The organism is Acinetobacter sp. Ac_3412, from assembly GCF_013072675.1.
In the GTDB taxonomy this organism is placed as follows: Bacteria; Pseudomonadota; Gammaproteobacteria; order Pseudomonadales; family Moraxellaceae; genus Acinetobacter; species Acinetobacter higginsii.
On sequence record NZ_LXUJ01000009.1, the window covers coordinates 115344 to 173014 of the forward strand.

50 protein-coding genes (2 of these 50 cut by a window edge) are annotated in these 57671 nt (G+C 40.4%); 36 read left to right on the forward strand and 14 right to left on the reverse strand.

The genetic code is table 11. The features are described from left to right. The 10 genes from nuoH to A7P54_RS09070 form a co-directional block, all read left to right on the forward strand. Positions 1-969, forward strand: the 3' portion of a protein-coding gene (nuoH, locus tag A7P54_RS09025; RefSeq protein ID WP_004804775.1) for an NADH-quinone oxidoreductase subunit NuoH. Its footprint begins 48 nt before the window's first position; the window shows 969 of its 1017 coding nt (coding positions 49-1017); its start codon lies off the left edge, out of view; the stop codon is at positions 967-969. An 18-nt stretch (positions 970-987) separates the two neighbouring features. Beyond that, positions 988-1530, forward strand: a complete 543-nt coding sequence (gene nuoI, locus A7P54_RS09030) for an NADH-quinone oxidoreductase subunit NuoI (RefSeq protein WP_004655439.1) — start codon at positions 988-990, stop codon at positions 1528-1530. Beyond that, a complete protein-coding gene (gene nuoJ / locus A7P54_RS09035) occupies positions 1530-2048 on the forward strand; it encodes an NADH-quinone oxidoreductase subunit J (protein WP_171061079.1) in 519 nt (172 codons plus the stop codon). Before nuoI ends, nuoJ begins: the two co-directional genes overlap by 1 nt. Further along, positions 2048-2356 carry an NADH-quinone oxidoreductase subunit NuoK gene (gene nuoK / locus A7P54_RS09040; protein WP_004655436.1) on the forward strand — a complete coding sequence of 103 codons (309 nt, stop codon included), beginning with the start codon at positions 2048-2050 and terminating at the stop codon, positions 2354-2356. The genes nuoJ and nuoK overlap by 1 nt, the downstream gene beginning before the upstream one ends. Further along, positions 2353-4248 (forward strand): NADH-quinone oxidoreductase subunit L, encoded by a 1896-nt coding sequence (gene nuoL, locus A7P54_RS09045; protein WP_005191273.1) that lies wholly within the window; start codon positions 2353-2355, stop codon positions 4246-4248. Before nuoK ends, nuoL begins: the two co-directional genes overlap by 4 nt. A gap of 1 nt (position 4249) precedes the next feature. After that, the gene (gene nuoM / locus A7P54_RS09050; protein ID WP_005191270.1) at positions 4250-5848 is read left to right on the forward strand and encodes an NADH-quinone oxidoreductase subunit M; all 1599 of its coding nucleotides are present in this window, start codon (positions 4250-4252) and stop codon (positions 5846-5848) included. Between the two features lie 3 nt (positions 5849-5851). Further along, positions 5852-7348: an NADH-quinone oxidoreductase subunit NuoN gene (gene nuoN, locus A7P54_RS09055; RefSeq protein WP_005191265.1), complete on the forward strand. Its 1497-nt coding sequence runs from the start codon at positions 5852-5854 to the stop codon at positions 7346-7348. A 106-nt stretch (positions 7349-7454) separates the two neighbouring features. After that, positions 7455-8090 carry a uracil phosphoribosyltransferase gene (gene upp, locus A7P54_RS09060; protein WP_017402053.1) on the forward strand — a complete coding sequence of 212 codons (636 nt, stop codon included), beginning with the start codon at positions 7455-7457 and terminating at the stop codon, positions 8088-8090. 123 nt (positions 8091-8213) lie between these two features. Next, positions 8214-8504, forward strand: coding sequence for a cold shock domain-containing protein (locus A7P54_RS09065; RefSeq protein WP_004804787.1), 291 nt, complete (start codon positions 8214-8216; stop codon positions 8502-8504). A 340-nt stretch (positions 8505-8844) separates the two neighbouring features. After that, positions 8845-10956 carry a TonB-dependent receptor gene (locus tag A7P54_RS09070; protein WP_171549680.1) on the forward strand — a complete coding sequence of 704 codons (2112 nt, stop codon included), beginning with the start codon at positions 8845-8847 and terminating at the stop codon, positions 10954-10956. 49 nt (positions 10957-11005) lie between these two features. Here A7P54_RS09070 and gigC read toward each other — a convergent pair whose 3' ends face one another. Next, positions 11006-11890, reverse strand: coding sequence for a LysR family transcriptional regulator GigC (gigC, locus tag A7P54_RS09075; RefSeq protein ID WP_004804792.1), 885 nt, complete (start codon positions 11888-11890; stop codon positions 11006-11008). Between the two features lie 84 nt (positions 11891-11974). Between gigC and A7P54_RS09080 the strand changes: the two genes are divergently transcribed. Further along, positions 11975-12736 (forward strand): ferredoxin--NADP reductase, encoded by a 762-nt coding sequence (locus A7P54_RS09080; protein WP_171549371.1) that lies wholly within the window; start codon positions 11975-11977, stop codon positions 12734-12736. A 22-nt stretch (positions 12737-12758) separates the two neighbouring features. Here A7P54_RS09080 and A7P54_RS09085 read toward each other — a convergent pair whose 3' ends face one another. Further along, the gene (locus A7P54_RS09085; RefSeq protein WP_004804795.1) at positions 12759-13181 is read right to left on the reverse strand and encodes a hypothetical protein; all 423 of its coding nucleotides are present in this window, start codon (positions 13179-13181) and stop codon (positions 12759-12761) included. 203 nt (positions 13182-13384) lie between these two features. Between A7P54_RS09085 and A7P54_RS09090 the strand changes: the two genes are divergently transcribed. The 3 genes from A7P54_RS09090 (at position 13385) to A7P54_RS09100 (ending at position 15845) form a co-directional block, all read left to right on the forward strand. Beyond that, the gene (locus A7P54_RS09090) at positions 13385-13585 is read left to right on the forward strand and encodes a hypothetical protein (protein WP_004804796.1); all 201 of its coding nucleotides are present in this window, start codon (positions 13385-13387) and stop codon (positions 13583-13585) included. Positions 13586-13814: 229 nt separating this feature from the next. Next, complete coding sequence (locus A7P54_RS09095; RefSeq protein WP_171549372.1) at positions 13815-15452, forward strand: mechanosensitive ion channel; 1638 nt, start codon at positions 13815-13817, stop codon at positions 15450-15452. Between the two features lie 213 nt (positions 15453-15665). Next, entirely contained in the window at positions 15666-15845 is a 180-nt protein-coding gene (locus A7P54_RS09100; protein ID WP_004804800.1) for a hypothetical protein, read from the forward strand. A 50-nt stretch (positions 15846-15895) separates the two neighbouring features. Here A7P54_RS09100 and A7P54_RS09105 read toward each other — a convergent pair whose 3' ends face one another. Next, positions 15896-17092: an aminoacetone oxidase family FAD-binding enzyme gene (locus tag A7P54_RS09105; protein WP_171549373.1), complete on the reverse strand. Its 1197-nt coding sequence runs from the start codon at positions 17090-17092 to the stop codon at positions 15896-15898. Between the two features lie 141 nt (positions 17093-17233). Between A7P54_RS09105 and A7P54_RS09110 the strand changes: the two genes are divergently transcribed. Further along, entirely contained in the window at positions 17234-17599 is a 366-nt protein-coding gene (locus tag A7P54_RS09110) for a hypothetical protein (RefSeq protein ID WP_004804804.1), read from the forward strand. A gap of 43 nt (positions 17600-17642) precedes the next feature. On the opposite strand, the gene A7P54_RS09115 is transcribed toward A7P54_RS09110, so the two are convergent. The 4 genes from A7P54_RS09115 to A7P54_RS09130 all read right to left on the reverse strand — a co-directional run bounded on the left by A7P54_RS09115 (position 17643) and on the right by A7P54_RS09130 (position 21971). Beyond that, on the reverse strand, positions 17643-18509 hold the full coding sequence (locus tag A7P54_RS09115; protein ID WP_171549374.1) for a pyridoxal-phosphate dependent enzyme: 867 nt from the start codon (positions 18507-18509) through the stop codon (positions 17643-17645). A gap of 66 nt (positions 18510-18575) precedes the next feature. Further along, a complete protein-coding gene (locus A7P54_RS09120; RefSeq protein ID WP_225761715.1) occupies positions 18576-19643 on the reverse strand; it encodes an HlyD family secretion protein in 1068 nt (355 codons plus the stop codon). A gap of 119 nt (positions 19644-19762) precedes the next feature. Beyond that, positions 19763-21409 (reverse strand): MFS transporter, encoded by a 1647-nt coding sequence (locus tag A7P54_RS09125; RefSeq protein ID WP_171549376.1) that lies wholly within the window; start codon positions 21407-21409, stop codon positions 19763-19765. Positions 21410-21422: 13 nt separating this feature from the next. Further along, on the reverse strand, positions 21423-21971 hold the full coding sequence (locus A7P54_RS09130; protein ID WP_005205624.1) for a TetR/AcrR family transcriptional regulator: 549 nt from the start codon (positions 21969-21971) through the stop codon (positions 21423-21425). Positions 21972-22155: 184 nt separating this feature from the next. Here A7P54_RS09130 and A7P54_RS09135 point away from each other — a divergent pair, with 184 nt between their 5' ends. From A7P54_RS09135 to A7P54_RS09150, 4 genes are all read left to right on the forward strand, one after another. Further along, positions 22156-22833 (forward strand): DUF1345 domain-containing protein, encoded by a 678-nt coding sequence (locus tag A7P54_RS09135; protein WP_171549377.1) that lies wholly within the window; start codon positions 22156-22158, stop codon positions 22831-22833. A 101-nt stretch (positions 22834-22934) separates the two neighbouring features. Further along, positions 22935-23702: a class I SAM-dependent methyltransferase gene (locus tag A7P54_RS09140; protein WP_171549378.1), complete on the forward strand. Its 768-nt coding sequence runs from the start codon at positions 22935-22937 to the stop codon at positions 23700-23702. 103 nt (positions 23703-23805) lie between these two features. After that, positions 23806-24414 (forward strand): hypothetical protein, encoded by a 609-nt coding sequence (locus A7P54_RS09145; protein WP_171549379.1) that lies wholly within the window; start codon positions 23806-23808, stop codon positions 24412-24414. Positions 24415-24421: 7 nt separating this feature from the next. Beyond that, a complete protein-coding gene (locus A7P54_RS09150; protein WP_171549380.1) occupies positions 24422-24940 on the forward strand; it encodes a hypothetical protein in 519 nt (172 codons plus the stop codon). Positions 24941-25047: 107 nt separating this feature from the next. On the opposite strand, the gene A7P54_RS09155 is transcribed toward A7P54_RS09150, so the two are convergent. Beyond that, positions 25048-26670, reverse strand: coding sequence for an oleate hydratase (locus tag A7P54_RS09155; RefSeq protein WP_171549381.1), 1623 nt, complete (start codon positions 26668-26670; stop codon positions 25048-25050). Between the two features lie 359 nt (positions 26671-27029). On the opposite strand from A7P54_RS09155, the gene A7P54_RS09160 reads away from it, so the two are divergent. Continuing rightward, positions 27030-27653 (forward strand): LysE family translocator, encoded by a 624-nt coding sequence (locus tag A7P54_RS09160; protein WP_023270720.1) that lies wholly within the window; start codon positions 27030-27032, stop codon positions 27651-27653. A 62-nt stretch (positions 27654-27715) separates the two neighbouring features. Here A7P54_RS09160 and A7P54_RS09165 read toward each other — a convergent pair whose 3' ends face one another. The 3 genes from A7P54_RS09165 to metG form a co-directional block, all read right to left on the reverse strand. Continuing rightward, positions 27716-28693, reverse strand: coding sequence for an MBL fold metallo-hydrolase (locus A7P54_RS09165; protein ID WP_171549382.1), 978 nt, complete (start codon positions 28691-28693; stop codon positions 27716-27718). Between the two features lie 129 nt (positions 28694-28822). Then, positions 28823-29467, reverse strand: coding sequence for a sel1 repeat family protein (locus A7P54_RS09170; RefSeq protein ID WP_227505284.1), 645 nt, complete (start codon positions 29465-29467; stop codon positions 28823-28825). Between the two features lie 142 nt (positions 29468-29609). Then, a complete protein-coding gene (gene metG / locus A7P54_RS09175) occupies positions 29610-31667 on the reverse strand; it encodes a methionine--tRNA ligase (protein WP_171549383.1) in 2058 nt (685 codons plus the stop codon). A 204-nt stretch (positions 31668-31871) separates the two neighbouring features. Between metG and A7P54_RS09180 the strand changes: the two genes are divergently transcribed. After that, on the forward strand, positions 31872-32339 hold the full coding sequence (locus tag A7P54_RS09180) for a hypothetical protein (protein ID WP_171549384.1): 468 nt from the start codon (positions 31872-31874) through the stop codon (positions 32337-32339). Between the two features lie 26 nt (positions 32340-32365). On the opposite strand, the gene A7P54_RS09185 is transcribed toward A7P54_RS09180, so the two are convergent. Next, positions 32366-32863, reverse strand: coding sequence for a hypothetical protein (locus A7P54_RS09185; protein ID WP_005191215.1), 498 nt, complete (start codon positions 32861-32863; stop codon positions 32366-32368). A gap of 109 nt (positions 32864-32972) precedes the next feature. Between A7P54_RS09185 and A7P54_RS09190 the strand changes: the two genes are divergently transcribed. Beyond that, the gene (locus A7P54_RS09190; RefSeq protein WP_171549385.1) at positions 32973-33509 is read left to right on the forward strand and encodes a GNAT family N-acetyltransferase; all 537 of its coding nucleotides are present in this window, start codon (positions 32973-32975) and stop codon (positions 33507-33509) included. A gap of 187 nt (positions 33510-33696) precedes the next feature. Next, complete coding sequence (locus A7P54_RS09195) at positions 33697-34146, forward strand: hypothetical protein (RefSeq protein ID WP_171549386.1); 450 nt, start codon at positions 33697-33699, stop codon at positions 34144-34146. 95 nt (positions 34147-34241) lie between these two features. Here A7P54_RS09195 and A7P54_RS09200 read toward each other — a convergent pair whose 3' ends face one another. Beyond that, the gene (locus tag A7P54_RS09200; RefSeq protein WP_171549387.1) at positions 34242-34922 is read right to left on the reverse strand and encodes a hypothetical protein; all 681 of its coding nucleotides are present in this window, start codon (positions 34920-34922) and stop codon (positions 34242-34244) included. Between the two features lie 263 nt (positions 34923-35185). Here A7P54_RS09200 and apbC point away from each other — a divergent pair, with 263 nt between their 5' ends. Together apbC and A7P54_RS09210 are read left to right on the forward strand one after the other, a co-directional pair. Then, a complete protein-coding gene (apbC, locus tag A7P54_RS09205) occupies positions 35186-36415 on the forward strand; it encodes an iron-sulfur cluster carrier protein ApbC (protein WP_171549388.1) in 1230 nt (409 codons plus the stop codon). A gap of 146 nt (positions 36416-36561) precedes the next feature. Continuing rightward, complete coding sequence (locus A7P54_RS09210; RefSeq protein ID WP_171549389.1) at positions 36562-37440, forward strand: 5'-methylthioadenosine/S-adenosylhomocysteine nucleosidase; 879 nt, start codon at positions 36562-36564, stop codon at positions 37438-37440. Positions 37441-37464: 24 nt separating this feature from the next. Here A7P54_RS09210 and A7P54_RS09215 read toward each other — a convergent pair whose 3' ends face one another. Then, complete coding sequence (locus tag A7P54_RS09215; protein ID WP_017402057.1) at positions 37465-38022, reverse strand: DUF2062 domain-containing protein; 558 nt, start codon at positions 38020-38022, stop codon at positions 37465-37467. A gap of 316 nt (positions 38023-38338) precedes the next feature. On the opposite strand from A7P54_RS09215, the gene A7P54_RS09220 reads away from it, so the two are divergent. From A7P54_RS09220 to A7P54_RS09270, 11 genes are all read left to right on the forward strand, one after another. Beyond that, complete coding sequence (locus A7P54_RS09220) at positions 38339-38932, forward strand: LysE family transporter (protein WP_171549390.1); 594 nt, start codon at positions 38339-38341, stop codon at positions 38930-38932. Between the two features lie 106 nt (positions 38933-39038). After that, positions 39039-39608 carry a dCTP deaminase gene (gene dcd, locus A7P54_RS09225; protein WP_003653416.1) on the forward strand — a complete coding sequence of 190 codons (570 nt, stop codon included), beginning with the start codon at positions 39039-39041 and terminating at the stop codon, positions 39606-39608. Positions 39609-39967: 359 nt separating this feature from the next. After that, a complete protein-coding gene (locus A7P54_RS09230) occupies positions 39968-42952 on the forward strand; it encodes a filamentous hemagglutinin N-terminal domain-containing protein (RefSeq protein WP_171549391.1) in 2985 nt (994 codons plus the stop codon). 86 nt (positions 42953-43038) lie between these two features. After that, positions 43039-44742 (forward strand): ShlB/FhaC/HecB family hemolysin secretion/activation protein, encoded by a 1704-nt coding sequence (locus A7P54_RS09235; RefSeq protein WP_171549392.1) that lies wholly within the window; start codon positions 43039-43041, stop codon positions 44740-44742. 401 nt (positions 44743-45143) lie between these two features. Continuing rightward, positions 45144-46607 carry a hypothetical protein gene (locus A7P54_RS09240; RefSeq protein WP_171549393.1) on the forward strand — a complete coding sequence of 488 codons (1464 nt, stop codon included), beginning with the start codon at positions 45144-45146 and terminating at the stop codon, positions 46605-46607. 291 nt (positions 46608-46898) lie between these two features. Next, positions 46899-48395 (forward strand): hypothetical protein, encoded by a 1497-nt coding sequence (locus A7P54_RS09245; protein WP_171549394.1) that lies wholly within the window; start codon positions 46899-46901, stop codon positions 48393-48395. 270 nt (positions 48396-48665) lie between these two features. Then, positions 48666-50204 (forward strand): hypothetical protein, encoded by a 1539-nt coding sequence (locus A7P54_RS09250; protein WP_171549395.1) that lies wholly within the window; start codon positions 48666-48668, stop codon positions 50202-50204. Positions 50205-50481: 277 nt separating this feature from the next. Next, complete coding sequence (locus A7P54_RS09255) at positions 50482-52014, forward strand: hypothetical protein (protein WP_171549396.1); 1533 nt, start codon at positions 50482-50484, stop codon at positions 52012-52014. A 657-nt stretch (positions 52015-52671) separates the two neighbouring features. Continuing rightward, positions 52672-54837, forward strand: coding sequence for a hypothetical protein (locus A7P54_RS09260; protein WP_171549397.1), 2166 nt, complete (start codon positions 52672-52674; stop codon positions 54835-54837). 12 nt (positions 54838-54849) lie between these two features. Further along, a complete protein-coding gene (locus tag A7P54_RS09265; protein WP_171549398.1) occupies positions 54850-55626 on the forward strand; it encodes a hypothetical protein in 777 nt (258 codons plus the stop codon). Positions 55627-55652: 26 nt separating this feature from the next. Then, positions 55653-57671 carry the 5' portion of a DUF6160 family protein gene (locus A7P54_RS09270; protein ID WP_171549399.1) on the forward strand. The gene runs 585 nt beyond the window's last position, so 2019 of the gene's 2604 nt are visible here — the first part of the coding sequence; the start codon lies at positions 55653-55655; the stop codon falls past the right edge of the window.

Here is a 57671-nt window from a genome sequence, read left to right on the forward strand (position 1 = left end):
CCAATCGCTTATTCAGTGATTCAGGCGATTGTGATCTTGCTGGTGGTGGTTTTGGTTGCTGCTTTGATGTCATTTATTGAGCGTCGTCTCTTGGCATTATGGCAAGACCGTTATGGCCCAAACCGTGTCGGTCCGGGTGGTATGTTCCAGATCGTTGCCGACATGCTCAAGATCATGTTCAAAGAAGACTGGACACCAAAGTTTGCTGATAAGTTGACTTTCCGTTTAGCACCAGCAGTTGCGATGGCAACTGCGGTACTTTCATTCATGGTGATTCCAGTAAGTCCTACACTGGGCGTTGCGGATATGAGTATCGGCCTATTGTTCTTTATGGCAATGGCGGGTATTGCAGTTTATGCAGTGTTATTTGGTGGTTGGGCGTCTAACAACAAATACTCATTACTCGGTGGTCTTCGTTCTGCTGCTCAAACCATTTCTTATGAAGTGTTCTTGGGTATCTCGTTGATGGGTGTGGTTGCGATTGCAGGTTCATTCAACCTTCGTGAGATTGTTGAAGCACAACGTGATATGTGGTTCATCATTCCTCAGTTCTTAGGTTTCTTGATCTTTGTGGTTGCGGGTGTTGCGGTCACGCACCGTCACCCATTTGACCAACCAGAAGCTGAACAAGAATTGGCTGAAGGTTACCATGTTGAATATGGTGGTATGAAGTGGGGGATGTTCTTCGTTGCGGAATACGTCAACGTTGTTTTGATCTCGGCTTTGATCGTGACTTTATTCTTCGGCGGATGGCTTGCACCGTTTAACTTAGAAATTCCATTTGTTCCACCATTATTCTGGTTCGTGATTAAAACAGCATTCTTTGTAATGATGTTTGTCTTGGCTCGTGGCTCGTTAATGCGTCCACGTTATGACCAAGTGATGAACTTTGGTTGGAAAGTTTGTTTGCCATTGGCGTTGGTCAACTTGTTAGTGACTGGTGCTGTGATTCTGATGAATCAGGCCTAGGACAGCAGGGAGTACAAAATGTATAAAATTCTAGCTGGCTTTGGATCGATTGTACGTTCGTTATGGATGGTGTTCAGCCATGTAACACGTAAACGTGACACGATCTTATATCCAGAAGTACCGGGTGAACAAATTGCGCCTCCACGCTATCGCGGTCGTATCGTATTAACGCGTGATCCAGATGGTGAAGAGCGTTGTGTGGCATGTAACCTTTGTGCGGTTGCATGTCCAGTGGGCTGTATTTCATTGCAAAAAGCGGAAAAAGAAGATGGACGTTGGTATCCAGAATTTTTCCGTATTAACTTCTCTCGCTGCATTTTCTGCGGTATGTGTGAAGAAGCATGTCCAACCACAGCGATTCAGATGACACCAGATTTCGAACTTGGTGAATATGTACGTCAAGACTTGGTGTATGAGAAAGAAAACTTACTCATTTCTGGACCTGGTAAATATCCTGACTACAACTTCTATCGTGTCACTGGTATGGCTGTGAGCGGTAAAGAAAAAGGTCAAGCACAAAAAGAAAGTGCACCAGTAGATGTACGGAGCTTATTACCATGATGTGGCCATTTTATTTGATGGCACTTGTGGCCATTGTTTCGACAGTACGTGTTGTGACCAACACCAATCCTGTGCATGCATTACTTAGCTTGATCGTTTCTCTTCTTGCGGTTGCTGGCATTTTCATGATCGTGGGTGCGCCGTTTGCGGCTGCCCTTGAGATCATCGTTTATGCAGGTGCGATCATGGTCTTGTTCGTCTTCGTTGTCATGATGTTGAACCTTGGACAAGATACCATTGAACAAGAAAGCAAATGGTTGACTTCAGATGCTTGGGCTTTTCCTGCACTGATGAGCTTTTTATTGGGCTTAATCTTGGTGTGGATGCTCGGTGGTGAATACACCACGATTTCTGCGCCAATGGGTACAGAAGTTGTTGGACCTAAAGCAGTCGGTCAAGCACTATTTACTCACTATCTATTATTGGTAGAAGTTGCCGCGATGTTATTGCTTGCAGCACTTGTTGCAGCATTCCACTTAGGCAAACGTGAACCAGGTGCAGAAGAGGATAAAGAATAATGGGACACATCCCTTTAGAACATGGTTTGATCGTTGCAACCATCCTTTTTGCACTGGGTTTTTACGGTGTAATGGTGCGACGCAACCTTTTATTTATGCTAATGAGCCTTGAGGTGATGATGAATGCTGCTGCGTTGGCATTCGTCTTGGCAGGTAGTGTTTGGGCTCAGCCAGATGGACAGATCATGTTCATTTTGATCCTGACGCTTGCTGCAGCAGAGGCATGTATTGGTCTTGCGATCGTCCTTCAGTTTTATCATCGCTTCCATCACTTGGATGTGGATGCTGCTAGTGAGATGCGCGGATGAGTACATTATATTTAACCGTTTTATTTCCGCTCATTGGTTTTATCCTTTTAGCGGCAGGGCGTGACAAACTTTCTGAAAATGTAGCTGCCATTATTGGCGTCGGTTCAGTGGGCTTATCTGCGTTATTTGCTTTAATTGCCGGTCTTGCATTTACCAGCAGTGGTCAAACCGTTTTTGTTCAACACTTATGGACTTGGTTCAGTGTTGGCGGTTTTGAGCCAGGCATCAGCTTACATTTAGACGGCTTATCATTATTGATGACAGGTATGGTCACAGGTGTTGGCTTCCTGATTCATATCTTCGCATCATGGTATATGCGTGGTGAAGAAGGTTATGCGCGTTTCTTCTCTTATTTCAACCTATTCGTTGCCAGCATGTTGTTGTTGGTATTGGGCGATAACTTGGCGTTATTGTTCTTAGGTTGGGAAGGTGTAGGTCTGTGCTCTTACTTATTGATTGGTTTCTACTACTCAAACCCTGCAAATGGCTGGGCTGCAATCAAGGCATTCACCGTAACACGTGTGGGTGATGTATTCTTACTCATCGCATTGTTCTTGCTCTATCAACAATTTGGTACGTTGAATATTCAGTACATTGTTGAAAATGCAGCGACGGTCATGACGCAAAGCTCATCATTGTCGATCTGGACAGCATTGATGTTGTTCTTGGGTGCAGCGGGTAAATCAGCGCAAATTCCATTACAAACTTGGTTAGCTGATGCGATGGCTGGTCCTACACCAGTATCTGCATTGATCCATGCTGCAACAATGGTTACAGCAGGTGTGTACTTATGCTGCCGTATGTTCTCTGTGATGGAAATGGCACCAGAAGTCATGCAGTTCATCTCGATTACAGGTGCTGTGACTTTGCTGGTCGCTGGCTTTGCCGCATTGGTGCAAACCGATATCAAACGTATCTTGGCTTACTCAACCATGAGTCAGTTGGGTTATATGTTTATGGCAGTGGGTGCTGAAGCATACCAAGCTGGTTTATTCCACATGTTGGCTCACGCATTCTTCAAAGCGTTATTGTTCCTTTCTTCAGGTGCCGTAATTCTTGCATGTCATCATGAACAAAACATTTTCAAAATGGGTGGATTACGTCACAAGATTCCATTCGTATTCTGGTGTTTCGTGATCGGTGGTGGCGCATTGGCAGCACTTCCAATCGTGACTGTTGGCTTCTTCTCTAAAGATGCGATCTTGGGTGCAGTCTATGCACAGTCTACAATTGCAAATCTTCCGCTTTACAATACGTTGTATTGGGTTGGTGTTGCGGGTGCATTCTTAACGTCTATCTATACTTTCCGTTTAATCTGGGTGGTATTCTTCGGCGAAGAGAAAACCCATGCACATGCGATTCATGGCGTCACTTACTGGGGGCCGCTTGCAATTCTTGCTGCGTTATCAACAGGTATCGGCTACTTCCTACAAGCGCCAGTTGCAAAATTATTGACTGCTGCAAGCATTCCAAGTTTTGTTGTTCCTGAGAGCTTAGAGGCAGCTGTTGCACATGCTGAACATTTAGCAAGTGGTGTTGCCCTCGCTGGTTTAGCTGTGGGTATCTTCTTGTTTGCTTTTGCATACGGTGCAGTAAAAGCTTTTGCTCAAACATCTTTGGGTTCAGGTTTAGCGCACATTTGCCGTACAGCATTTGGTTTCGATGCTTTGTATGACATCGTATTTGTAAAACCTTATTTATTGATTGCGAAAATTTTAGGTCGTGATCCAGTTGACGGTTTATGGTTAGTACTCCCTGCAATTGTGAAGGGTGGTAATAGCTTTACAAGTTCGCGTCAAACAGGTTCATTACGTGAATACGCTTCAAGCATGTCACTCGGTGTAGTGGTGTTATTGATGATCTTGATCGTGATTCAGGTTGTGGGGAAATAAAATGGAAAACAATTTAATTTTACCCGCACTGATTTTAGTTCCTTTCATTGCTGGTTTTATTTGTTGGTTAGTCGATAAATACGACCAACATTTGCCGCGCTGGATTGCCTTGATTGGTATGTTGATTACCTTCGGTTTGGGCATTGCACTGTGGCAAAGTGGTACATTTAGCTACGAGTTGGGCGGTAAAGTCCCGACTTGGGCGGCTGAATTCCATCTTCCATGGATTCAGACTTTAGGCATTAGCATTCACTTAGCGGTGGATGGTTTATCTTTACTCATGGTGTTGTTGACTGCATTACTGGGTGTACTTGCAGTTGGCTGTTCATGGGGTGAGATTCAAAAGAACGTTGGTTTCTTCCATTTAAACTTACTTTGGAGTTTGGGTGGGGTCATCGGTGTATTCTTGGCGATTGACTTATTCTTGTTCTTCTTCTTCTGGGAGATGATGCTCGTACCAATCTACTTCTTGATTGCGTTATGGGGACACTCTGGGTCGAATGGTCGTTCGCGTGTTTATGCTGCAACTAAATTCTTCTTATATACTCAAATCGCTGGTTTGATCATGTTGATCGGTATCTTGGGCCTTGTGGTCTATGGATACATGATGACAGGTATGATCGGTTTCGATTACAACTATCTATTGGCTGTTGCGAACCACTTACCACCTGAAGTTGCTTATGCATTCATGCTGTGTTTCTTCATCGGTTTTGCGGTGAAATTACCAGTATTCCCATTACACGGTTGGTTACCTGATGCACATGCTCAAGCACCAACAGCGGGTTCTGTGGATTTAGCGGGTATCTTAATTAAAACAGCTGCGTACGGTTTGCTTCGTTTCGTAATTCCATTCTTCCCGGCTGCATCAGCACAATTTGCTGATATCGCCATTATTTTGGGTCTGATTGGTATTTTCTACGGTGCATTCTTAGCGTACCAACAAACAGATATGAAACGCTTACTTGCGTACACGTCTATTTCGCACATGGGTTTCATCTTACTTGCAATTTATGCAGGTAATATCCTGACATTCCAAGGCCTCATGATCATGATGTTGGCACATGGCTTGTCATCTGCTGCATTGTTCATTATGTCGGGTCAAGTGTACGAGCGTTTACATACACGTGATTTACGCTTGATGGGTGGTCTTCGTGGCCAACTGCAATACTTGCCATTCTTCTTAATGTTCTTTGTTGCAGCATTGGTTGGTGTGCCAGGTCTAGGTAACTTTATTGGTGAATTCCTGATCTTGATGGGTTCATTCAAAGCTTATCCAGCGTTCACGATCATTGCAGCAGTGAGCTTGGTATTTGCGGGTCTTTATGGTCTGATTCTGATTCACAAAGCATTGTTTGGTGAACCAAACCCAGAGCAAAAACAGCACTATACCAGTCCGCTTAAAGATCTATCTGCACGTGAAGTCACTATTTTGATGATCTGTGCGATCGGTTTGGTTTGGTTAGGTATTTACCCGCAAACATTCTTGGATATGTCTCATTCAAGCATGCAATGGTTAGTAAATAGTTATATGCCAGTACAAGAAGTTGTCGAAACTGTCCAACAAGCAGCAACTCAACTTGAACATGTGGAGATGCAATAAATCATGAACTTCACAATTTCTTTTTCTGAGCTAATGCCACTTGCTCCCGTGATGATTGTGGCTTTGACCGCAATCGTCGTGATGTTATTAACTGCGATTAAGCGTAATCACAATCTGATTGCAACAACTTCGGTTGTGGGTTTAAACCTTGCTGCAATTTATATTGGATACACCATGTTTAGTGGGCACTTTGCACCAGTAAACGTGATGGGTATGTTCATGGTTGATCCATTTACCATGCTCTATCAATTCCTGATTCTGATTGCTGCTTTAGCGTGCTGTACTTTATCTCATGCCTATATTGAGACCTATAAGGACAACCGCGAAGAGTTGTATATCTTGTTACTGTGCTCAGTGACAGGTGCAATGTTGTTGGTTTCAAGCTCACACTATGCAGCATTCTTCATCAGCCTAGAGTTGATGTCGATTCCTGTATACGGCATGTTGGCGTATACCTATCAACGTAGTCAGTCTTTGGAGGCGGGGATTAAATACCTTGTGCTTTCAGCGACTGCTTCTGCAATGTTGCTCATGGGTATGGCTTATATCTATGCATACACAGGTTCATTGTCATTCTATGACTCTGTTCAGGCATTGTTTGCTGCGATCAAACAACCAATGGTGTTATTGGGCTTAGGTTTAATTACCTTTGCTGTTGCATTCAAACTTTCACTTGCGCCATTCCATAAATGGACGCCAGATGTGTATGCAGGTGCGCCAGCACCTATGGCAACCTTCTTGGCAACGGCTGCGAAAGTTGCAACGATTGGTCTATTTGTACGTTACTTACTGACTTCTGGTGCAATCTTGGTTGAATCATTAGTGACAGTCATTACCATCATTGCGGTATTGTCGATCGTGGTGGGTAACTTACTTGCAGTTCGTCAAGTCAACTTGAAACGTATCTTGGGTTATTCATCGATTGCACACTTCGGTTATTTGTTGATTGCTTTAATTAGCATGACTTATGCAAGCCTAGGTAGCGTGACGGTTTATGTAATTACCTATGTATTGACCACAATCGGTGCATTTGGTGCGGTTGCATTAATGTCGAGTCCGTATAACAACGTCGATGAAGCACAAAGCCTTGCAGACTACCGTGGTTTGTTCTGGCGCCGTCCGATCTTGACTGCAACTTTAACTGTGATGATGCTGTCTTTAGCCGGTATTCCATTAACAGCAGGCTTCATTGGTAAGTTCTTGGTGGTGATGGCTGCGGTGACAACGCAACACTGGTTCTTGGCTGCAATGATCGTGGTGGGTAGTGGTATCGGTTTGTATTACTACTTACGTGTGATGGTGGTGATGTATATGACTCCACCAGATGTACCACGTATTGATGCGGATGCTCATTGGGGAAGTAAAGTCGGTGGTCTTATGGTCCTCGCTGCTGCGTTATTAGTATTGGTGATGGGTGTTTATCCAGATCCAATGATTAACTTAGCATTGAAGGCAGAGATCCTTTCTCCATTGCACTTTATGTTGTCTCAACAACAGTAATCGTCGGATTTGTACAAAAAAGCCTCCAAAGTTGGAGGCTTTTTTATTGATGAGTAAAAAAACACTTTATAATGGAGTGAGATTAATATTACCTAGGTACTCATTCGTGTCGATTCAAGAAATCCGTCATCCGCTTATTCGCCATAAACTTGGTTTATTACGTCGTTCAGATATTAGTACCAAGAACTTCCGTGAATTAGCGCAAGAAGTCACGATGTTACTGACTTATGAAGCAACAAAGGATCTTCCTGTTGTTGATCATGAAATTGATGGGTGGGCAGGGAAAGTCTCAACTCAGCGTATCGCAGGGAAGAAAATCACCATTGTTCCAATCTTGCGTGCTGGTATTGGTATGCTTGAGGGCGTTCTTAGCCTGATTCCAAGCGCGAAAGTGAGTGTTTTAGGTTTAGAGCGTGATGAAGCAACTTTAGAAGTACGTACTTACTATAAAAAGTTGGTGCCTGATGTTGCCAATCGTTTAGCCATGATTATTGATCCAATGCTTGCAACAGGTAATTCTTTAATTGCTGCGATTGATGTATTGAAAGCAAGTGGCTGTAAAGATATTCGTGTCATGGTCTTGGTTGCCGCGCCAGAAGGTGTTGCGAAAGTAGAAGCTGCACATCCAGATGTGTTGATCTATACCGCATCGATTGACCAAGGTCTGAATGAAGAAGGCTATATTGTTCCTGGTCTGGGTGATGCTGGCGACAAGATTTTTGGTAGTGTTCAAAAAGACTGATTTTTGAAACATTCATAAAAAGAGACTTGATCTCATCCTGAAGCTGTTTTGGGAGTAGATTGAAAGTCTCTTTTTTATTTTTATATACTGTGATGATCAGATTTGCAAAGTAGGATAAATGTCATGAAGCAAGAGTTCTATCAGGGAAAAATTAAACAATATAATCCAGACAAAGGCTTTGGCTTTATTGGAACCTCTGAAGGGGATGTGTTTTTTCATATTTCAGAGTATCCCGCTGGTGGCGAGCCGAAAAGAAATGAAAAAGTGAAATTTGTGGTCGTTGAAAATGACGGAAAGTACAAAGCCACAAAAATTGAGCTTGTTGATCCAAATCCAGCGAAAACCAGAAAAACTAAAATAGCGACGCACAATAATTCAATCACATCAGAGTTGTTATCTAACTTCAGACGCTAATTTTTCTGGTTTGATTTGAACTTGTTTTTAAAGCTCAAAAGAGAAGAGGCGTTTAGCCTCTTTTGCTTTCTATCAGTATTGCTTCTCGATTGGCCTATTGTAGCTAATCAGCTGTTTCACTGAGTCTGAGAGAAAAGCATTTCATCGGTTATTAAGTTAAAAATAAATTATGTGAATTCTCATGATGAGATTTTTTATATTCATTAAATAAATGGGTATCATTTTATTAATGATTTTTATTATCATTTGTAAATTTATCTTATATACTGTGGTCAAATTTTTATCGGGGTTTGATCACTTGAAAAAGAATATATTATTTTTATCTCTCATTACTTTACCCATGTTTGCTGTTGCTGAAGACAATACCGTTTTGCCAACGATTACGGTAAAAGCTGATCAACAAGAGAGTTATGCTGCTGGTAAGCTCAAGAAAAATTCAAATTTGGGTAGCTTAGGCAATAAATCTACTATTGATACCCCGTTTTCTGTTACGACTTATTCGGATAAGTTGATTCAAGATCAGCAAGCTGCCACTGTTTCAGAAGTATTAAGAAATGATCCAAGTATTCGTGAAACAACCAATGCTGGACATTTAAATGAAAATGTTCAGATTCGTGGTTTTAGCGTTGGATTTGAAGACTATAACCTAAATGGCCTGTTTGGAATGGCGCCGACTGGGCGTATTCCTACAGATATTCTTGAGTCAGTCACTTTGTTAAAAGGCCCAAATGCTTTAGTTGCTGGGATGGCGCCAGCAGGTAGTGTTGGTGGCGTTGTCATGGCTCAGACTAAACGTGCCAATCAAGATTTGACGCAAGTTTCAGCGAGTTATGAAGATGGGGGATACTATAAATCAGGTTTTGATGTATCCCGTCGCTTAGGCGCAAATAATGAATTTGGTATCAGAGCGAGTGGTTCATATGGTACAGGGGAACATCTTATTGATGGAATGGATGATACCAATGCAACTGGCGTACTCGCACTTGACTATACGACAGACAAATTAAAGTTAAATTTTGATGCCTATGCGATGCGAGATGATCGTGAAGGTGGCTCACCAGCAATGGTCTCAATGGGAACAATTAAGCAAGTGATTGCAGCTCCTGATGGTAATAATAACTATTTTCCAAAAATTGAAGGAACGCAGAGTAGCCAATATGCTGGGTTATCAGGTGAATACAAGTTCAGTCCAGATTTAAAAGTGTTTGCAGGGGTTGGATATACTGAAAAAGAATATTCAGGCCATCTTTTTGGTACGCGAATGATTGTACAAAATGCTAAAACAGGTGCTGCAACATCTCAATATTATCGAGTAGGGACTCAGGAACACAATGTTGCTGCAAATACGGGTCTTGAAGCAAAGTTTGAAACAGGAAGTATCAAACATACTGTTGGCGTTCGAGCAGATTATTTAACGCGTAAATATTGGCAGCATTATAATAATAAAAATGCAGGATATATCCTTCCAACAACAAACTTTGATACGAATTTATACAACCCCTCATCTGATGGCGCTATGCCAACAGCATCTCCATATATTGGACCATATGCAGATAATAAATATGTGAGCTACACTTTAACTGACCAGATTTCTTTGTTGAACGATAAGTTAGAGTTCATTTTAGGCGCACGTTATCAAGAAATTGATACTAGAACTATACCTGCCTATGCCGCAAGTAGTTACAGTGACGATAAAATTTCACCTAGTCTTGCAATCATTCTAAAACCTTTTGGTGAGAATATATCTTTTTATGCAAGTTATGTTGAAGGCTTATCTGAAGGAAAATCTCTTACCGATCTAAGCTATAAAGATGATATAAACTATAATAAAACTTTTGCTCCTTACCAGACTAAACAATATGAATTGGGTGCAAAAGTTCAGCAAGGCTCATGGCTAAATACGTTGGCGATATATCAAATTGAAAAACCTGATTTGATGACAACCAAGTTTACGACCCCTGATGCAAATAAGAAAACACAAATGACTACAGACGATGCTAAAACTCGTTCACGTGGTATTGAGTGGACGTTTGCTGGCAATTTAACTCAAGATTTGAGTGTAATTGGAAATATGGCTTATATCGATGCAAAATATAAGAAAACAGCTCTGGCAACAACGACAGGCAAAACCATATATGGTATTCCCGATTTTACAGCGGGGTTGAACCTTAATTATGAAATTCCAACTCTAGATGGTTTAAGCTTAAATGCTGGGGCTACCTATGTAAGCAAACAGTATTTAAATAGCGATAACTCTTTAGAATTGCCTGATTACACTATTTTTGACTTAGGTGCTAAGTACGCGACTAAACTTGGTGGTGTAAATACAACTTTTAGAGCGAATGTTGATAACGTTGCCGATAAAAAGCACTGGGCAGGTGTATTTAACAGTGATTATGCCATTATTGGTGCAGGTCGTACCTATAAATTGGGTGTGAGTTTCGATTTCTAAATGAAAATAAAAAACGCTTCCTATTGGAAGCGTTTTTTATTGCGATGAATTAAACCTGATGTTCGCAAAATTGTAAAAAGGCTTTCAGTCCAGGTCCTTGGTACTTTTGACGATGCACGAGCATGTAGAGCGGGCGGGTCAATTGCCAGAATGGGGTATCCAAGATTACCAGTTGGCCTTTTTCTTGTAGCGGTTCAATCGCTAGGCGTGACACGCATGACATGCCTAAACCACCCGCCACAATTTTTAAGATCGCTTCATTATGACCCAGTGTTAAACGGATATTGGCATCGGGTAAATCTTGCAAAATGGCATTATCAAACACTTCACGAGTGCCTGAGCCTTCCTCACGTAGAATCCATTCCACATCTAGGAAATCAGTTGGACTCACGGGGCGATTCAACTGTGCTAAGGGATGATCAGGCGCACAACATACGGCTAGCTCATCATCACGCCAATGGATACATTGCAGTTGAGGTAAATGACAAGACCCTTCGATCAAGGCCAGATCCAATTGGAATTGATTGACTGCTTCAATCATTTGACGGGTATTGCCCACTTGCAGTTGCAGATGTGCTTGTGGATGACGTTGTAAAAATTCAGCCATCAAATCTGGCATTAAATAATCACTAATTGTAAGTGTTGCACCTAAACGTAGATCAATGCTTTGTAATTCACCCTTAGCCGCTTGTTCAAAAGAGTCACAGCGACCTAAAATTTCTAAAGCTTGTGGGAGTAAAAAACGTCCCAAATCATTGAGCTGCAATCGTTTACCCAAACGATCAAAGAGTGGTGCACCTAGGCCATCTTCTAAATCTGCTAAAGCCATACTTGCCGCACTTTGTGTAAGTCGGACAGCATCACTCGCTTTGGTTACCGTTCCTTCTTGAGCGACCGCCACGAAAACAGCCAACTGGCGTAATGTCATGCGCATGTTAAATAGCCTTAATGTTTTGAGTATCCATCAATTATTCGATCATGCTAACATGAGCGCACTGTTTCATGCCACGTTCTCATCATGTCAATTGAAAAATTTAGCGTAGAAAAGGTTTTATCTGTACACCGTTGGACTCATAATCTTTTTAGCTTCACCATGACCCGACCAGCTCATTTTAAATTTACCGCAGGTCAGTTCGCACGTATTGGTTTAATGGTTGAAGGGGAGCTGGTTGTTCGTGCTTATTCAGTTGTCTCTTCACCTTTTGATGAAACATTAGAATTCTTTTCAATTGTTGTGCCTGATGGTGCTTTTACCTCGAATCTACAACACCTCAAAGTCGATGATGAGTTGTATCTGGAAAAAATTTCCTATGGCTATTTAACGCTGGCACGTTATCAACAACCTTTACCACAGGATTTATGGTTATTGGGAACAGGCACGGGGCTTGCGCCGTTTTTATCGATGTTACAAGACTTTGAAACATGGAATAAATATCAGCAGATCAATCTGGTGTATAGCGTACGGACTGAATCTGAGTTGGCTTATGTCGAGCGTATCCAAGAGATTGCGGCCTTATTTGGCGAAGGGCATACGGGCTTTAAGTTCATTCCAATCATTACCCGTGATCCGAATGCAGCCCTGCATGATCGTTTACCTGTTTTAATTGGCAATGGTGAATTAGAAAAAGCAGCAGAGCTCTCTTTTAACCGAGACAGTAGTCATGTGATGTTATGTGGCAATCCACAAATGGTGGAAGATACCAAAGAAGCCCTGAAGCAACGCGGTTTGATTATGAATCGCCGCGGCGAAGGCAATATTGCCGTAGAGAATTATTGGTAGAAGAGTGCTGAATGGATATGTCTTAATGTACAAACATATCCATAAATTCACGAATTTCTTGAATGGCGGTATCGACATCCGTGGTTAACCAAGTCGGTTCAAACAAGCCAATATAATGCTCTAGGCGATCTTGCGGGACCACCAGACGGACAGGACAATCTTCTTCGAGTAAGCGCCAAGGCAGGATCGGCACTTCATTGTCCAAAAATGGTTGTACATTGCGAATATCGACAATCATCGCATTGATACAATCTGGCAATGGCATCACCGAAAACTCTTCTGTACGACGGCGAAAGTATTCTAAATCGCCCCATTTCAGAATATAGCTCGGCTTATTGAACTCAATAATTCCAATCAAATGTTCATCGCGTGTGTGATGTAAAAAACATTGATGCGTCACATCAGTGTCTAATTCAAGAGAAACGCTTTGTTGGCTATAGGACATAAAGCAGAACGGCTGAGAAAGGAGGCGCATATTATAGCTTATTTTAACGCATTCTAAAACCGACTATATTTTAAACAAAAAATAAATAAAAGAAAGTAGAGTTCTGCAACCAGTGCAACGATAGTCCGAAGCTTTTTCACACAATGCAACACTGGGTATTGCTAATATAAAACTTGAAAAGTAAAAGGATGAGGGCTGCTATCATGCATGATTTTAGTAAGCCACAGCCTCATGTGGCCAGCAAAGAAGAAATTACCAAAAAGAGAAGATTACCCGTTTATATTTTGATTATGGTCGGAATCTTCCTGATTGCATTACTTGTTTATATGGTTGCTGATCATTCAGCCAATCCAACTGCTCAAGTGATCATGTCACATATGCAGTCGGCCATTCTGAATGCTTAAGCAAGCATATCTTTAGACCAAAACCAATTCATAATAAAGCTCATTGGTGTGAATCAATGAGCTTTTTTGCAATATTGTGAGACTTTTTTGTTGTATTAGTGATGCCATTGATTGATTGGAAAATAGACAAAAACTAAGGTGGAAGCATCCATAAATCATGTTCTTCATTGCAGAACGTTCTTAGGTGGATGCGTATCAAGATTTAAAAACACAATATAAGGATAACAACATGAATGATTTTTTTAGTGACCCCTCCAATCGTGGAGGATTTGATGCAATGTATTATTGGGATCAGTTTCATCCTATTTTTGCTGCAGTTGTCATCCTGCTTGTAGGGTGGATTGTTGCTTTAGTGATTGCAGCAGGTGTTAAAAAATTACTGCAAAAGCTTGATACCAATCATAAATTGTCTTCTGCAACAGGCCGTACTCCAAATATTGAAAATCTGGTCTCCAAACTGGTGTTCTGGTTTGTGATGATTCTCGCTGTAGTTGGCGCACTCAATGTTCTAAATATCAGTGGGGTCAGTGATCCCTTTAGCAATATGGTTGGTCGCGTGTTGGCCTATATACCTAACTTGCTGGCAGCAGTCGCCGTGGGCTTTATTGGCTGGATTATCGCACGTCTGGTTCGTGCGGGGCTGACCAATGTACTTTCTAAAACTGAACTCGATGAGAAGCTGAGTGGCGAAGTTGGTGTCAGTTCACTCAGTAGCAATATTGGTGAAATTTTCTATTGGTTAGTGTTATTACTGTTCTTACCTATTGTCTTATCAATTCTGGGTTTAACAGGGCTTTTAATTCCCGTACAAAACATGGTCAATGAAGCAATTGCTTATCTACCGAACCTGTTTATTACGGCTGTGATCATTTTCGTGGGCTATGTGTTAGCGAAAATTGTAAGAGGAATTGTTGAAGGCTTAAGTAATAGTCTGGGTTTACAGGCGCAAGCTGAAAAAGTTGGCTTATTTAAGAACTCAAATGTTGCTAAATTTTTAGGTTCATTTGTATTTGCCATCATTATTATTACCACTTTAATTGTGGCTTTTGAAGCCTTGGGTATCCAAGCAATTTCTCAACCTGCAACCGCCATGCTCAATCAAATCATGTATGCAATTCCACAAATCATTGCAGCAGGTTTGATTTTAATTGTGGCTTATATCGTTTCCCGTTTTGTGGGACGTTTAGTGGCTGAACTGATTTCTGGAGCTGGGGTAGATGAAATCCCGATGAAGCTGGATTTACAACGCTTCTTGGGACAAACCCGTGTTTCTGATGTGATCGGTTGTTTAATTGTTTTCTTTACAATGCTGTTTGCGGTTTCAGAGGCGGCCAATCGACTTGGATTAGAACAGGTCAGTGTACTGATAGCGATGTTTATCCAGTTTGGCGCCAGTATCCTACTTGGTGCGGTGATTCTAGTGATCGGTTTCTGGTTAGCCAATGTGGTCGCCAATATCGTACAACGTGGTGAATACAACAGTTCACGCTGGTTAAGCAATTTAGTCCGTATCTTAATTATGGGCTTAGTGATTGCAATGGGCTTAAAAGCCATGGGTATTGCTGACTCGATTGTGAATTTGGCTTTCGGTTTAACACTTGGTTCAGTTGCAGTCGCATTTGCATTGGCCTTTGGCCTTGGAGGACGTCAACCTGCAGAACGTTTGCTGACGGATCTTTTAGATAAAGCAAAAACTGAGGGCAATAAACCAAATCCATTACATAAGGATGAGGTTAAGCCAGTAGTTCCTGTGAGCCCAACACCAACAGCATCAACGACTCCAGTAAATCCTGTGAGTCCGACGCCAACGTCATCAGATACTCCGGCGAATCCAACACCACCAACTCCGCCGTATTCGGATGAATAGAAAAAATAATCTTTGATTTTTTTAATCAATTCGACCACTCTAAGCAGGGTGGTCGTTTTGTTTGTATCGGCGCTATTGGCTTTTGTTTTGGATTGCGATTGGATATTTTGAGTAAAGTTAGAGGGTTTAAATAACAAATTTGACCTCAAAAGCAATTCATTTATAGCTAAAGTATCAATAGTCTCTAAATAAAAAGTCTATAGGAGAATGAACATGAAGAGGCCAAATCGAGTATTCGCACCGATTATTATTGCAGGCATTACTGTAGGGTTCTTGGCGAGTGCTTATAAATTTGTTGTTGCTAAATCAAACTCTTCTAAAGAGAGACCCATTGAAAATACACAACAAATCGCAACTTCAGAAGCGGCAAATTCTTCAGACCACCAAAACTGAAACAGATTTTATTGAACGTAGCCTGAAGTGCTGTAATTCATATGGTCATATCAGACAAATTGAGCCGCTGCCTGTGCAGAAGACCATGCCCATTGGAAGTTATAGCCACCTAAGTGTCCTGTAACATCCAGCACTTCACCAATAAAATATAAACCTTTCTGTTTTTTACTTTCCATGGTTTTGGAAGATACTTCACTGGTATCCACCCCACCGAGTGTGACTTCGGCCGTTCGATAACCTTCAGTACCTGATGGTTTTACCGTAAATGCATGCAATTGCGCTGCTATATGTTCGAGTTGTACATCACTGAGATTGCCAATTGGTGTTTCACTTTGTTCTGCCCAAATCAGTTGCTGTAATTCAAGTACGATACTCTTGGCGGTAAATTCACTGATTAAGGTGCGTAGTAGAACTTTAGGCTGTGACTTTTTCTTATCTTTAAAGAATTGTGCAAAGTCTTGGCTTGGGAAGAAATCAATTTTAAAGCTTTCCCCAACATGCCAGTAGTTCGAAAGTTGCAGTGAGCTTGGACCACTGAGACCACGATGGGTAAACAGCAAAGCTTCGGTAAATTGATGACGATCATTGATCAAGGTTGCGTCTAATGCATTGCCACTCAAGCGGGTGGTGACTTCTTTAAACTGATCTGAGAAGGTGAAAGGAACCAGACCCGCACGGGTTGGATAAACATGATGTCCGAACTGTTGCGCCAGTTCATAACCAAAACCTGAGCCACCGAGAGTTGGAATGGATAATCCACCTGTTGCCACCACCAAAGACTCACAGTGATAAGTCCCTTGACTGGTTTCAATCATAAAACTGGAATCCGCCTGAGCCTTCACTTGCTGTACTTCACAGTGGGTTTGAATCTGAACACGTTTGGCTTTGTCACATTCTGAAAGTAATAGTTCCAGAATCTCTTTAGATCCTTTGAGGGTAAATAATTGCCCGTGTTTGCGTTCTTCGTACTCGATGCCGTATTCGCAGACCAAAGCAATAAAGTCCCAATTGGTGTATCGCGTTAAGGCTGAGATGACGAAATGTGGGTTTTCAGACAAATAATTGGCAGCTTCGACCTCCAGATTGGTAAAGTTACATTTACCACCACCTGACATCAAAATCTTTTTGCCGACTTTATTGGCTTTTTCCAACACCACAACCGAGCGCCCACGTTTGCCTGCTTCTGCAGCCAACATCAAGCCTGATGCACCTGCACCTAAAACAACAACATCAACTTGATGAACCATGGGGAAAATACTCAAGGGAGGAAAAGCGGGCAATTATAGAAGATTTAGAGCAGTTTGAGTATGTTGATTGTTTGATTAAAAAAGATACTTTTAAAATCAAAGCATGTTATAAAATTGGTCTCAATAAAGGGGATAACAATAATGAATGATAAGACTTTTTTAGAAGGCACTCCACCTCATCAGCAAGATCAGCTCAGACAATATACCTTAATTGCGTATGGGCTTTATGCGGCCAGTATTTTTGTGGGATTAACCAGTATTGCTGCCATTATTATGAACTATATGAAGCGTGACGAGGTAAAAGGAACATGGTTGGCCAGTCATTTTGAGTGGCAAATCAAAACCTTTTGGATCACTCTCATTGCTGCAATTATTGGATTTATCTTGTCTTTTGTACTCATTGGCATTCCGATTCTATTTGCAGCATCAATCTGGTTTATTTATCGTATTGTCAAAGGTTTAGTGGTGTTTATGGACAATAAGCCGATTGGTGATGGCTGGTTTTAAGCACTTGATTCGATCAAATAAAAAGTCACTTGCGAGTGGCTTTTTATTTTAAGCGACCTTGTAGTCCACCGGTATGGATCGCCAAAATACGGCTATTTTCAGGAAAATACTGCTGTTGGATTAAATCGAATAGTCCCAGCATCATCTTGGCGGTATAGACCTGTTCCAAAGGAATTGCATATTGTTGTTCAAAATACTGCATAAATTGCAGTAGTTCTGGATTGGTTTTAGCGTAACCACCGCAGCAGTAGGCATCGGTTAAAGACCAATTACTTTTATTGGTCCACTGTTGAATATCTCGTTTTAGGAAGTCGCCTTTCAATGCTGAAAAGCCTAGAACCTGTTGTTGTGCAGAGCTGCCTTCAATTAAGCCAGCAATGGTGCCACCTGTTCCAACCGCACAGCAAATCACATCATAATTTTCTCGATCATCTTTGCTCAGAATTTCCTGTGTGCCTTGCAGTGCAAGTGCATTGCTGCCACCTTCCGGAACAATCAAGGCCTGAGGATATTGCTGTTGAAGTTGTTGTAAATATTCCGCTTCATGGCGCAGTCGATACTCAGCCCGACTGACAAAATGCAATCGCATGCCAAAATCTTGCGCTGTCTGTAGGGTAGGGTTTAAGTCTTGAGTTGCAAGTTCTTCACCACGAATTATGCCAATGCTTTGCAAGCCAAAACGCTGTGCAGCATACGCTGTTGCAGCAATATGATTTGAGAATGCACCGCCAAAAGTCAGAACTTGAGTCAAACCTTGTTGTTGTGCTGCAAGCAGGTTGTATTTCAGTTTATAAAATTTATTGCCTGAAATGTGAGGATGAATCAGGTCCAGACGCTTAATGGTCAGTTGAACCGAACTAGGAAGTGCTAATGTTTGATAAGGTGTGGGAAAAGCAATGTGATCAAACATTTTCGAACAAGAGAAATGGATTTGATCACATTGTAAATAAATTTGATTGAGAATGTCAGTCTTACGTTAGGAGTCGGTATCCACAGAGGTAATTACCGACATCCCAGGACGTAAGTTTTCGATGCCTTTTTGATTCGGATCTATGGCGATACGAACTGAAATACGTTGTACCACCTTGGTAAAGTTACCTGTCGCATTGTCGGGTTTGAGCACGCTAAATTCTGAGCCTGCGGCAGGGGAAATCTGTTCAACATGTCCTGTAAATTTCTGATGATTCATCGCATCGACGGTGAAATACGCTTTTTGCCCAATTTTCATATTGGCAATTTGGGTTTCTTTAAAGTTGGCAATCACCCACGTTTGTGTCGGAATCAGATAAAGCAATTGTGTTCCCGCTGCGACATATTGACCGACTCGTGGATTGACCTCACCTAATTGTCCATCCAGTGGAGCAACAATGGTGCTGTAGTCTTTGGTGGTATTGGCTTGGTCGAGTTGTGCTTGTGCACTATTGACTTGTGCTTTTAAGCCAGACTGTGCCACTTGCGCCGTTTTTAAAGCTTCTTGTGCCACCAAGATATTGGCTTCGGCTTGTTTTAGTAAGGCGTGATTATTCTGCGCATCTGCCGCGGCTTTATCTTGTTCAGATTTAGACGCCGCACCGCTATCGCCCAATTGTTGGTAGCGTTTTAGCTGGGCCACAGATAAATCATACTGTGCCTTGACTTGATCCAGTTTGGCTTGTGCGGCCACAACATCGGCCTGACGTTGCGCAATGGCTTGGGTTTGATTGGCGAGACTGTTTTCTGCTTGCTCAACGCCAGATGCTGCTTGCGTCACTTTTTGGTCATAGGTGGTGGCATCAATATGCATCAACACCTGACCTTGTTTAACCTGATCAAAGTCTTTGACCAAGACATCTTTGATATAGCCATTGATCTGCGAAGACAGGATGGTGGTTTTACCTTTCACATAGCTATTGTCGGTTTGCTCAACCGCCGTATGAAAGGGGCCAATCCGCCATGCCCATAAAATAATGGTGATCCCGACCAATAACACCAACAGCATCCACCACAGGGTAGAGCGTTTGGTTTTAATGAGTTTACTGGTCGGCGGTGGTGGGGGAGGCGGCATTTGGACGACAGCCTCAGGCGCTTTGGCTGCTTGAGTTGTCTCATTTTGCTCAGTGGTTTGAGCATTATTATTTTCAGGTTTCTCTTGTTCGGACATAAGCTTTTCTCAATCAAAAAGGACTAACTGGCTGCTTGCAGATTTTTTCGGGTTTTGTATTTATCCCGTGCATATTTAAATAGCCCCCACAGCAATAACACCACCGCAAAAATACCGTTTAATACGATTACATCGTTATAGGCACGTACCTGAGCTTCACGGGTGACCACCTTATTCAGATTTTGCAAGGCTTGGTTATTTTGCAAAACAGGGTCATTGCTACTGACCATGGCACTATGCTGATAGGCCTGTAAACGCTGTGCCACAATTGGATTTGTCGGATCAAGATTGCTATTGATTTCGACTTTATAATCATAGGTATGGTGCTGCTGATAGGTGTTGAAAAAGGAGGAGCCGACCAAACCACCAAAATTCTGTGTGGCTGAAAACAGTACAATGAAGGTCACTACATATTGCGGGCCGCGTTGTAAGGTTCGCATAAAGCCCATCAGCAACAGTGGACCGATAAACACGCCACCTGCAAAACTGACGAGAAATTGACTACGATAAAAGTTGGCAGGACGCACATCACTGGTCAGGTGATAATCCAGCGCACAAGCAATCAAAATTAGGATTTCAGCAAGGAACAAATTTAGAATTAGTCGTTCACGATGAAAGGTCAGTGCACTAAATACCGAACCTGCAATGGTGCCGCAGAAGATCACCACATACAGTGGTACAAATTGGTCGGGCCCCATGCCCATGGTCTTGAGGAAATTGACCGCGGCATAGCTTTGTTCTGACATGAGTAAGCGTAGGGCGAAGGCACTGACCACAAAACTGAGTAAATCACCTGCGGCTAACCAACGGGTCATAATCAGTGGATTGCTGCGATAGTGTTCATAAGTCAGTCCCAACACAATCAAACAAAAACCAACAATTAAGGTATAGGCCAACCAAGGACTATTAAACCACCATAAAATCGGCCCTTGGGTGAGTACGATACACAGACAGGCAAAACCAGGTGCAAGCAAGGCAAATGTAAAGAAGTCCTGCTTTTCGAATACCTCCAAGCGTAGGCTGCGTGGCAGTTTTAACGCCACCACCATGGCAAAACAACAAATTGCCAAACCTAATTCAAAGGTATAAATCACATCCCACTGATTGGCACTGAGCAGAAAAGGCGAGATGATCCATGCCAAGGGTAGACCCAGTTGTTGAAAGCCAAAGGCCAGATAAATCCCTTTGGCCATATCTGCTTTGCCAAAGGCTTGCATGGTGTAATACATCCCTAGCGAACTTAAAGGCGCGGCTGCCAAACCTGCAATAAAGCGCACAAACAAGGCGACTTCATAGGTTTGAACAAAGATATGTAAAACCAGCACACCAATAAAAGCCAACAGACCAATTTCTGAAAATAAGCGCAAACCATATTGTTGGCGGGCTTTAAACAGAATCAGGTTAGAGCTGACATTGGCCATTACATAGGCCGCAGGTAGCCATGCTGCTTGCGATGGGGTGAGACCATATTCACCTTGGAAAATCGGTAAATTGGCAACGATAAAACCATTACTTAAACTGGCTGCAATACATATAAACAGGCCAATAAAAAAATAGGCAAAGCGTTTTGGTCGGGCATGTGCAATTGCAGCAGGTGAGCCCGGTAAGGTTGGGCGCTCATCGGCAGACCAATCTGGAGGAGTCTCTAGATAGCGAGGGCTTTTATCCATATTATTCCTCGAACTAAACTTTAATGCCGTTTAATAATAATTCTATTGCTCGTTTGGCTAAGCGCACTTGATCAGAGGCATGATGTCCTTGAAATGAGGAGCCTAAAATCGCTGTGATCATGGCAAAATCATGTGGCGTTAAATCTGGACGACACAATTTGTGTTTTATGGCGCGATCAATCAAGGGTTGTAATGCTTTATCACGCCGCTCATAAATGTTTAGCATGATTGGGTCTTGCCGATCAATAATACGCCAGTAATCAATCAGAACCACCAGATGGGGCAGTTGTTCGATATGACCCTCAATCAGACGAATAAAGCCATCATCAAAGTCTTGTAAGGCAAGCGTACGTTGTTCCAAACGTTCTATGGCACGTTCCAGTAATGCTGTCATCAAGGCTTTACGATCTGCAAAATTACGATAGAAGGTTGCACGTCCCACGCCAGCATGATCAATAATGGCTTGTAAAGGCACATGAACCCCTTGCTTGCGAAAGATTTCTTCAGCCGCATTCAGAAGTTCATCACGATTATGCGCTGCCAATTGCTGACGTTTTGCCATGATTCAAATTTCTTGGGAGATAGGGTGAATTAAACGGACATTTTTGTCCGAAGTAAATATGCTGAGAAACTTTATTTTGTGTAATTTCGGTTAAATTGCCGTTCTGAGTGATTTTTCTAAGGCCATACAGTGTTAAAAAATAAGAGTAAATTAAGCATGTATAAAAAATACAAATAGGTGAACAATGCAAGGATTTATCCCGCGCTTGCTAAAAGGAATAAAGTATCGGCCATATTTGTCTGCGACTTTCTCTTTGGGTCTTTTGATTTATGGGGCTTTGCATCTGCTTACCCAGTGGCATTGGGCAACCTGCTTACAGCTGGGTTGGAATATTGCGATTTGGCTGTATTTATTTCTGACCCTGAAAATGATGTGGCACTTGGACGCCACCCATATTTTACAACGCGCCAAGCAACAGGATGAGGGCAAGTGGATGATCTTGACCGTGGTGCTGGTTGCCATTGTGATCTGCTTTATTTCGATTGTGGTGCAATTGGGGCATGTGCCTAAAGATCAGCCGATTTTAAAAAGTGCCCTGATTTTACTGACCATCGGGACGATTTTTTCAACGTGGTTATTACTGCATACTTTATTTGCGATACATTATGCCCATGATTACTACCTTGCAAAGAGTCGTCATCAAGAAGCAGGTTTGGATTTTCCTAAAACCGATCAACCTGATTATCTGGATTTTATCTATTTCAGTTATATCATTGGGACCTCCGCACAAACCGCCGATATCTCGATTACCAGCTCAGCGCTCCGACATCTGAATATTTTTCATTGTGTCTTGGCTTTTATTTTTAATACTGTAATTTTGGCGGTGGCGATCAATGTCGCAGCCAGCTTGATTGGCTTATGATTAATAACTTATTTTTATTAATTAATTTAAAAATGATCATTTTTATTTTTGGCTGAGGTTGGTTATTTTTGAATCTAAATCTACAGTGCAAGGATAAGAAGATGAATACCCAGCATCAAGTCAATCAACAACAGTACCAAGATAAATCCCAAGCCTATTTAAACAGCACAGTGCATGCGCAAGGTGTTGAGTTTTCAAAAATGCAGCACTTGATCCAATCACATCAATTGAAGACCGTGTTGGACTTAGGTTGTGGCGGTGGGCATGTCAGTTATCAGATCGCACCATTTACCGATCAAGTAACGGCTTATGATTTAACGCCGTCGATGGTGGAATTGGTGGCACAACAGGCCAAGCAAAAGGGCTTGAATAATGTGATCACTCAGCAAGGCGCAGCAGAGAGTTTACCCTTTGCCGATCAACGCTTTGATTGTGTGATTACCCGCTATTCAGCACATCATTGGCACAACGTCGCGCAGGCGATGGCGGAAATTCGCCGTGTATTGGCGCCGCAAGGCAAGGTGATTATTGTCGATATTTTAGGGCACCCAAATCCAGTGATGGATACCTTCTTTCAGAGCATTGAAACCATTCGAGACCCAAGTCATGTACGCAATTATAGTTTACAAGAATGGATACGCTTTGCTGAATCTGCAGGTTTTAGGGTCGAGAGCGTTGAAAAGCAATATTTAGATTTAGAGTTCAAGAGCTGGACGGAGCGGATGCAAACCCCTGAATATGCGATTCAGACCATTCGTTATTTACAGAACAAGGCATCTGATCAAACCCAGCAATATTATCGCATTCAAGCAGATGGTTCATTTAGCAGTGAGGTGTTGTATATGGTGCTTTCAACGTCATGTGGATGAGGCTAGCAATAAAACATTGAATTCCCAATCTATTCTAAGCAGAATAAGCTGTCTATTTTGTGGCACTTAGACCACGGCTTAAATCAATTGGGTATATTATAAAATGACAAGTAGATTAATTTTAGCAATCAGTTTGCTCTGTTGCAGTAGCGCGCTATGGGCTAAAACCGAAGTTTTGGCTCAAGCGGGTGAGGTCAAAATTATTAAACGAAACTGCAATGTAAAAATCGATGCCTGTGACTATATTAAAACCTATAAAGGTCAAGACAAAGTCTTAATATCGCAATGGAATAAGACGGCAAGGGCCTATCAATTCACCCCAAAACTGATTGGTTTTCAACTCGGTGCAACTGGCAGTGCGCATATCCTTACAGTGTATGACCAAAATAATAAGCAGCAGGAATTCTTTGAATTATTAAAAATGTCACCCAATCAAAAGTGCTTCGTGACCAAACAGCAATTGGATAAAGAACATGACAAAGTGGTGTTTTACCGACTGCCTGAACTCAAGCCTTATTTAAGCATCAGTAAAAAAGATCCAAAGTTTAGCGAGATGGAGCAGATTGGCTATTCTACCTTCTTTGACGAGAGCGATGGCTCGTTTAATTTTGGCTATGATGCGGAAGAAGACGGAGAGAAATATTTTCAGGAGATCAAAGTCGAAAATCCATGTAGTTTAAAACCTAAAATCATTAAACAAGGTGATGAGTAAAATTAAAATGATGACACAAAATAAGATGTTGAAATGGGTGCTTGCTGCCACGGTATTGGTCGCGACACAGACTGCTTTTGCTGCGGAAAGCGTCAAGAAAACACGTTATGGGCAAGTTCAAATTAAAGTCAGCCCTGAGACTGGGCAAGAAACGCTATATTTTAATCATAAGATGGTACTGCCAAAAATTGAGGGCAATAACGGTCTGTCGATTGAAGGCATTTATAAATTACAAATGGATGATGTGGTTTTGGTGCAAGACATTGGCGGCAGTGGTTGTCCGATTCAACTGAATTTTGTGAAAATCAGTCCAAACCAGAAAGTGACAGTTTCACCTGTTTTTGGCTCATGTTCGGATCTCATTAAAGTTTCAGCAAAACCCAATCAAATTATCGTGAGCATGCCTGACTTTATGGGGGCACCAGAAAGTGAGGAGCAAGAACGCAAAGTTGCTCAGAAGAAAATGATTTATAGCTATGATGGAAAATTACTGAAAGAAAATGGCAAGCTGCTGCTTCAAGAATAAGCGTACTACTTAGCAAATTAGACTGAATTTTGCTCATGGCTAAGGACTGATCAAGTGGATGAAGTAGATCATCAAGATCTACTTCATGTTTCGTATTTCAGAAAGATTTAATGAAATACGGTTTCCAAAGCTTTTAAGCCCACTTTAGGGTCGAGCAGACCGTTGTAGATTTCAGGAACTTCACGATCCACACCTAAAAGCTGATAAATGGCGAGCATGGCGCCACGGATGGAATATTCCACGGTAAACACCACATCATCTTCCAGTTCCACAAATTGACCCAAGAAAGCAAAATTAACAGCATTCTCTGGAATCAGTAAGGGACGGTCGCCTGCTTTACGACAGGCAAACAGTGCAGAAGCATAGGGCATCATCACGGTGCTAATGTCACTATGCGCCAGTACATGATCCAGAATATCGTCGAATCCGAGTTGATGAATTAACTCAATCACAATCTCTCGCCCAGTGGCTTCACTCATTGGTTTTTTGATGTAGTCACCGATGTGATCAATTTCAAAGCCATAGCCCCATAAAGTGAATTTACCTTCAGGTAGGTCAGCAAAATGCGGTTGTGCCGGTACGACGATGGATAAATGCCAGCCCGACTCAAACCATGTCATCAGTGCGCCCGTTCCGGGCTCATTGCCTGTGTAATCAATGATGCGTTTGAGCAAGACATCATCATGCAGGGTCAGGGTAAATGACTTCCATTTATGTTCGTCGATATTGCCATTAAAGGTCATTGGGCGACCAAAATCAGGTGCTTTTTGTGCAAGGGTTTCCCATAAGCGCCAGCCATGATCCTGTCGATCACGAATTAAGGCTGGCACATCATTTTGACCGCCATAACGTGAATCGGCTGTAATCGAGCCTAAAGTAAATAATGCGAGATCATGTTCACCTAAGATAATCTGTTCAGTCCCTTCTGGAAGGTTGAGATAAAGCTTGCTTGCCTTACGTTGTTTACTTTGCTCATCTTCAATAAAATCAGCATCGGTGACATAAGTACCAAAGCGCACATCCACGCCTTGTTCGACTAACCAACGTTGTAAGGGATAAATCATCGAATCATATTGATTATATTTGGTGCGCTTAACCCCAGCCAAGGTATGAATACGGGGTAATTCTTGAATAAAGCGTAGAAAATAACGACGTAATTCCGTTGCACTATGCCATTTCTGAAAAGCAAAGGTGGTGCGCCACATCCGCCAGAAATTGCTTTGGAAAAATGCATCATCAAAAAATTCATCAATACGACGGCTGCCAATCCGTTCTTCTTTGAGTGCCAACAGGCGTAGCATCTGCGCACGATTCAAGGTGGATAAGCCAAGTTTTTCGGCTTCTGCAATGACATGGTTCGCATCAATTAAACGGGCTTGAGCATGGGTTTTGATCTTGTCATTAAATTCACGGCATTCTTCACGGACAGAAATGTTTGGATCTTCCAGTGAGGGGATGCTGGAAAACAGATCCCATGTGCAGAGATAGGTTTCATCTGTTAACATTCTTCCGCCTCGAGTCACCCATGCATGGTTTGGATTGAGTGGGTTATGTCCACCATCCATTGAACCGCCTGAGACCTCAAGCTCTTCTAAAATATGAATGTTTTGGGCAGGTACTTTGGCGTCACGAATGGCAAAGGCTGCCGCCGCCATACCAGCAATACCACCGCCAATAATCCACAGATGTGATTGTGAAGGGTCTAAATTTTTCAATTTTTTAGTTTGCATCTAATGTGCCTCGGTTATCGTTATTGATGAAAATGAATTTAATTCCATAAATTTATTATGGGATTTTAGTCTCGAAAAATAAATGAAAGTTACACTAAAATGGATGACAAATTTTGATCATAAAATTAGTTTTATAGAAAAAACGGATACTCGATCCATGACGGAGATGAATATGCTATTTTTAAGTGTTTGATATTCATTGTGAATTGAGTCTTTACTCTAGCTTATGGCTTTCTCATCAACTTCTGTTGATTAAAGTGCACAAAAATTGCTGAGATTAGTCAAAATTTTTATATCTTCTGACGATGCTTTTTCAGTAAAATTAATATTTGAAAATTATTCTAATCTAGAGGTTTCACTTGGAATCGTTATTGATTTTAGGCTCAATTGCTTTGGCTTTAATGTTGGGTGCAATCAGCCCCGGTCCTACCTTTATTTATGTGGCTAAAAACTCAATTGCGATTTCTCGTAAGCATGGACTGTTTACCGCCTTGGGAACAGGCACGGGTGCAGCCTTATTTGGTTTGCTTGCGGTCATGGGCTTGCAAGCGATTCTATTAGCCGTACCTTCTGCTTATATCGCACTAAAAATATTTGGTGGTCTGTACTTACTTTGGCTGGCGTATAAAATTATCAAACATGCCAAAGAACCAATGGAAGCAGTCAATGGCACTGTGAATCGCATGAGCTATGCACAAGCCTTTCGCTTAGGGCTGATTACTCAACTCAGTAATCCGAAGATTGCGATTATCCTTGCCAGTATTTTTACCGCCTTATTACCGAAAGACATTCCAAGTTATTACTATGTGGTGTTGCCAATGCTGTGCTTCTTTATTGATGCAGGTTGGTATTCGCTGGTTGCAGTAGCATTGTCAGCCGAAGGCCCACGTAAAGTTTATTTAAAATCAAAATCGATATTTGATCGGATTGCGGGAGGGGTGATGACCTTGCTCGGATTAAAGCTGATCTTTGGCATGAAATGATGCAGCAGAAAAAAGCGACCGAGCAGGTCGCTTTTTTATTGCCTAGAATCAACGCATCTCGCTTAATCTTTAAAATGCACAGGAATCCATTGATAGCTCTTTCCATCAGCAGAATAAATATGTCCAATCCCTGGGAATGGTAAATGGGGAGCAGCAATGGTTTGTCCATTTTTGGCGAAATCAGCAAACTGCTTTAAGCGTGTAGCGACGGCTTTTTTCGGGTCAATATCGTATTCAATCGCAGTTTTGGGTTGATCGAATTGCACAGTATGTGAATGCACGATATCTCCAATAAACACCACGCTTTCACCTTTGGTTTTTAATTCATAGCTAAAGTGACCAGGCGTATGTCCCGCCGTGTTAATGACTTTAAAGCCCTGAATTTCATCACCGAGTTTATAGGTCTTAAAGCGCTGTTTGGCTTGGTATGGGGCAATCGCTTGTTTAATGTGCTTTACGGTTCCTTCATAACCCGCTTGTTTATCTTTAGGAAGCTTGGCAGCCTGTTTTGGATCAAGCCAATAATTGGCTTCGTCACTGGAAACGTACACGGTTGCGTTGGGGAAATTGGCTACGCCATCTTTGCTGATGCCGCAAACATGATCAGGATGTAAATGCGTGAGTAAAATGGTATCGACCTGTTCCGGTTTGTAGCCTGAAGCCTCGAGGTTTTTTAGAATTGAGCCTAAATGGGCACCAAAACAACTGGCTGCACCGCTATCGACGAGTACCAATGATTTTCCTGTATTGACGAGGAAAGCATTGATGGAGGTCTGTACGCCTTTATCTTGATCAGCATAGTACTTCTTTAAGATTTGCTGGACTTGTTGCTGAGAAATATCTTTAAACAAGCTTGGTGACATAAAGTTAGTTCCATCGAGCAGGGCGGTAATTTGTACATCACCGACTTTGTGTTGATAGTAGCCCGCAACCTGTTTTTGTTGTTCAATGATTGGCAGGATCTTGCTTGTTTCTGCATGGCTAAGTAAAGGGAAGCTGCTCAAGAATGAGACGGAAAGGAGGAGGGCTGTTTTTTTCATAGAATCATTAAATTTATTAGAGAAAAACTTTTTTACCATGAATTCAAATAAAATTGGGTATTTGAGCGCAGAAAAAAATCCACTTTTGTAAGCGGATTTTATGAGAGGTTCTCGTCTTAGCGTATGGCTTTAATGCTGGGTTAGCTTGGAAAAGTCTACCATTTCAAATTCTTCAAGATCACAATTTGCCAATGCACATTTCTGCTCGGTATAGGCCGCTTCACCTAAATTTTGTTTGGCCTTATTTGCCCAAAACGCAGCTTTTTTGGCATCTTGCTGTTCAACCGGCAGTCGAAAACCATATTCATCTGCAAGTGTCATTTGTGCAGCAACAGAACCTTGCTGCCCTGCTTTTTCGAGTAAGGGGATGTATTGCTCAGTAGTTGAATAGTATTGCGCCAGCAAATAACTTGCATAAGCATCCTTTTGATTGGAAAGCTTTTGAATTGGCTTAAGGTCGATTTGTTCTTTTAACGCTGAATCTTGTGAGAATAGAGCAAATTCTAAAAGTGCAACAGATGCAGTTGGGTCTCCTTGTTTGATATAGCGATTCATTTGCTTTAAAAATAAGTTTTGCTGTTGATCGATATATTCTTTTGCCTTCACCTCCTTATTCTCTGAAAGTAGCTGTTTTAATGTAGGATCAACTTTTATATTTTGATTCTCATCATCCGATTGGAATAAAGTATTGAATATTAGTTGAACTTGATCTTTGGCTTGTTGTACTTGAGGGCTAAATTGATAATCCGGTGCTTGAGCAACCGCACTATGCAAACAAAAAATGCTTAAAAAAAGAAAAGCTATTATTTTTTGGAACATGTTTTACCTGATGTATTTATCGTTCATTTAATATTTTGGTTGAATTATAGAGATAAAAAAAGGGCTTCCGAAGAAACCCTTACATCAGTTTTATATATTAAGACACTTTATCGCCTGGTTTAGCACCAGATTCAGGAGAAATTACCCAAACCCCTTCGCCATTACCCGCGGCAAGTACCATACCGTTTGAGATACCAAAACGCATCTTACGTGGTGCAAGGTTAGCCACCATCACCACCAATTTGTCTTTTAAATCTTCTGGTTGATAGAACTCACGAATACCACTAAACACATTACGCGGTTCAGCTTCACCCACATCTAAAGTCAATTGCAGCAATTTATCAGAACCTTCTACAGTGGCAGCTTCCAATACTTTTGCTACACGAAGATCAATTTTCATGAAATCTTCAATACCAATAATTTCAGCTTCACCTACTTTTGGCTCAGGCTTTTTCTCAGCTTTCTTTTCTTTTTTCTTCTCTGCTTTTGGCGCTTCTGCCGCCGCAGCTAAAGAATCTTTAGATGCATCCACCATGGCAGCAACCGCTTTGGCATCAACACGTTGCATCAATGGCTGGAATTGAGCAATTTCATGACCAACCAAGATGTGCTGACGTGATGCAAAGTCAAAGCTTTCAAGTTGTAAGAAGGCTTGAACTTGTGCAGCAAGTGTTGGCAACACAGGTGCCAAGTAAATCGCAAGTTGACGGAATAGGTTAATACCCACCGAGCATACATCATGAACTTGTTGTTCCTGACCTTCTTGCTTGGCAAGTGCCCAAGGTTTTTTCTCATCGATATACTGATTGGCACGGTCAGCCAAAGCCATGATTTCACGGATTGCTGCTGAGAATTCACGTGCTTCATAGGCTTGTGCGATTGAATCACCTGCATCAATAAAGCTTTGCACCAGCTCAGATTCCACACATGTCTCTGACAAAGTATTATTGAAGTTGGTGTTAATAAATTTTGCACAACGGCTGGCGATATTCACCACTTTACCAACAAGGTCAGAATTCACTTTTTGAACGAAGTCATCTAGGTTTAAATCTGAATCTTCAACTTTGTCAGACAGCTTAGACGCAAAGTAATAACGTAGATATTCAGGATTCAAATGCTCTAAATAGGTTTCAGCTTTAATGAAGGTCCCACGAGATTTCGACATCTTCTGACCATTCACCGTCAAGAAACCATTCACGAATAAACCTGATGGGGTACGGTAATTAGCACCTTCAAGCATTGCTGGCCAGAACAGCGCATGGAAGTAAACGATGTCTTTACCAATGAAGTGATAGACTTCTTTATCGCTGTCTTTTTTCCAGAAATCATCAAAGCTTAGATCTGGACGTTTAGTTTTGATGTAGTTTTCAAAACTCGACATATAACCAATTGGTGCATCCACCCAAACATAGAAATATTTATTTGGTGCATCTGGAATTTCAAAACCGAAATAAGGCGCATCACGCGAAATATCCCAATCCGATAAACCAGCTTCAAACCATTCATCTAGCTTGTTGGCAATCGAAACAGGCAGACGACCTTGGTCACGGGTCCATTTCTGTAAGTATTCTGAGAAATTCGGCAATTTAAAGAAGTAGTGATCCGATGATTTTTCAACAGGAGTTGCACCGCTTAAGGTAGAGCGTGGGTTTTCTAATTCGGTGGCGTTATAGGTTGTACCACACACTTCACAAGCGTCGCCGTATTGATCTTCCGCTTTACATTTCGGGCATGTGCCTTTAATGAAGCGGTCAGACAGGAACATACCTTTTTCAGGATCGAATAACTGGCTAACAGGGCGAATTGCAATATTGCCGGCTTCACGGTTTTTAATATAGATTTCTTCTGAACGTGCTTTGTTCTCGGCACTATTGGTTGAATCATAGTGATCGAAATGTACGCCAAAACCATCAAAGTCACGGATATGTTCTTTCTGAACATTGGCAATTTGTTGTTCCGGACTAATCCCATTGGCTTCAGCACGTAGCATGATTGCTGTACCGTGAGCATCATCCGCACATACATAAGTCACATCATGGCCCATTGCACGCATCGCACGAACCCAAATATCTGCTTGGATATAACCGAGTAAGTGACCCATATGGATAGGACCATTGGCATAAGGTAGGGCATTGGTGACTAAAATTTTACGCACGGATATTGTTCTCTCATTCGTATTTGCAAGGCAGATGATTTTACATGACTTGGCCCCGACTTGCACAAGGGATTCAGTGAAATCTTTTCAAGCTGTGTTATGGGTCTATTTTCATGACTTCATGCAAGCTTCACTTGCACTTCAATCAAAACACATTTCCTTTACTGATAATGGCTGCATGCTCAATAAATAAAGGAACCAACCATGAGATCTTGGCATTTGCTTTGCGCATCTTTTTGCGCAAGTGTGGCATCGGTTTTTAGTTTTGTGATTCCCTATTGTTTGTTCTTAAACTTTCAACAAAACCATTTATTGCATGTGGTCAGCAATGCAATGCAAGTGATGCTATATCTCACTCCATTTCTGATCGTGCTTGCTTTTATCTTCTACGTCATTGTTTTATCAATATTGAAATTACCCAGCAAAATTTTTGATTTGGGGCAGTTTTCAAAAGTCAGTTTGGTCTTTTTTACGGGGTGGATGTGCTTAGTGCTGCTGATTTTATTCGAAGATCAGGTTAATGGCTTTGATTTTGAAACATTAGCCATGAGTCTTTTCATTTTTGTTGCGGTTTTGCCTGTGCTTGCATTGGGTTGTATCAGCGCCAATAGTTATTATGTGTTGATATGCAAAAAGAAGTATGGCGATTTAAATCAATTTGAGAGGATCTAGAGCAGGAGAGTATGCATCCCGAAGGATTACATACTTTGCATTTGTTTTACTGTGACACTGTGCTTTGAATTTTTTCTTAAAGAGATAATCTTTCCTTTAGATAGGAAATGAATGTGATAGCTCTTTAAGCCGTCCGTTTTCGGATCAAGGGTAATTTCAGCAAACATTGGCGTCTGCCAAAGTTCATCACTGCCCAAAGTTCCTAACCATGCTTGTGCTTTTAGTGCCACCGTAAATTCATCTTTGAACTCAAGCTCAGTAATACTCAGTTCACTGCACCAATGTTCGGTTTTAGGAAATTCAGCTTTAGAAAATTTCCAGCAGATCGTAAGCGCTAGACTGCTTTCAACAGGTGCTTTATCATCACTTTGCTGATGAATCACTGGAATTAACTGTTCAGCAAGATCTTTTTCAAACGAAAGAATCATGTTTTGGATTCTTCTTTTACTTGAAAGTATGTACTTCAAACGTTTTTCTTGGGCTTGAAGTTCCTGCTGAATTTCTAAGAGTTCATTTTCATTCATATTAGGTAATTCTGACAACGAGGTCTATGATTGAGATATTGCGGAAGTATATCCGAACTATCTCCTTATATTGTTAATAGTTTTTAATACAAATTTATTGGTTGCAAAAATGATCGAAACTGCACGATTACGCTTAAGACAATGGCAAGCAGAGGACTATGCATCCTTTGCCGCAATGGGCACCAATCCACAGGTGATGGAATATTTCCCTAAACTCCTGACTCGAGCAGAAAGCGATGCACTGATTGATCGAATGAAATCAATTATCGATGCAAAAGGCTGGGGCTTTTGGGCGCTTGAGCTAAAGCACAATCAGCAATTTATTGGTTTTACCGGTTTACATGATCAACCGACACAATTTTCATTTTCGCCTTGTGTGGAAATTGGATGGCGACTCGATCAAGCCTATTGGGGGCAGGGTTATGCACCAGAAGCTGCCCAAGCGGCACTTGCATTTGCTTTTGATCAATTGAAACTGGAGAAAGTTGTTGCATTTACCACTTTGGAAAATGCCAAATCACAAGCCGTGATGCGAAAATTAAACATGAAAAAAGTGTCTAACTTTCAGCATCCCGCTTTAGCCTCAGAGCATCCTTTAAGCTGGCATGTGCTGTATGAGATTCTACGATCTGATTTTGTTGAATAAATGGGATGTTATTCATTTATATGATTTTTATATCTAAAAATTAAAAGCTTTATCAATCCGCAATCAATTGAATCTTCCTGTATCCCATTTGTTTCAATTTGCAGCAATGGGCAAAAAAAAACTTCAAACACGGTATAACTAAGATTGATCCAAACAATATGTTTTTTACCTATAGTGAGGAAATATCATGACAAACGAAAAACTTGATGAATTAAAAGACCAAGCAGCAGAATTGGGTAATGACTTAAAATACAAAGCAAAAGAAGCTCAGCTACAAGGTGAAAAAGCAGTGGATGACTTAAAACACTCCGCCGAGGAGCTTAAGTTAAAAGGCGAAAAAACCCTTGATGATTTAAAGAAAGATGTCTCTGAGCAAAATGCAGAAGGTAAAGAGGCAGTTTCATCTAAAGTGGATGATATTAAAGCCAAACTTGAAGATACCCAACATGCGGTTCAAGATAAGTTTGATCACTTTAAAGAAGAAGCTGGCCATAAACTGGATGATGCCAAAGCCAAAGCCTCTGAGTTGAAAGATGAAGCTACTGCAAAGTTTGATGATCTAAAAGCTCAAGCAAGTCATAAGCTGGATGATTTAAAGAAAGCAGCAACGGATACGATCAATAAATTCAAAGGTTAAGCTTGCTAACCTTGTGATCGACTGAAGATCTTCCTCAAACATAGGCAAACTATGTTTGAGGATTTTTATTTGGATATTTTTTAAATGGGTTTCTATTAGGGCGAGGAAATAAATCGTACTGGCTGATTGATGGGCATATCAATGTATTGTTGGCGTTCTAGATCGAAAATCTTATAAAAGGGCTGAGTACGTTTTTGATAAGGAAAAAGCTGATTCATTAATGCTGTTTCTAAGGATGGCTGAGTTTCTTGGAGGTGTATTTTACCTTTTTTATCTATGTAGAGTTTGACATTCAATCTGAAAGATTCACCTTCTAATGGAACACTTTTTTGTAAAAGTAAACAGGCCATTTCAGTTAAGGAATAAGGTGCAGCAACCCGTCGAATACGTTGTATAACAGCTTGATCTTGCATGGAAATAAAATAATAAACTTGTTCATAGTTTGAGAATAGGCGTTTACTATTGTGATCACGTTGTTCTGCCGAAGTCTCCTGAATGGGTAAATCCTCTGGCTTTATCTGTTGCGCAAGCGCTAAAGCATGCTGATTAAGCCACTCTGAGTTGCTTGCTTTCAATAATTGAATCTTTAATCCGTTTTTTTCTGGGTTGATTCTAATTGATACCTTAATTTCAGACGATGGGGATTGCTCTTTTTGCTTATTTGCCACGATTTCTGTTTGTGGCGGCAATTGATAAACAGCACGATTCATCGATTCTTGGGCGAATAGCGGGAAGCAAGCAAATAAACTACATATCGCCAAATAATATCGTGTCATTGAACACTCCCAAGTGAAGCATAAATATCATGTGACTCTGCATATGATGAAAGCGTAATCCCATATTTTCATCGTCGATATGATCAGCTTAGCAATATATCCTGTTCCTGTGAAAAGTATCAGTTGCTGAAGATTGAAATTTATAGCAGAAAAGTTGCTCTAAAAAATGAGCAATTATCTACTTTGATATGAGCGTCAATTCTTCAATACTGCTAAACTAACCAAACTCAGTGAAATGTTGATCTGTTTTTGGAGTAAACAAAATGTCGTGGCTTTCTTCCTTAAAATCTGTTTTTTCACCAGCACAAGAAGTGAAGGAAGACGAGATTCAAACAGTTCTACAAAATTATGTACTGCCACATTCAGACAATGCGCTCAAAGAACGCATTAGCCAAGTGAATGTACAAGGCCGTATTTTACAACTTACAATGAATACCTTTCCTGAAGAAAAAGATCACTTACAGCAGATCCATGATGAGCTGGCTGAAGCCTTGGAAAAATGCGGTATCCAAGAGTTAAATTTACATATTATCCAACAAAAACATGCGGCGCATGGTGAAGCAGGTCATAGTTGCTCATCGAAGCCAAAAGCAGAAAACAGCAATTTACCTCCTGTGATGGATGCATCACCTAAAGTAGAAGCCGATCCGAATAATCCTCCGATTCAAAAAGCTGCACCACAACAACGCGATGTGGCTGCGCATCCACGTATCCAAAATGTGATTCTGGTTTCTTCGGGTAAGGGTGGTGTAGGTAAATCAACGACTACGGTCAACCTTGCACTTGCATTGCAACAACTTGGTCTAAAAGTTGGTGTGTTGGATGCCGATATTTACGGACCAAGTATCCCAACCATGTTGGGCAATGCGGGCAGAACCCCACAGATTGAAAATGAACACTTTGTACCTTTAGATGCTTACGGCATGGCGGTACTGTCGATTGGGCATTTAATTGGTGCACACAATACACCTGTGGCATGGCGTGGTCCGAAAGCAACTGGTGCGTTGATGCAGTTGTTCAATCAGACTCTATGGCCTGATCTAGATGTACTGGTGATTGATATGCCACCCGGTACAGGCGATATTCAGCTGACTTTGGCGCAACGTATTCCTGTGACGGGTGCAGTGATTGTCACCACGCCGCAAAATGTGGCGTTGATGGATGCAACCAAGGGTATTGAATTATTTAATAAAGTGAATATTCCAGTACTCGGTGTGATTGAGAATATGTCGACGCATATCTGTTCAAATTGCGGTCATGAAGAGCAAATTTTTGGTACAGGCGGTGGTGATCAGCTATCTGAGCAATATCATATTCCTTTGCTTGGTCATTTACCTTTAGATGCCAAAATTCGTGAACATGCAGATCAAGGCACACCAAGTGTGATCGCAAAGGATGCAGCCGCAGACAGTTATCTCAATATTGCACAAGCCGTGTTGCAACAAATGGAAAAGTTACCAAAACGTCAGAAAGACGATAAGCGTATCTTCTAAAATGCTTAAAAACCCGGCATATCCTGCTGGGTTTTTACTATTTGATTAAAATAAGTTTTTATTTTTACGCTTTAAAAATAAATTAAAAAAATAAAAAATGGTATGTTGCTTGCTTATCACTTGTTTTGATTTTTGAGTATAGATCAATGATGCAATTTAAAAGCCTGATGGGTATTGTCAGTGTTTGTGCAGCTTTAGTTTTAAGTGGCTGTAATGGAGATAATTCTTCAAATAGTAATAACCAAGTACAGGAAAAACCAAAATTACAGCCGATTGTGATCCAAGGCGCATTGCCTGTTGAATCAGAGCGAATGGCATCAAAACTAGAAAATGTCAGTGTAGAAACCATTGGTGGCTGGAAATTCTGGAAAGGCACCTATAAAGGTTATCCAATGGTGATCTCTAAAACCCGGATGGGGATGAGCAACTCGGCCGCAGCGACAGCCATTGCAATTCAGCATTATCAACCGATTGCGATTATCAATCAAGGAACCTCGGGTGGACATGATCCAGACCTAAAGGTGTTTGATATTGTATTAGGCAAATACACCACCAATATCGGTGCATTTAAAACGCCAAATAAACCGATTGGCGGTGGTTCAAATGCGTTGGAATGGAATGAAGCCTTTGACGTATTACCAGAGGATGAGTCTGATCCAGAACCGATTGCGATTCGTAAATTCGAAGGAGATAAGGAATTACTTGTCGCCGCGTATAAAGCCAAAGTGCATTACAGCAAAGGACAAGTGGTCGAAGGCACCATCGGTTCAGCAGATACGTGGAATAATGAACTCGATCGCATCAACTTTTTCCATACCAAATACGGAACTTCTGTAGAGGAAATGGAAGCGGCATCGGTGGCTCAAATTGCGCAACAGTTCAAAGTACCACTCCTTGGGGTGCGTATCTTATCGAATAATATTACCAATAATGGTGCCTATGACCCTGCAACAGGCGAAGCGTGTCAGGACTATGCACTTGAGGTCGCTGAGCAATATATGAAGATGAAAGCTGAGGCTAAATAATTAATGTGATCGAGAAGAAATCATTTAGATGGTTTCTTCTCTCTGTTGTTTTTCTCGTTTGCGCCAACTGCGAATTACAATCCAGCGCCACATCAGGTGAGTCGCTAGATAAAATAAAACGGCAAATAAAACAGCTTCAATGATTAGACCTGAAACTAAAATTTTGGCCAAACTAAAATCAATATGACCATGCCCAAAGTTCTTAATCCAGTTTAAAATTTGATGCAGAACACCAAGTAGCATCTCTTTATTTATCATATTGACGTGATAAATTTTTGTCCCAAACCAAAAGCCTAAATACAGAATTGGCACCACGGTAAAGGGATTGGTGAGCCAAGCCATACAGAGGCCAATAGGTAAATTTACTTCAAAAAATAATACCGTCAGAATAATAAACAGACTATGAAATGGAACAGGCAGAATGCCCCAGAAGGTGCCAATAAACATGGCTTTTGCAATCGAGCGACGGTTCACATACCAAAGCAATGGATTTAAGGCGCGATCGCCAAAAATTTTCATCAGCTTTAAGCTCGCGACTTTCTCTGATGAAGGTAGCCACTTGTGAAAGAATTGCTTAGGCATAAACGCGGCAATAGACCCAATAGGACAGATAAATAGGAAGTTGTATAGAAAATAACACGATTTACTTAGCGAAAACTTAAAATCACTTCAGACATTATTGCATTAAAATCAAGCCCAAGATGAATAGGTTACATTTATTGTATTTTAAATAGACGCTATTTATGCAGTGACTGTTGAGTAGAGTAGGCTTGAAATCCATAAAATAAATATAAAACAGTTGTTTAAGTTGTGTTTGGTCATAACTGTTTACAGTTATTTTTTTGCTATGGCTTCTGAATTGGATTAATCTGAAACTATCTTCTAGTGAGGTCATTCAATGATTTCATGGTTCTTTATTGGTTTAGTCATTACCATTCTGTTGACTCCTGGTCCCACAAATACCTTATTGGCATCTTCGGGTATTCAAGTTGGATTACGCAAATCTTTACTATTGATTCCAGCAGAAGCAATTGGCTATATCATCGCAATTAGTGCATGGGGCATGCTGATTGGTAAAGTCTCTACAACTTTACCTGCATTGCCTATCTTTTTGAAATTATTAAGTGCGGGTTATATCGTTTTTCTTGCGATTAAATTATGGCGCACTGCGAACCAAGAAGTGGCTTTAAATCAACCCACGATTCGACCTAGAGAATTGCTATGTGCGACCTTGTTGAATCCTAAAGCACTGTTATTTGCTTCAGCGATATTTCCTGTTGCAGCATGGAAAAGCCAAGAGCTTTATATGGCACATATGAGTACCTTTGTCGGCTTGATTTTGCCAATTGCATTATTCTGGATTTCAGTTGGTGCAATGTTAGCAACGAATAAAGTTGCATGGTTGTCTCAATCAAAATTACAACGCACGGCTTCTGTGGTTTTGATGGCTTTTGCTATTCCAATTAGCTATTCAGCATTGATCAATTTATAACTTTGGCAGCGTTATCCACATAACAGGATAGTGCTGTTGTTTTCATTGATACCATTTTACGTTAAAGTACTCGCCAATTATTAACTTCGTCTATGGATAAAAAGTCATGGCAATAAAATCTGATCGTTGGATTCGTGAAATGAGCGAAAAACACGGCATGATTGAACCTTATGCAGAGAATCAAGTTCGTTTTGATGAAAACGGAGAAAAGTTGATTTCTTATGGGGTATCGAGCTATGGCTACGATGTCCGTTGTGCGCGCGAATTTAAGGTGTTTACTAACGTTCATTCAGCGATTGTTGACCCAAAGAACTTCGATGATAAAAGCTTTATCGATATCGAATCTGATGTGTGTATTATTCCACCAAACTCATTTGCTTTAGCGCGTACGATTGAATACTTCCGTATTCCACGTAATGTTCTTACGGTTTGCTTGGGTAAATCGACTTATGCACGTTGCGGGATCATTGTGAATGTAACGCCGTTAGAACCTGAGTGGGAAGGTCACGTTACCCTAGAGTTCTCAAATACAACCAATTTGCCAGCGCGTATTTATGCAGGTGAAGGTGTTGCACAGATGCTGTTCTTTGAAAGCGATGAAGTATGCGAAACATCATATAAAGATCGTGGCGGTAAATACCAAGGTCAAACTGGTGTGACTTTACCGAAAACCTAATTATTAATCGTTAAAATTTTTAACCATTGATCATCGGGTCAATGGTTAATACCCTTTCAGTAAAAGCTAAATATAATGCTTATCACATCATCATAAATCGTATCGTTTTTAATGAATAATAATTCTTAAATTTTTAGTATTTCCTTATTTTTAATCAATTAGATTTATCCATTTAAATAAAACGTTCTACGTCTCGTTCTTTTTAAATTCAAGATAAGTACTCACCTGTGATTTATGCGATTGCTTGATGATGTTTTAACCATTGGTCAGGAAAATATATAAATTAATCAAATAATAAAAAAGATATGCTAAAAATAAATCGCAATTTTTTAAAATATTAAGAACAGGTGGGGATAATTGTGAATAAGATCTATCAAGTGGTATGGAATACGACGCATCTTTGCTGGCAAGCCGTGAGTGAGAAGGCTAAAGGTGGCGTTGTTGCAACGCAATCAACAACAAAAATCAAATCTAAAACTTCTGTTGCTCATACAGTAAAACTAGCAGCGTTGTTTGCGGTGAATGTACTGAGTGCAAGTATTGTTTTTGCAGGACCAACAGGTGGCGTGGTTAGCTCTGGAACAGCGAGCATTTCAACCGCAGGTACCACCACCACGATTAACCAGTCCACCGCAAAAGCTGCAATTGACTGGAGTAGCTTTTCCACCAATAGCAATGAAATTGTGAATTTCGTGCAACCGAATAGCAGCTCGATTACCTTAAACCGCGTCACGGGTACAAGTGCATCCAACTTAAATGGTCAGTTAAATGCCAATGGACAAGTGTTTATTATTAACCCGAATGGGGTGTTATTTGGCAGTACCTCACAGGTGAATACCGCGGGTTTAGTGGCATCGACCTTAAACTTGAGTAATGCTGATTTTAATAACAATCTATTTAATTTTAACAACCCTACCAATAACAAAACTGTTGAGAACCGCGGCAAAATCACTGTACCTACAGGCGGTACGGTTGCCTTAATTGCGCCAACAGTAAAACAGACAGGTACGATCAAAGCACCGCAAGGCAATGTATTATTGGCAGCAGGTGGTGATATTACCCTGAATTTAAATAATGGCAGCCTATTGGGTTACACCATTAATCAAGGTAAAGCACAGGCCTTGATTAACTCAGGCGGAATGATTCAGGCCGATGGCGGTAAAGTGATCCTTACTGCGAAAGGCATTGATGAATTAAGTAATGCGGTGGTGAATAGTGTTGGGGTGATCCAAGCGCAAACGGTGAATAATGTCCGTGGTGTGATTGAGCTCGGCAGTGATTTAAGCAGTGGTAAGGTAAATGTTAGCGGTACCTTAGATGCATCCGCCCCGAATGGAGGCAATGGTGGGCAGATTAAAACCTCTGCGGCAGAAGTAAATATCAATTCTGGTACCAATATCACCACACAGCGAAATAGTACGGGCAGCTTACCGCCGACCACCAGTGGCTGGGAGTTGAAAGCCAAAAATGTCGATGTCGATTTCTTTGGTGGCAGTGTCAGCAGTACCACTTTGGGTGATGCTTTAAATACAGGCAATGTCACTTTGAATGCGATTGGTACGGCAGAAGGTCAAGGTAATATTAATATCAATGATGCAAGCAGCTGGAATGCCAATACTGCGCTGACATTAACAGCAGCTAAAGATATTAATTTTAATAGTGATTTGGACTTAAGTGGAGATAAAGCCAAACTTGCCATGAATTATGGTACAGGTTCGGATTACAACTTAAATAATGGTGCCAAGATTAATATCAGCGGTTCATCACCGACGTTATTGATTAATGGAAGTTCTTACATTGTGATCAATGACTTAGGCGAAGAAGGTGATGCCAATATCAATACTTTGCAAGGGATTAACAATAACCTGACTGGAAATTATGCTTTAGGTAGCAATATTGATGCCTCAGATACGGTGAATTGGAATAATGGGAAAGGCTTTGAGGCGATTGGACAGCTTCAAGTTAAGATTGATGGTGGTATACAGTTACCTGAAGGAGGGATTCCACCCGAAGTAGAACTACCATTCTTTCAAGGAAATTTTCATGGTTTAGGACACAAGATTGATGGTCTAACTATTAATCAAGCTCGCCCTGAATGGGGGAATCTAGGTTCTGTCCCTGAAACAGCTCCGCAAGGGCTGTTTAGTATTACCTATGGTAGTGTATTAAGAGATGTAGGTCTTACTAATGCATCTCTTTATGGGTACGCTTATATGGGGGCGCTTTCAGGCTTACACCTTAGTGGGAATATTAAAAATGCATACAGTACCGGCCAAGTTAATGGTTTGCTATATGTAGGCGGTTTAATTGGACTCGCAGGCCACACAGGAGGTACTGAGTCTAGTTTGCAACGAATTAGTGGTAGTCATTCTGAGGCAAATGTTAAAGGTGTTGTTGGTGTAGGTGGATTAGCGGCAGGAAGTACGATCCCGATTTATAATAGCTATGCCACAGGTAATATTGCTTTGCCTGATTTTACAATGACTGCTGAGCAAGAGCAAAATCTAGATCCTAATTATACGGGAGGGTTAATTGCTGGTGGTTTAGTGGGAAGTGGACAAGGCATCTATAATAGTCATGCTACGGGGAATATATTATCTGGCGCATATGTAAATGGAAACTGGCATTCAGAACTTGGTTTCGGTGGTGCAGGTGGTTTAGTAGGGTTCTTTGGGTCTCAAGAAAATAACACTCATTATATTGATCAAAGTTATGCTACAGGCAATGTGAGTGGTCTAACCGGTCTAGGGGGATTAGTAGGAGGTACGGCTTTTAGAGGCTATGATTTAGCTCCTCGTTTATATATCAATAATAGCTATGCCACAGGTGATGTAACAGCGATAGGTAGTATTAAAAGTGAGCATATTGGTGGCCTTGTGGGAGCGAATGCTACAAAAGATATTATTAATAGCAGTTATGCAACAGGTCGAGTGAAAGGCGATACTTATGTTGGTGGGCTTGTTGGCTGGAATGATGGAATTGTAAAGAACTCATATTCAACCAGTATGGTGGAAGGCGAAACATCTGTCGGAGGGCTAATTGGTTACAACAATGGAACAGTTGAAAATAGCTATTCGAATGGGGGGGTAACTGGTGTAAATCATGTTGGAGGGCTCATTGGAGATGACCCTTATGCTAATGGTATAGTCATTAATAGCTATTGGAATACTGAAACATCAGGTCAATCTATCAGCGCGGGCGGTACTGGAAAAACCACAGCAGAACTGCAAAAAATTCTGACTTTTTCAGGGTGGGATATTGCCGATGCTTCTGACCCAAATTCAAGCTCGACCTGGGTGATTGATGAAGATAATGCGACCCCATGGCTCCGTTATAATCATTAAGATTAAAAGACATTATTAAGATATAAGATCAGAGGCTTAAGTCTCTGGTCTTAAATAATAAGATATTGATTAAATTTAGAGAAATAATGAAATTTTATTTATATAAACAAGTAGGGATGCGCAATAGAACACTCCTTCAAATAATGGGAGGGATTAGCATTTTGGTTGCTGGTTCTTCTATTGTCCGTGCAGACGTTGTGATTCCTGATAGTGGTACTATTACGAAGCAATTAGGTCCTGAACAATTCAAAGAAACACCCAAAACAGACCAACAGTACTTTGGTGCTGATTCATCGCAGCAAAATTACAGTCAAGATCAAACACCCATTTGGGTCACAAAAGTCCAGATAGAAGGGAATCAACAAATTGCTACAGCAGTTTTACATGATTTAGTCAAACCACTGGAAAATAAAAACAATGTACTGGCTGATTTACAGCTTAGCGCAGAACAAATCACCCAATACTATAAAAAACAGGGTTACTTTCTGGCGAAAGCCTATCTCCCCAAACAAAAATTAGAAAATGGAATATTGGTGATCCGAGTACTCGAAGGACAACTCGGTCAAGTCCTTTTAAATAACCAGTCCAAAATTAAAGATACAACCATTAAGCACTTTACCGATCAAATTCCTCATCATCAGGCGTTACAACAACAGCAAAGTAATCAGACTTTGCTGCTTATTTCAGACCTAGCAGGTGTGGGGCAAATTCAGGCAAACCTACAGGCTGGCGAACAGATTGGGCAAACCGACCTTGTTCTGGACATTCTGGGACAGCCAATTTGGCTCGGACGAATTGGTATTGATAACGCTGGAAGTAGTTATACCGGCAAATATCGACTTTCAGGCTATCTCGAAAGTAATAGTCTACTGGGATATGGCGAAAAGTTATCTGCTCAATTACTCGGAAGCAATCAAGACTTGGTTTCAGGAAGTTTAAATGCTCGGTTTCCTGTAACAGGAACGGGTCTATGGCTGGGTGGTGGTTATAGTAGAACTGAATATGAACTGGGTGAACAGTTTAAGCAATTGGATGCTACAGGCACCTCTGAAAACTATAATATAAACCTCATTTATCCATTGATCCGAAGTCAAAAGACTAATTTGAATTTGAAGCTGTTGGCTGAAAAAAGAAAGTTATTTGATGAAATAGAGGCCACAAATACAGAGACATCCAAACAGATAGAGGCGAGTCGGATCTCACTCAGTTTTAGCCGAATGGATGATTGGGGAATTGGAGATGTCAAAGGTGGTATTAATCAATTTGAGTTGATCACGACGATTGGCAATCTGAACATACAAAGCCCATCGGCTTTGAATATCGATCGCTTATCTGCAAAGACCCAAGGCAGTTTCAATAAATATGAGCTTAAGCTTTCCAGACAACAACGGTTGACGACATCTTCATGGTTGACCAGTGAGTTATATGGACAACTTGCATCCAAGAACCTCGATTCCGCCGAGAAATTTTCCTTGAACCAAATGCGTGCTTATCCAGCAGCAGAAGGACTTGGAGATCAAGGTTGGGGGGCATCAATTAATTTTTATTATCAACTAACACCATGGCTAAATACTTATTTATTCCAAGATTTTGGACGCATACAGCAAAATAAAAATCCATATCTTGGTGATAAAAATACCCGCAATTTGGCAAGTACAGGGATTGGTTTTGGCGGTGGATATCAAGACTTTGATTATAATGCGACACTCGCATGGCGAAATACTTCAGCTGCGAAAAGCGACAAGGATCAGCAACCTCGATTGCAGTTTGGCATTGGGTGGAGATTTTGATTTAAATTAATGAGTAATATTTATTAAAAATGTGATCACTAATAATCTGTAATTTTAATAGAGTCTATATTATTTAAAATAACATAGGCTCTGGAGATGTGTATAAAGAATATGTCGATAAATATCAATTTTTTATAAGCCTAAGTGATTTAAATCTATATCAAATTATTGTTTGATAATGTGCTTTTATTTTTGTGATCTAGTTTGTATTATTATTTTTTTTGGCCCTTATTGTTTAGAAAAATAAAACTAGTATTTTAGAATTATTAATATATTATTTGGAAGTGATCTGTTTTTATACGGCTTCACAGAAGATATATGAATTAGAAAGTCTTCTGTGATTGATATAAGAGCATTATAAAAATAAACAAATATGGATGTACTAAACACGGAGGTCCGTAATGCGATACTTTAAGTCTCTTCATTACGCAATGTTGACTTTAGGTAGCCTGTGCTTAAATTCTGCTTATGCAACTTCTACAACCTTACATCGTTTATCTGATTCTGAAATGTCCGCGACAACAGGGCAGGCATTATTGAGTATGTCTTATATTGCACCTACAGATGCTAGAAATTTAGAAAATCAGCGTTCGGATGGAGATCCGAATCTAGGTTTTTATCGTTTAGGAATGGAAGCTGAATTGGAGTTGAATGCCAATATAAAAAAATTGCAGTTAGGCTGCGGTGGTATGAATGGAGCGGGTGGATGTGATATTGATATTGATCATTTAAGCCTAAGTGGAATTTCTGACACGCGTGAAGGGCGAGCGGGCTCAAGTGCAAAGTTAACCAATCCTTTTATTGAATTTGCGATTCAAAATCCTAATCAGGCTTCCACTCGAAATGTTGTTGGTTTGAGATTAAGTGCTGAAAAGGTTTTGGGTCTATTGACACTAGGTACAGAGAACTCTTCTACTGCAAATGGAATAAATAGTCTCTCTGGATATATGAAAGTTCGATCTGGGATTGGAGATACTGAGTTAGAAAGAAGCAAAATTAAGGTTTCTGCCAATACAGCAGCGCAATATATGAGTTTAGCAACCTATCCGATTGAAGGGCGTTTAATTGCAAATGTACTGGTTGATTTAGCTGATGCAGATTTTAGAACCAATGGTGGTGGTTTTAGTATTCCAGAAATGAATAATCTACCAATTGAAACCCCACAAATTGTAGTCAATGGTAAAAGAAATACCTCAATCGGTTTAACTGCAACCATCAATATCCCAACAATTTATTTAGGCACTGGTGATGATTATCCAGCCTCTGGTCGAACAACCTCAGATGCAAATGGAACGACGACTGCAGTCTATACGGCGGGGAATCCTGTTGATGCTGTGATTACGGGCTGTAGAAATTTAACTCTGGCTCCTACATGTTTAGTTGCATGGGAAGGCCGCCAGTTTAGCAATATTAAAATGAGCGGGTCTGTGAGTGGAGCGAAAGCGACAGTAAATTTCCAAGAAGCTTTGGGATTTATTCATCGCTTAGAGATTAATTCAGCAGCATCTCTAAGTTTGCAGAGTCAAAATATTTTATGGCCTGATTCGGATACTGCAAATATTGCTCAATCAGGCTGGTGGCTGGCATTACAAGATCCTGTGAGTATTGGACGTGTAGAACCAACGCAAAGATTAAGCATTGAGCCATTGTTGGGACAGTTTGCAACAAAAGCTGGGGATTATTTAAAACAGAATCCTGCTAGAACCAGTGACCTTCTCGGTGTGCTGACTGGAAGTGGTTTGGATGCAGATATTGGAAATGTAGATTTGTCTAATGTCGCAGCTCTGCAAATGAACCTATCTAATTTGCAGCTCAATGGGCAAAATTTTACGCCAAATTGTTATGGGAGTTTAAATTTCTGTTAGTTTCAGTATTAATAAAAAAGACAGCTTCTGCTGTCTTTTTTATTATCTTGTATATATACAATAAAATTAATTTAGTTTTTCTTTAAAAGCACGATTATTTATCATTATAGGTCATTTTTTATCGGAAAATATTTATTTTTTAGCAATCATTGTGTTTATATTGTAGATGTTACTATCATTTACATAAGTATTATTTATTTTATTAAATTCTTTATCTGCTTGTTTGTGGTTAGGTTTTTATAGAGATAAATATATATTCCGGTTAGTGAAAAAATAAGAAGGATTCTTATAATGAGAAGTAGATATTTATCTATATTTCTTTTAGGGGTGAGCGGTTTTTATGTGAGTTCCGCTTGGGCAGCCTCTTCCACTTTACAGAGCCTGACGGATAATGAGTTATCTGCAGCGACAGGGCAAGCTTTGATGAGTTTGTCGTATATTGCGCCAACGGATGCAACGAATTTAGAAACAAAAAGAGCAGGTGGTGATAAAACAATTGGTTTTTATAAATTAGGCATGGAAGCGGAGATTGAGCTGAATGCCAACATTAAAAAATTCCAATTAGGCTGTGGCGGAGTAAATGGTGCGAATGACTGTGATATTGATATTGATAATTTAAGTCTAAGCGGTTTGAAACTTGATGCTAATGGTAAACCTGTGGCTATGACAAGAGAAGAACGTGCTTCTTCGTCAGCAAAATTAACCAACCCATTTTTAGAGTTTGCAATAAAAAATCCAAACAGTGCATCTACTAGACAAGTTGTAGGGTTTCGTTTAAGTGCAGAAAAAGCTGTTGGTTTATTAACAGCGGGTACTGAAAACTCTTCCACACCGAATGGTATCAATACAATTTCAGGCTATATGAAAGTTCAATCGGATAATGCTGGTGTGATTAAGGGCTATGCAACAACAGGGTCAACACGGGATAATTTATATGGAACGATGTATAGCCAAGATGATTTGGTAATCACTGGTACTTTGAAGTCTATTTTAGCTGCTAAAGCTGGGTTTAAGACTGTAGGTGGTGGATTTAATATTCCACAAATTAATAATAACTATTTTGAAGTTCCTGCAATATTGGTAAACGAGAATAGGGCTAAATCTAAAGTTTTATCGGCTCCCGTTAAGGTTCCTAATATTTATTTGGGTAGTGGAGCAAATTATCCTATTAATGGTTCTGTTCAGTACAATCCAAGTGGACCAAATGATCCTTCATATCCAGAACCGACAGGTATTTACACACAAGGTGGATTAACCCAGGCTGAAGTAACCAGTTGTAATATTACAGCGTGTTTGATTGCTGGGGTTGGTAAAAGATTTAACCAAGTCATGATGAATGGTACGATTTCAAATATTTCAGCGAATCTGAATTTAACCCAATCACTGGGTTTAATTCATAATTTACCGATTAACTCACCTTTTTCATTATCATTACAACAAAATGCCTTACAGTGGACTGGTGCTAAAAGTGATGATGTTGCACAAAAAGGTTGGTGGATGTCATTTTCAGATCCTGTAAATATTGGTTATGTTGTTCCAAAAGATCCAATTGATATTTCTCCACTCTTTCCTCAAATTGCAGCTGCTGTTTCAGATTGGTTGCGTGATGGTGGCGGGCATGAGGCCTATACGGATGATATTGGTGGACTATTGGGGTTCGGAGTTTTAGATGTTGATATTGGTACGGTTAATTTAGCTGGAAAACCATTAAATTTAAATCTAGGTAACTTGCAATTAACCAATCAAAACTTCCAACCAAACTGTTTTGGTAATTTGAAATTTTGTTAATTCTGTCGTTAAGAAAAAAGCAGCTTTTGCTGCTTTTTTTATTGAAAAGAAGGGAGTCTATTTATTTGATCTTAAAGTTATTTAGTTTTCTATTAATTTTCATTTTACAATTTGGGTCATTTTTTCCTGAAATTGTCTATTATTTAACAAAAATTAGTTTTATATTGAAATTCGTCATGTGACATGGGGTTAGTTCACTAACATTTTGTCTATAAGTAAATTTTATAAGGAAAATTATTTTAATTTCAAAAACTGAAAAGGATTTTTGTAATGAAAAATAGATATTTATCAATGGTTTTTTTAGGGACAATCGGTTTCTGTACGAATTCTATATATGCGAATTCTGCAACTTTACAATCTATGTCAGATAGCGAGATGTCTGCGACTACAGGGCAGGCTTTAATGAGTTTATCCTATATCGCGCCGAGTGATGCAGCTAACCTAGAAAGGCAACGAGGTGGTGAACAAAGTGTGGGATTTTATAAGCTTGGTTTAGAAGCAAAACTAGAATTAAATGCCAATATTCGCAACCTGCAGCTTGGTTGTGGTGGTTCAAATGGTGTTGGTGGTTGTGATATTGATATTAAGAACTTATCGCTGAGTGGTTTAAATGATGGTGTAGTGAGTGGCTCGGCAAATCCGAATGAAGGTAGTCCAACCTTTAATAATGGCCGTGCATCGACAAGTGCAGAGATTACCAATCCATTTATTGAGTTCGCAATTAAGAATCCAAATAGTGCTTCAACCCGAGAGTTTGTTGGCTTAAGACTTAGTGCCGAAAAAATTAATGCACTACTAACAGCTGGTATTGCAAATGGGGCAACTCCATCGACAACGGATGGGATACAAAGCTTAAGTGGGTATATGCAAATCGCGGGTACAACGGGTGACGTGTGGACAAAAGCAGCAACATTTGGGAAAAGTGATTCAAACTGTTTGCCTGGAATTAGTGGGCCAACTGCATGTCAATCCATCGCTGGGAAGTTAGATGTCGTATTATGGGGACGAAGAGATTTTGCTAGTTTACCTGCTGATAGTAATACTACAGGTATTACGGTTCCAAGTATGAATGTTGGTTTTAGCTTGCCTGCATTTACAGTAAATGGTAATAGACAAACAAAAGCAGTTGCACCAAATGTGAGTGCTACGATTCCAGAAATTCCAATTGCAAGAGCATCTAATTGTGTTGCAGGAGATACTAGAGCAGCATGTACTGTTAACTATGATAATGATCAGTTATATGTGAGCCTTCGAAAGGCAAGTGGTTCTGGTTATAATGCAGCTAATTTGGCTCAAACTGATTGTGTTGCTCTTTTGATTTGTCTTGTCAACAATGCAAAATTTAAAATGGGTGCTGATTCAAAGTTAACCAACTTAAATATCGATATTACCTTTGAACAAGCATTAAGTATGATTCATAACATACCTTTGAAAGGGACAGGCGGATACTTAGCTTTGCAAAAACAGGCACTACAATGGCCAGGTGCAAATGCTGATGATATTGCACAGAAAGGTTGGTGGATGTCGTTTGCCGAGCCGGTTCAATTGGGATATTTGAAAGCATCACAGCAAGTTGATATTAGTGGGGTGTTGCCTCAAGTATCTACATTTGTAACTCAAGCTTTATATGCAGGCGATCCAATCAGTATTAATTTAGCCGATGCACTGGGAGCTTTAACCAATAATCCAATTGTCAAAAGCTTAACGATACCTGTCGGCACCAGCACTGCAACTTTAACACTTCAAAATCAACAGCTTAAGAATCAGGCTATTCCAACTAACTGTTATGGTAGTCTAAGTTTTTGTTAAGCCTAATTTTTTGAAAAAGACAGCATAAGCTGTCTTTTTTTATGTGGATAAAAACTAGCGATACTGAAAATTTTATTGTTTAGTTCGTTATTGAATGTCACTTATAACTTTATAGGCCATTTTTATCGGATATTGTCTATTATTTGACAATATTTGAGTTTATATTGGAAAACGTAATATGGCATATGGTTAGCTCACTAACATTATTTGTCTATATGTGAAGTTCAGGGAGATAAGTACTTCACTTTAAGTTTTAGAATCTAAAAGGATTTTTATAATGAAAAATAGATATTTATCTATGGTTTTTTTAGGAACCATTGGGTTGTGTAGTCATTCTGCATATGCAATTTCCACGACTTTGCAATCGATGTCAGATAGTGAGCTGTCAGCAACTACTGGTCAGGCGCTAATGAGTCTGTCTTATATTGCACCTACAGATAATGCTAATTTAATGAAGAATATTTCAGGTTCTAACAATATTGGTTTTTATAAATTAGGTATGGAAGCCAAAGTTGAACTTAATGCAAATATTAAAAATTTACAGTTAGGTTGTGGGGGTGTGAATGGTGCTGGTGGTTGTGATATTGATATTAAGAACCTCTCTTTGAGTGGCTTGCCAGATAGCTATGATGCAAATGGCAGCCCAGTCTTTAATAGTCGTGCATCTACTGATGCGACAATTACAAATCCATTTATTCAATTTGCTATTCAAAACCCTAATTCTGCATCAACAAGACAAGTAGTTGGTTTACAGTTAGGTGCAGCCGCTATTAGTGGTCTATTGACTGCTGGAACAAGTAATAGTGCTACCCCATCGACAACAGATGGTATTCAAAGCCTAAGTGGTTTTATGCAAATCGCCAGTACTACGGGTACTGCGGTAACTCAAGCTGCAACTTTTGGTAAAGGTGCTAGTAATCAGACATTGAGTGGTTATGCAAATATTTCTGGTTTAGGTAATGCATCATTTGTGAGTGATCCATCAAATAGTAAAACAACTGGAATTACAATTCCAAGTATGACGGTACCATTTACACTCCCTTCATTCCCTATTAATGGTGTGAGACAAACTCAAGCGAACGTGCAAAATATTATGGCGAATATTCCGATTATTCCGATTGCACCGCAAACCGGATGTACGGGAAATATTACAGGTACAAACCTAGCTTGTGGTTCTGGTAATACGACTTGGGGAAATGACCAGCTCTATGTCGATTTAGGCTGTAATGCACCAGGGGCTGGGCTTTGTGGGTTGATTACGGCAGTTGTACCCAATACTGTATTTAAAATGGCAAATAATTCAAGCATTACCAATTTAAAAATGAATATTACTTTTAATCAAGCATTAAGTATGATTCATAATATTCCCCTTACAGGGACTGGTGGATATTTATCATTGCAAAGTCAAAAACTGCTTTGGCCTGGGGCAACGATGGCGGCTTCTGATCAAGGGCTGAATAATTTGAATGCGATGAGCAGTGGAACAGATGTGGCTCAACCTGGGTGGTGGATGTCTTTTGCTGAGCCTGTACAGTTAGGAAAATTAAATGTTACAAATCCAGTCGATATTAGTTCAGTGCTGCCACAAGTTGCGCAAATGGCATCTGATCAATTAAAAACTTCTCCCTATACCTATGTTAGTTTTGGATCTGCAATTGGAGCTTTAACTGGTGCGCCGATTGTACAGCAAATTAATATTGATTTAGGGGCATATACCACCACGAATCCAGCTACTTTGACATTACAAAATCAGCAATTGAATAACCAGAAAGTGATTTCAAACTGCTATGGTTCATTATCATTCTGTTAAGTTTATCTAAAATTAAATTGTTTTTAATCAAATTTAAGTGGAAGTCTCAGGCTTCCACTTTTTATTGATATTGAAAGAAAGTCTATGCTGAATTTGAGGGCGATTAAATCGAGTAGCGGTAGTTGGTGGCGGGACAGCAGATAGGTTTGTAGCATTCACATGTATTATGATACTGGTTGTTCAGATACCTCATTTTAGCCATACATAAATATTGAACGTGGTACAGCTATAAGGGACTGAAAAAATGTTGGGTACATCGAACACCATGAGCTATCGATTTTTGTCTGTAGTATAGGCGCGGGATGTTGGTGGACCGCTTACTGTGTTATCAAACCCTATTACCAAAAAATGTAAAAGTTAGCTAAATATGTGCAGGAGATAAAACATCATTTATCTTTGTAAGTTATTGAATGAGGCCAGTAGAATATTATATTTATTTTCATACATCGGAAAAATGTAACTTTTAACTGGTTTTTTTTGCATTTGCGTAAATAGTAGGCATAATAAAAATTGAGATTGAGTAGGTAAATTGTGCCTAAGTTTCGAGTGGTGCTTGGAAGCATATCCTTAGACTGCGAGTTTGCGTAGTAGGAAGCCACTCAGCAAGATTTAGAAAAATAATACTGGTGCGGAGCATCGTGTAACAGGAAGGTCAAGATGACGACATTTCATACGGTATCATTTAAACGAACTGTTTTAGCAACATTGGTTGGGTTGTGCTTAAGCCCATCTGCTTTTGCATTGCAGGAAATTTCAGATGAAGCTTTAAGTCAGACGACAGGTGAAGGGATTGCGATTCTACCGACCAATTTTGACTTTATTTTCCGTGGTGCAAATACAGGGAATGAGACCAATTCTGCTTTATTGAATGATCGCAGTAAAGATACAGGTTATATTCATTACCTACCTGTTGGTGGTTTAACTTCGCTTGCGCAGGATACTAATAAAGATGGTGTAGTGAATGGATCTGACCATTCAGTGGGTAAAGCTGATATTTATTTATACGGTCTTGCTTTGTCGAAAAATAATAATAATGACACAAATAGTCGTTTTGATTCAGTTTCACCACAGATTGCGAGTTGGGGCACAGCTGAAAATCCATGGGTATTAAAAGCAAAAACAGCAGCCAATGTTCCCAACTTTGCTGGGGTGGACGGATCTGTTACTTACCTGAATTTAGAAGCACCATTGTATGAAACGGGGACTAAAACTGGTGTTGATGCCTATAACTTAAAGCTTGCTTTTTGGGCAGATGCTTTTGTTCGTGACCAGAGTAAATCTGATGGCGCTTCGGATCAATTCAACTTGGGAGAATTGTTTAGTACCAGTGATGCCAATCGTGCAAACCGCTTAAGATTACAGGCGATTATGAATGGCTTTAGTGTAAATGGCAGTAGTTTGCAAGTTTTTCAGACTTTAGCTGGTTCAAGTAATGCCAATGGTATGAGCTCTTTTTATAATAATACCTTAGGTTTGGCTGGCGTTATTCGTATCAACAGTGGTGATGGGGCGAATTTAAAAGCGACTTATACCGATACCCAATTGGGAGGTGTTGGAACAGCTTCGGCATGGACAACCATTCATAATGGTCAAGATGCAACATTAGGAACTTCGAAAACAGCTGCGACTGGTAGTTGTGGTAATGCTGGGACGGGTTCATTTGATAGCTCATCTACAGGATGTAAGTTTATTGTTCAAAAGCAGACTCGAACAGATACTCAGCAAATTAAACGTGTGTGGAATGTGCCAACCAACAGCGTTTTAAGACTCAGTACACGAGAAACAACAGCTTATGATTGTGCGACCAATCCGGCTAAATGTTTGGAAACACCAGCGTTGACAAGTAGTGCAACAGCACCAAGTTTCGACGCCAATGAGGGGATATTTATTTATAACCCGAACATCAATCTTGTATTAGGCGGCTTGTACCAACCTGTAATTTTAGGTTCCAATGGTCGAAATTTTAGTCTCGAAATTGCCCGTATTCCAAATAATCCTGCAATTTATAAGAAGATCTATACGGATTATACTGGAGCTGATACGTCTTATTTAGGTTCAACCTGTAATGTCTATCAATGTGGTACTTCTGATATCGCAGGTTATCAGGGCGGTTCAGCACGTACCGATTATTCGACTGCGGCACTTTCTGGTAAGAAGCTGGCAACACACAGTAGTATTAGCTTAGGTTCTGTTTATAGCAGTGATGGCGGTAAAACCTTACAGGCTTATAAAGGGACTGCTGGTGTTGACGATGCTGTCGGTATTTCTTTTGGGAATATGCAAAATCCAGCGGGTATTCTGAGTGATGTTACCACCAATACTTCCACACAGGTACGTTATGCTCAGCGTGAGATGTTAACGTCTACTTGGCGGCAGAACAGTAGATGTACGAGTTCCTTTCTAGGAAATTGCACAGGCGTGACTAATACCAACGGTTCTTTATCTCAATGGCAATACAATAATGGGACAAGTCTGGTGAATTCAACTAATGGTTGGACGAACACTCCTACAGATGCTTCTGTTTGTAGTACCTCAGCATTTAATGGTAATTCAGGTTGTAATAATTCAAGTGGTACTACACCAATGTATGCCACTGTTGGTAACCGTACATGGTCGGATACAAATTTAAATGGCGCGGCATGGCGTACGACGGCTAATCCAATTTTAGACAGCTTTATTGGATCATCGAATGGAACAACGGGTTCTGTGATTCCAACAACCAATACCGCTCCAACTCCAACGATACCGAATAACAACTTTGGTTCAGCTGTGATTGATGGTTTGCTTATTCAGCATTTAAAAATTACAACCACAGGACTATAGGGGAGCATACACATGAAAAAAATATTCGCTTTGCTCTTATCATTAACCTCAAGCCTATCTTATGCTGAGTTACAAGCTTTAGATAATGAAACCCTCCAATCTATTCGAGGCCAAGGTGGGGCAGATTTGTCGTTAAAAGTCTCTTTGAACCAAAACGTGTTGACAGATAGTGCTTTATTGGCAGGTACAGTACCGACTTTTAATTGTACGAATTTGGAATATTGCCGTTTAGCTGTTTCTGTCAATAAACGCTTTGTTCAATTTCAATCAGGCGATTCAACTGATGTGTGGTCTTTAGCAGCAAGTGACCCGACTAGTGCAAATAAAGCACGTAAATTATGGGTAGTATTTAAGGGATTGCAAGGCACTTTGAATATCCAAAAAATTGGTCTAGAGGGGATTGATTTAAATTATACCAAATACGTGAATGGAGCAGCCTCAGGTTCAATGATTAAACCTGCAATGCAGTTTTCATTTGATCCGACTAAACCGATTCAAATTCGTGACTTTGGTTTTAATGCTTTGTCGATAGAACAGGATAAGGTTCTATCTTATTTTGATGCATCAGGAAAACTGATTGAGGAAACAAGTAGCAACCCACAAGATTATGGATTCTTGAAAACAGCAACTTATAGTGCAGTCCCACAAAGTATTGGTGCAACAGGCACAACAGCAAATAATTATGATACCAATAAAGAAACGGGTTTCATGGGACTGAAAATGAATGGAAATCTTGCAATGGAAGGTAAAGTTCAGATTTTTGCTTGTAGTAATCATGCGCGTTGTTAAGTTTATCGCTTTCAAAGGATTGAGCAATGAAAAAAAATAATCAAAAGCTGAAAACAGGATATTTTGTACTTAATGCACTTGCCGCAAGTCTGTTATTGATAAGCCATTCTGCATATGCCCTGCAAGAACTCGATGACAGATCCTTAAGTAATGTCAATGGTCAAGATGGTCTACATGTCAATTTAGACTTTAAAGAGGTGAATGTAGGGACGTTCTTCTGGCAAGATAATGCTGGACGAGGAAGTGCAGGTAAAGCAGCGGACACAACGCTACGTGCGGAAGGTGAAAATTTTAAAATCCAGTCGCATACCTCAACACCAACAGTGAATCCGAATGTAGATATTCAGCTCAATAGTGGTAGTCAATCAGGTAAGTCAGGTTTAGATTTTAATTTAAAAGTTGCGCCTGTATTGATTAGCATGAATAAATTTAAAGTTTGTGATACGGCAGCATGTGGCAGTCCTGTGGGGGATATTGCCGTACAAACCAACTCTGATACTAGTATTAGTTTTAAAACCAGAGATGGTCTTTTTAGTAAAGATGGTCAGAGTGAGTTAGTTTTTAGCTCAAGAAATGCCAATATTTATCTAGGTCAAAAAACAGGACTATCAACAAGTCAAATCCTTAATCAGCTCATTCTTAAGAATTTTAACTTTAATTTTGCAGCTAAGGGTGTGATGTATATAGATGGGACAGATGGTTTTATTGTAAGAACCAATGCTGCTAACGCAGCTAATGCTGTAATTAACTATAACGCTGATGGTTCAGTGAATACAGCAACGAGTACCAAGCCGAATTCAACTTATGGTTATGTTGACTTTACTCGTGTAAATGATCCTGCAAATCCAGGAACGATTACAGGAAATACTTACTCTGCTACTGCGAGTAATGCAGGTTTAAATCTTGAGTTCATGCTCAATAAGAATGTAAATAGCAATACTCCTTATTCAGTCGATGCGACAAAAACGCCGCTGAATGGGCAAATTGCTTCGGATACTGCAAAAGGTCTAATCCGCCTAGGTGCAAGTGGACGCATGGTCAATGGTTCGGTTCAGGTTAGAGGAACAAACTCTAACAGTATTGATGCTGGTGTGAATGGCGGCACGGTACGTACAGATCCTGTCTATAATACTGCAACAAATCAATATGGTAATCCTGACAATACCAATATTTTGGGCAAAGCCAATAATGGGGTGACCACTTCGGGAACACAAAATATTATTGGGGATACTGGTATTGCTTTTCGTATGAGAGCGGATTTCACTAAGAAGAATGACCCGATGTTGGAAGGGGATAATTCAAAGGCAACGACTTTGGAAATCGGTGGTGCTGGTTTTAATACGTATGGCTTTGAGTTCGGTGAGTTGACTGGTTTAAACCTGCAAAATCGTGGTTCATTTGACACAGGTAATGTTTATTTAAATTTAGTTGATACGAAAACAGTTTTATTACCTGCAAATAAAGCACTACAAACTAGTCGATACTGGAATGGTTCTACATCAACGACACTGACGACTGATGCCGATTATGTTCAAAGCATACATAATGGAACAACCAATCAGAATCCATATGCAATACTCGCTGCAATTCGTGGTGCGGAGTTTCAGGCATTTTCACGAAGTGGCCGGTTTACCAATAGCGCAAGAACTGTTGGAACAACCATTCCAAAAATTAATGATACAGCAGGAAATACATGGGGTTTAGCACTGCCATTCTATGATTTGAATGCTAATTTAGCCATGTATGGTACAACCGCTCCAGCGGATGCTTATTATTATGATTTGAATGGAACACCATATACCGTTGTTGCTGGTTCTGAACGTCTAGGATTCTCACTTGCAATGAGTACTACAGGCATGAATGGTAGTACTGATCCGACCAAGCAAAAAACAACTTCAATTTTATTATTGGATAATGCGGATACAAACTCAGTGCGTTATATGGGTTTGCGTAATATAGATATGCTGTTGAAAGGCACAGGAACACTTGGGCTCGAGAATGGTAGTTTTAATGCAAGCTTAAAAGATATTTTAATTATATTATCT

What these genes read in the sequence shown, in the direction of transcription:
- A7P54_RS09135 (WP_171549377.1), top strand. Translation starts at nt 22,156, where the DNA reads ATGCAAGGATTTATCCCGCGCTTGCTAAAAGGAATAAAGTATCGGCCA.
- A7P54_RS09100 (WP_004804800.1), top strand. Translation starts at nt 15,666, where the DNA reads ATGAAGAGGCCAAATCGAGTATTCGCACCGATTATTATTGCAGGCATT.
- apbC (WP_171549388.1), top strand. Translation starts at nt 35,186, where the DNA reads ATGTCGTGGCTTTCTTCCTTAAAATCTGTTTTTTCACCAGCACAAGAA.
- A7P54_RS09065 (WP_004804787.1), top strand. Translation starts at nt 8,214, where the DNA reads ATGAAGCAAGAGTTCTATCAGGGAAAAATTAAACAATATAATCCAGAC.
- A7P54_RS09145 (WP_171549379.1), top strand. Translation starts at nt 23,806, where the DNA reads ATGACAAGTAGATTAATTTTAGCAATCAGTTTGCTCTGTTGCAGTAGC.
- A7P54_RS09245 (WP_171549394.1), top strand. Translation starts at nt 46,899, where the DNA reads ATGAGAAGTAGATATTTATCTATATTTCTTTTAGGGGTGAGCGGTTTT.
- nuoM (WP_005191270.1), top strand. Translation starts at nt 4,250, where the DNA reads ATGGAAAACAATTTAATTTTACCCGCACTGATTTTAGTTCCTTTCATT.
- A7P54_RS09125 (WP_171549376.1), bottom strand. Translation starts at nt 21,409, where the DNA reads ATGGATAAAAGCCCTCGCTATCTAGAGACTCCTCCAGATTGGTCTGCC.
- A7P54_RS09190 (WP_171549385.1), top strand. Translation starts at nt 32,973, where the DNA reads ATGATCGAAACTGCACGATTACGCTTAAGACAATGGCAAGCAGAGGAC.
- A7P54_RS09215 (WP_017402057.1), bottom strand. Translation starts at nt 38,022, where the DNA reads ATGCCTAAGCAATTCTTTCACAAGTGGCTACCTTCATCAGAGAAAGTC.
- A7P54_RS09165 (WP_171549382.1), bottom strand. Translation starts at nt 28,693, where the DNA reads ATGAAAAAAACAGCCCTCCTCCTTTCCGTCTCATTCTTGAGCAGCTTC.
- A7P54_RS09250 (WP_171549395.1), top strand. Translation starts at nt 48,666, where the DNA reads ATGAAAAATAGATATTTATCAATGGTTTTTTTAGGGACAATCGGTTTC.
- A7P54_RS09210 (WP_171549389.1), top strand. Translation starts at nt 36,562, where the DNA reads ATGATGCAATTTAAAAGCCTGATGGGTATTGTCAGTGTTTGTGCAGCT.
- A7P54_RS09235 (WP_171549392.1), top strand. Translation starts at nt 43,039, where the DNA reads ATGAAATTTTATTTATATAAACAAGTAGGGATGCGCAATAGAACACTC.
- A7P54_RS09085 (WP_004804795.1), bottom strand. Translation starts at nt 13,181, where the DNA reads ATGTCCTATAGCCAACAAAGCGTTTCTCTTGAATTAGACACTGATGTG.
- A7P54_RS09255 (WP_171549396.1), top strand. Translation starts at nt 50,482, where the DNA reads ATGAAAAATAGATATTTATCTATGGTTTTTTTAGGAACCATTGGGTTG.
- gigC (WP_004804792.1), bottom strand. Translation starts at nt 11,890, where the DNA reads ATGCGCATGACATTACGCCAGTTGGCTGTTTTCGTGGCGGTCGCTCAA.
- A7P54_RS09150 (WP_171549380.1), top strand. Translation starts at nt 24,422, where the DNA reads ATGATGACACAAAATAAGATGTTGAAATGGGTGCTTGCTGCCACGGTA.
- A7P54_RS09265 (WP_171549398.1), top strand. Translation starts at nt 54,850, where the DNA reads ATGAAAAAAATATTCGCTTTGCTCTTATCATTAACCTCAAGCCTATCT.
- A7P54_RS09095 (WP_171549372.1), top strand. Translation starts at nt 13,815, where the DNA reads ATGAATGATTTTTTTAGTGACCCCTCCAATCGTGGAGGATTTGATGCA.
- A7P54_RS09080 (WP_171549371.1), top strand. Translation starts at nt 11,975, where the DNA reads ATGTCAATTGAAAAATTTAGCGTAGAAAAGGTTTTATCTGTACACCGT.
- A7P54_RS09200 (WP_171549387.1), bottom strand. Translation starts at nt 34,922, where the DNA reads ATGACACGATATTATTTGGCGATATGTAGTTTATTTGCTTGCTTCCCG.
- A7P54_RS09240 (WP_171549393.1), top strand. Translation starts at nt 45,144, where the DNA reads ATGCGATACTTTAAGTCTCTTCATTACGCAATGTTGACTTTAGGTAGC.
- nuoN (WP_005191265.1), top strand. Translation starts at nt 5,852, where the DNA reads ATGAACTTCACAATTTCTTTTTCTGAGCTAATGCCACTTGCTCCCGTG.
- nuoI (WP_004655439.1), top strand. Translation starts at nt 988, where the DNA reads ATGTATAAAATTCTAGCTGGCTTTGGATCGATTGTACGTTCGTTATGG.
- A7P54_RS09130 (WP_005205624.1), bottom strand. Translation starts at nt 21,971, where the DNA reads ATGGCAAAACGTCAGCAATTGGCAGCGCATAATCGTGATGAACTTCTG.
- A7P54_RS09185 (WP_005191215.1), bottom strand. Translation starts at nt 32,863, where the DNA reads ATGAATGAAAATGAACTCTTAGAAATTCAGCAGGAACTTCAAGCCCAA.
- nuoL (WP_005191273.1), top strand. Translation starts at nt 2,353, where the DNA reads ATGAGTACATTATATTTAACCGTTTTATTTCCGCTCATTGGTTTTATC.
- A7P54_RS09115 (WP_171549374.1), bottom strand. Translation starts at nt 18,509, where the DNA reads ATGTTTGATCACATTGCTTTTCCCACACCTTATCAAACATTAGCACTT.
- dcd (WP_003653416.1), top strand. Translation starts at nt 39,039, where the DNA reads ATGGCAATAAAATCTGATCGTTGGATTCGTGAAATGAGCGAAAAACAC.
- A7P54_RS09180 (WP_171549384.1), top strand. Translation starts at nt 31,872, where the DNA reads ATGAGATCTTGGCATTTGCTTTGCGCATCTTTTTGCGCAAGTGTGGCA.
- A7P54_RS09105 (WP_171549373.1), bottom strand. Translation starts at nt 17,092, where the DNA reads ATGGTTCATCAAGTTGATGTTGTTGTTTTAGGTGCAGGTGCATCAGGC.
- A7P54_RS09220 (WP_171549390.1), top strand. Translation starts at nt 38,339, where the DNA reads ATGATTTCATGGTTCTTTATTGGTTTAGTCATTACCATTCTGTTGACT.
- A7P54_RS09155 (WP_171549381.1), bottom strand. Translation starts at nt 26,670, where the DNA reads ATGCAAACTAAAAAATTGAAAAATTTAGACCCTTCACAATCACATCTG.
- A7P54_RS09195 (WP_171549386.1), top strand. Translation starts at nt 33,697, where the DNA reads ATGACAAACGAAAAACTTGATGAATTAAAAGACCAAGCAGCAGAATTG.
- A7P54_RS09260 (WP_171549397.1), top strand. Translation starts at nt 52,672, where the DNA reads ATGACGACATTTCATACGGTATCATTTAAACGAACTGTTTTAGCAACA.
- nuoK (WP_004655436.1), top strand. Translation starts at nt 2,048, where the DNA reads ATGGGACACATCCCTTTAGAACATGGTTTGATCGTTGCAACCATCCTT.
- A7P54_RS09120 (WP_225761715.1), bottom strand. Translation starts at nt 19,643, where the DNA reads ATGCCGCCTCCCCCACCACCGCCGACCAGTAAACTCATTAAAACCAAA.
- A7P54_RS09090 (WP_004804796.1), top strand. Translation starts at nt 13,385, where the DNA reads ATGCATGATTTTAGTAAGCCACAGCCTCATGTGGCCAGCAAAGAAGAA.
- A7P54_RS09140 (WP_171549378.1), top strand. Translation starts at nt 22,935, where the DNA reads ATGAATACCCAGCATCAAGTCAATCAACAACAGTACCAAGATAAATCC.
- nuoJ (WP_171061079.1), top strand. Translation starts at nt 1,530, where the DNA reads ATGTGGCCATTTTATTTGATGGCACTTGTGGCCATTGTTTCGACAGTA.
- A7P54_RS09070 (WP_171549680.1), top strand. Translation starts at nt 8,845, where the DNA reads ATGTTTGCTGTTGCTGAAGACAATACCGTTTTGCCAACGATTACGGTA.
- A7P54_RS09110 (WP_004804804.1), top strand. Translation starts at nt 17,234, where the DNA reads ATGAATGATAAGACTTTTTTAGAAGGCACTCCACCTCATCAGCAAGAT.